This is a genomic window from Aquabacterium sp. J223, from assembly GCF_024666615.1.
Classification (GTDB): domain Bacteria; phylum Pseudomonadota; class Gammaproteobacteria; order Burkholderiales; family Burkholderiaceae_C; genus J223.
The window spans coordinates 3,251,829-3,306,816 of sequence record NZ_CP088297.1 but is presented as its reverse complement, the minus strand read 5'-3'; the positions used below and the strand labels follow the sequence as shown (position 1 = coordinate 3,306,816).

Sequence of the window (54,988 nt, the reverse complement as noted above, 5' to 3'; positions counted from 1 at the left end):
GCCCATCCAGCGCACGATATGGCCCCTTTCGTCGCGCACCGCCAGGGCACGGCCGAGCACCCAGCGGTACTCGCCGGAGTGGTGCCGCAGCCGGTACTCGATCTCGTACGGATCGCCGGTGCCCAGCGAATGCTGCCAGCGGTTCCAGGCCCGCACCTGGTCCTCGGGGTGGAACATGCCGTTCCAGGCCTCGCCGTCGGTGGAGCCGTCGGGCACGCCGGTGAAGGCGTACCACTGCTGGTTGTAGTAGTCGTGGAAGCCGTCCGGTCGGGTCGACCACACCATCTGCGGCATCGCCTCGGCGATGGTGCGGAAGCGCGCCTCGCTCTGGCGCAGGGCGTTCTCGACCTCGACCTGTGCGGTGATGTCGATCTGCGCGACGACGGCGTTGACGATGTGGCCGTCGTCGTCGCGGACGGGCTTCGCGTGCAGCAGCATCGTGCGGCGGCGCGGCGGGTCGTCGAAGGTCTCGATCTCGATGACCTGGCTGCGCACGTCCTCGCCCCGCAGCGCGCGGGCGAGCGGCCAGTCCTCGGGCTGCAGCGGCTGGCCGTGCCGGGGCCCGTCGTCGGCCCACCAGCCCTTGAAGTCGGCGTAGTCGGCCACCGACGCCGGCGACGGGTAGGGGCCCCACAGCTGCCGGTTCTCCGCGCTGGCCAGCAGCAGGCGCCCCTCGCGGTCGACGAAGGCGATGCCCAGCGGGGTGGATTCCAGCAGCGCCTCGACCTGGCGCCGCTGCAGCGACAGGGTGCGCGCCGCCTCCAGCAGCGCCTGTTCGCGGTCGCGCAGGCGGCGCAGCGTGCGCTGGTGGTCGGTCACGTCGTGGCCGACGACGAGGATGCCGTTGATCGCGCCGCTTTCGTCGCGCATCGGCTGGAAGACGAAGTCGACGAAGGCCTCGTCCAGCCCCGGGCGGCCGCTGCGCCGCAGCCGCAGCGGGGTGGCCCGGCCGATGTAGGGCGCACCGGTGCGGTAGACCTCGTCGAGCACGCCGACCCAGCCCTGCTCGGTCACCTCCGGAATGGCGTCGCGCACCCGCCGGCCGATGATCTCGCCGCGGCCGACGAAATCGAGGTAGGCCGGGTTGGCGTGCACGTAGACATGCTCCGGGCCGCTCAGCACCGCGATGAAGTTGGGTGCCTGCTCGAACATCTGCAGCAGGCGCTCGGCCTCGGCCGCGCGCGCCTGGTCGGCCCGCACGGCCGTGGTGGTCTCGAAGGCGGTGGAGAAGAAGCCGTCCACCGAGCCGTCGGCCGCCAGCACCGGGTTCCAGACGAAGGAGAACCAGGCCGTCTCGTCGCGACCGTCGCGGCGCGCGTGGAAGGGGGTGTCGATGCCGTGCTGGCCGTGGCCGGCGTAGACCTGCCGCAGCATCACGTCCAGCTCGGGGCCGACCTCCGGCCAGACCTCGCGGAACGGACGTCCCATGGCCGCGGGGTGCTTGTCCCGCAGCACGTCGGCGTAGCGGTCGTTGTAGAGCAGGTGCGCCTGCGGGCCCCAGCAGATGAACATCGGCCCCTGGCAGCGCTGCATGGAGGCGACCAGCGCCGCGAGCACCGGTGGCCATTGGGCCGGAGGCCCCAGCGGGTGCGCCGACCAGTCCTGCCCTTCGAGCAGGGCGGTGGTCAAGGACGGACGGCGTGGCGCCGCCGCCTCGCCGCCGGTGATTCCAGCTTCAACCATGCCGATCAAAAGGGCGTCGGCCGCACCCCACGGCCGGGATCGCCGGACATCGGCGTGTTGATTCGGATGGTAGCGGCTGGCCGGTGCGCTGACTGTCAGGAGATCGAGACGGGTGAGGCCGCCCCCTCGAGCAGGGGTCAGATCTCGTCGATCGGCGTGGCGGTCGGCGTCGGGCCGCCCGCCTCGTCGCCGATGGCGAAGCGGTCGCGGCTGCGCACGTAGAAGCTGGCGCCGAAACGGCCCACCGGGTGGTAGTCCTGCAGCCGCACGCGCCAGCGTTCGGTGTCGATCAGGCCGTCGCGGGCGTGCAGCCACAGCACCTGGCCGATGAAGATCTGGCGGCTCTCGGTCTCCAGCAGTTCCCACAGCCGGCATTCGAAGGCGACCGGCGCCTCGACGATGCGCGGCGGCGACACCGCCTTGGACGGCGCGGCGTGCAGGCCGACGTGGTCGAGCTCGCTCTGGTGGGCGGGAATGGCCTCGCCGCAGCGGTGCATCTGCGCGGCGATGGCCTCGTCGGCCAGGTGCACGACGAACTCGCGCCGGGCCACGATGTTGGCCGCGGTGTCCTTCAGCCGGCCGTCCTGCAGCCGGTTGATGCTGAGCATGACGATCGGCGGCTCCTCGCCCAGCATGTTGAACATGCTGAACGGGGCGGCGTTGACGACGCCGTCGGGGCCCAGCGTGGTGACCAGCGCGATCGGCCGCGGCACGATCAGGCTGGCCATCAGCTTGTAGCGCTGGTACTCGGTCAGGGCGGCGAAGTCGATGTCCATTCAGCGTGGCCTCAGATTTTTCCCGCCACCCCCTCGATGAGGAAGTCCATGCGGTCCAGCACCGGATCGTAGTTGCCGTAGCCCTTGTCGAGCACCACCTTGCCGGTGTTGCTCCTGACCTCCCCGGTCCAGATCGGCTTGCCGGCCTTGAGGTCGGCGATGGCGGCCGTGGCGGCGTTGCGCGCCTTCTCGCTGGCGCCGGCGCCGAAGGGGGTGCTCTGCACCATGTCCTTGTCGTAGCCGCCGAAGAACTGGTTGGGCAGCGTCTCGCCGCGGCCGATGGCGGCGGCGAAGGACTTGTACACCGTCTCCCACTTGTTCTCGGCGCCGGTGATGAAGCCCTTGGGCGCCAGCCGCGCCTGGGAGGCGTTGTGGCCCAGCGTCTTGGCGCCGCGGCGCTCGGCGGTCTCGATCACGATCTTCGGGCTGTCCACATGGCTGGCGATGACGTCGCAGCCGGCGCCGATCAGCGCGTTGGTGGCCTCGGCCTCGCGCACGGGCAGCGACCACTCGCCGGTGATGATGAGCTGCACCGTGGCGTTGGGGTTCACCCGCTTCACGCCGAGGGTGAAGGTGTTGATGTTGCGCAGCACGATGGCGATGGGCTTGGCCGCGATGAAGCCGATCTTGTTCGACGTGGTCGACAGCCCGGCGGCGATGCCGTTGACGTAGTGCGCCTGGTCGAGGAAGCAGAAGTAGCCGCCGAGGTTCATCGGGTGCTTGTCGGCCGACCACAGCGAGGTGGGGTGGCGGAACTGCACCTTGGGGTACTTCTTCGCCGCCTCGATCATGAAGGGGTCGAAGTAGCCGAACGAGGTGCCGAACACCAGCGAGGCGCCATCGGCCTGCACCATGCTCTCGATGGTCTTGCGCACGGCCACCGTCTCCGGCACGTTCTCCTCCTCGAACACTTTCACGCCGGGCACGGTGGACAGCGCCTTGGCGCCCACCGCATGGGCCTGGTTCCAGCCGTAGTCGTCGCGCGGGCCGACGTAGACGATGCCGACGGTGACGTTGGCGGCGTGGGCGGGCCTGACCAGGCCGGTGGCGAGGGCGGCGGTGCCGGCGGTCTGCGCGAGGAAGCGGCGGCGGTCGGTGCGGGCGGGACGATGCATGGCGAGGGCCTTTCTCAGGGGTTGGACGGCGACGTTGACGCGGCGCGCCGCACGCTGGGCGCGCCGTTGGGGCTGGTGACGTACTGCGTCTCCCACCAGGAGAAGAAGATGTCGCGCAGCACGGCGCCGCGGTCGCCGCGGTACAGCCCGGCGTGCTCGTAGCCGTCCAGCCACGCGAGTTCCTCGTCGGTGAGCTCGACCGCCACCTCTTCGACGGTGAGCGGCGTGCCGAGGAACTGCGGCTCATAGGCCGGGTCGCGGCGCAACTCGCGATCCGCCTTGATCACCGGGTTGCGGAAGTCGGCCGGTGTGCGCTGGCTGGCCAGCACGGGGGTGGGCGGCACCTGCGCCAGGTCGTCGTCCGAGGCGGTGTACAGCAGCACCTTCACCGGCTTGAGGAAGAAGTTGCTGGTGCGCATCACGTCGGCGCCGCAGACGTTGGGCACCGCCAGCGTGTCGATCAGCGCCAGCAGCTCGACGTGGTCGCCGGGGCCGGAGTCCTGCCGCGAGATGATCACCTCGCCGCCGGCCAGCACCTCGGTGGCCATGAAGAGGTTGAAGCTGTCGTGCGCGTCGTCCGGCGTCAGGCCGTACTCGCGCTGCGCCTCGGCCTGGATGTCGTGGCAGTTGGTGTGGTGCCGGAAGCCGTAGGTGCTTTCGTAGACGTAAGCGCTGCAGCGGGGGAACAGCACGTCGTTGCGGCCCACGCTGTCGGCCAGGATGTAGAACATCGCCCGCTCGCGCGGCGGGGCCGACCAGAGGAAGTCGCCGGTGCCGGGGTTGAAGCCATGCACGGTGCGCGTGCGACCGCAGTGCATGAACTCCTTGTAGTCGTGCAGGTTGAAGGCGTTGAAGTCCACGCACTGCCCGCCGTCGACCTGCTCGATGCGCAGCACGTGGCGCGCGGGCACTTCGACGGCCTTGCCGGTGCCCGGCTGCAGCAGCCATTCGGCGACCAGGCGGCGCGCCGTCACCGCGGCTCCTTCGCCGGTGCGGCGATGGCCGGCGCCGGCGAAGGCCGGGCGTGCTCGCGCAGCGCCCGCAGCAGCAGCGCCGCGCGATCGGGCGCGGCGCCGCCCAGGATGGTGCGGTCGAGCAGCTCGAGCTGCTGCCGGTTCAACGGGACACTGATTCGGTGCATTTGTGTATACCAAACGCTGGATGTTTCGTATCCAGCCGGGTGGGTTTAGCAAGGACGATGCCATTGCCCGATGGCATACAGTCGAGGCGATGGACAGCCCCTCCACCGCCGAGAAGGCCTACGAGACCCTGCGCCGGGCGATCATCGAGCAGGCGATTGCGCCGGGCACCCGGCTGCCGGAGGACGAACTGGCCGCGCAGTTCGGCGTCAGCCGCACGCCGATCCGCGCGGTGCTGGCGCGGCTGCAGTCCGAAGGGCTGGTGCGTGCCGGCCCGCGCCGCACCGCCACCGTCGCCGAGCCCAGCCTGAGCGAGGCGCGCAAGGTCTTCGCGGTGCGGCGCGCGCTGGAGCGCGAGGCGGTGCGGCTGGTGGCCGAGCGCTGGACCAGCGCCCACGGCCGACGGCTCGAAGGCATCGTGAAGGAGGAGGAGCACGCCCGCAAGGCGGGCGACGGCAGGGCCTCCATCCGGCTGGCCGGCGACTTCCACCTGGCGCTGGCCGAGATGGCCGACAACTTCCTGCTCGAGCGCTACCTGGGCGAGACGGTGTCGCGCTGCTCGGTCATCCTGGCGCTGCACGCCCGCCCGCATTCGGAGGACTGCGCCATCAGCGAGCACCGCCACATCATCGAGACGCTGCGCAGCGGCGCGCCGGAGGCCGCGATGGAGGCCATGGACCGGCACATCGACGCCATCGTGCAGCGCGCCTCGCTGGACGCCGAACCGGCGCCGCCGCCGGCGCTGTCCGAGGTGCTGAGCCTGTACTCGGCGCAGGTGGAGGGCACGCCGGCGAGCAGGCCGGCCGTGGGCCGGAAGGCCGGCAAGGCGCGGGGCGTGGTGCGGCGGCGCTGAGCGGGCGGCGCCGCCGCCGCCCGGCTCAGACGATCACTTCGACCTTGGCCCGCTTGGCCACCTTGGTCCAGGTGTCGATCTGCGAGCGGATGAGCTTGTTGAAGTCCTCGCCCAGCACCGGGGCCTTGCGCGGCAGGGTCTGCAGGTCCTCCAGCCGGGCCATGACGTCGGGCTTGGCCAGGATCTCGGGCATCAGCGCCGTCAGGCGCTGCACGATCGGCGCCGGCAGGTTCTTCGGCCCCGACAGGCCCAGCCACTGCGAACCGGTCATCGAGGGGAAGCCCTGTTCGGCGAAGGTCGGGATGTTGGGCAGGGCCGGCAGCCGCGCCGGGGTGGAGACGGCCAGCGCGCGCAGCGAACCGGCCTTGAGCTGCGCCACGTTGGTGGTGATGGGGTCGAACAGGCCGTCGATCTGGCCGCTGAGCAGGTCCTGCATCGCCGGCGCGCTGCCCTGGTAGGGCACGTGGTCGTGCTCGGGGGCCTGGCCGTCGAGCTTGAGCAGCTCGCCGAACAGGTGGTTGGCCGAGCCGATGCCCGACGTGCCGTAGCGCACCTGCTTGGTCTTGGCCGTCGCCACGTACTGGCCCAGGCTCTGGTAGGGCGACTGGCTGCGCACCAGCAGCACCATCGGCGCCTCCACCAGCATGGCCATGTGGGTGAAGTCGCTCACCGCGTCGAAGGGCATGGTGTTGCGCGTGGCCGGCGCGTAGATGTGCACCGACGCATGGCTGACCAGGAGCGTGTAGCCGTCGGCCGGCGCCTTGGCCACCTGGTCGGTGCCGATCAGGCCGCCGGCCCCCGGCTTGTTCTCGACCACCACCGTCTGGCCGATGGCCTGCGACAGGTGCGGCGCCATCAGCCGGGCGACGGTGTCCACCAGGCCACCGGGCGGGAACTGGGCGATCAGGCGGACAGGACCGCGGCTGGGCCAGGCGCTCTGGGCACCGACCCAGGCGGGCGTGGACACTGCGGCGGCACCGGCGGCACCAGCGGCGAGAACGAGGCGACGCTTCATCGAAGACTCCTGGCAGAAGGAGGGCCGCGCGTCCGCAGAATCCATGCCAAGATTTCCCGGCCGCCCCTCCCGTCCGATGCGCCATCTCCTGCTGATCAACCCCAACACCAGCACCGCGACCACCGACCGTTTGGTGCGGGCTTTGCGGCCGCGGCTGCCCGAAGGGGTGCACCTGTCGGTGCGCACGGCCACTTTTGGGGCGCGCTACATCGCCTGCGAGGCCAGCCATGCGGTCGCCGGCGTGGCGGTGCTCGACACCTGGGCCCAGCACGTCGCCGAGGCCGACGCCGGCTCGGCGCCGCTGGACGGGGTGCTGATCGGCTGCTTCGGCGACCCCGGGCTGTTCGCACTGCGCGAGTCCAGCGCCTGCCCGGTCACGGGCCTGGCCGAGGCGTCGTTCACCGAGGCGTCGCGCCACGGCGGCTTCGCCGTCGTCACCGGGGGGCGAGCGGTGGAAGCCGATGCTGCGGCGGCTGGCGGTGAGCCTGGGCCACGGCGAGCGGCTGCGGCACATCGAGACCGTGGCGCCCACCGGCGCGCAGCTGCAGGCCGACCCAGAGGGCGCGCTGCGGCACCTCGCAGAGGCCTGCCGCGCCGCCGCCCGGCCCGGCGTGGCCGCGATCGTGATCGGCGGTGCCGGCCTGGCGGGTTACGCCGAGGCGCTTCAGGCGCGGGTGGACCTGCCGCTCATCGACAGCGCGCACGCCGGCCTGAAGGTGCTGCTGGACGGCGCCGCGCCGCCACCGCAACGCGCCAGCGACGGCTTCGTCGCCGAGTGGAGCGCGGTCAGTCCGGGGATGGCGCGGATAGGGTCAGCTTCGTGACGGACCATCGAGGGTTGCACCAGCAGCTTGCCGGCATGTGCGGGCATGCGGCAGCGATCGAAGGGAGCAGGATCGCAGCGGCGGTGTGACGACTCTGCTGATCGGATCAGCCAGGGCATGCCCTCGGTTCGTATCGCGGCCGACTGCCCTCGACCCCGGCGCGACACTCGCGCCCCCGAACTCGTTGCCGGAAGGCGGACCTCAGTCCTCGCCCTTGGCGCTGGCCAGCAGGAAATCCCGCAGCAGCCGTGCGCTCGGACCGATGCGCCGACCGTGCACCACGAAGATCTCGAGCGGAGCGGTTTGCAACTGCGGCAGCACCTGCACCAACTCGCCCGAGGCGAGCGGCGTCGCCGCATCGTAGGCCGGCAGGCGTGCGATGCCTTCTCCGGCCAGCACGAACGCGAGGCGGGCTGCGGCGCTGTCGGTGACGATGTCGCCGTCCACGGGCACCTCGGCCTCCTGACCTGCCTGGCCCAGCCTGACCGACCGCTGGCTCGGCGGATAGAGAACCCAGCGGTGCTGCGCCAGCTCGGCGGCCGACGCCGGCGCGGGCCGGCGGCGAAGGTAGGACGGCGCGGCACACAGCATCGTCGGCTCGCTGACCAGGTGCCGGGCCACCAGGTCCGAGTCGCCCAGTGGCCCGGCCCTCACGGCCAGTTCGATGCCCTGCTGCACCAGGTCGACATTGGCGTCGCTCATCGCGACGTGTAGGCGGATGGACGGGTAGCGTCTTCGAAATGCCAGCAGGGCGGGCAGGACGCGCTTGCTGCCGAAATGGTGCGAGCAGGTGATGCGGACCTGCCCGCGTGGCTCGGCACGCAGCAACTCCATGCCGCGCATGCCGTCGTGGGCCTCGTCCAGCAGCCGTTCGCAGTGCACACGAAACGCCTCGCCTGCGGGCGTGAGGCTGAAGCTGCGCGTGCTTCGCTGCGCCAGTGGCACGCCGATCCGCGTCTCCAGAGCGCGCACGTGGTGGCTCACGACGGCACGGGTCAGGCCCAGCGCGCGGGCCCCCGCGGCGAAGCTGCCGCAGCGCACGACGGTCGCGAAGACCGCCATCCCGCGCAACTCGTCGAGGACCGACGGCAATGACTCGTCCATCGCGTCATTGTCAAATGCAGTAGGCCAATTCGTCAAACCGCGCCGGTCTACTGCTGCACCGCAGGGCTGCCTATTCTTCGCTCCATCCCGGATCCACGGGTGTCAACGCAAAGCCAAGGAGCACTGCCATGAGCCTCAAGCATGTCCTATTCGTTGTGACAAACGCCGCCGAGATCGGGCCCAACCGCCGCCCGACCGGTTTCTTCTTCCCCGAGATCGCGCATCCGGCCGAAGCGCTCGAAAGGGCGGGCATCGCCATCGAGTACGCCTCGCCGCTGGGCGGCAAGCCCTTCGAAGACGGCTACGACGCCAGCGATCCCGTGCAGGCGGCGTTCCGCAGCAGTGCGTCGTACCGTCGACTGTCGCGCAGCCGCAAGCTCTCCGAGGTGGACGTGCTCGACTACGACGCGGTCTTCTTTCCCGGCGGCCTCGGCCCGATGGTCGACATCACCGGCAATCCCGAGGTGCAGGCCGTGGTTCGCCGGGCCTGGGACGGCGACAAGGTCGTGGCCGCGGTCTGTCACGGTCCCGCGGCGCTGCTGGGCGTGACGCTGGAAGACGGGACGCCCCTGGTGCGCGGGCGCAAGATCGCCGGCTTCTCCACGGCCGAGGAAGACGGCTACGCCCGCCCCGACGTGCCCTTCGACCTCGAGACCGCCTTGCGCGCCGAGGGCGCGCTGTACGAAGCGGCGGCTCCCTGGCAGCCCAAGCTGATGGTCGACGGCCACCTGATCACCGGGCAGAACCCGGCTTCCGGCACGCTGGTCGGCGAGGCCATCGCCCACGCACTGCAGAAGGTGGCGTGATGATCGCCGGCGCACCCGTGATCGTGGTGGCGCGCTGGCAGGTGAGTGGCGATGTCGACCAGGTGCTCGACATCGTCGCCCGCCTCCGCTCGGCCTCGCTGGCCGAGCCGGGATGCCTGAGCTACGAGGCTTACCGGGCCGTCGACGCGCCGGACACCGTGCTGCTGGTGGAGCAGTACCGCGACAGCGAGGCGCTCTACGAGCACCGCGCTTCGCCGCACTACCAGCGTGAGGTGCTCGAAGGGGTGCTGCCGTTGCTGCTTGCGCGGCAGGTGCAGATCCTGCACCCTCACGACGCGCATGCCGCAGCCCCTCAGCCCACCGTCCCGCCCACGCCCTGACGGCGCTGAACATGAAAGGAACCTGAACATGGCACTGAGAGACCTTCTCCCCGGCAAGTTGGGCTTCGGCACCGCGCCGCTGGGCAACATGTTCCGTGACATCCCGGAAGCGGAGGCACGGGCGACGGTGGATGCGGCCTGGAACGACGGCATCCGCTATTTCGACAACGCGCCGTTCTACGGCGCGGGCCTGGCCGAGCTTCGCATGGGCGAGGCGCTGGCCGACCGTCCGCGCGACGAGTACGTCATCAGCACGAAGGTGGGCCGCCTGATCCTCGACGAGGTGGAGGACCCGAGCACGCGCGACCTCGGCGAAAAGGGCCAGGTGTTCCAGCACGGTCGGCCGAACCGCATCGTCAACGACTACTCGGCCGATGCCACGCTGCGCTCCATCGACGACAGCCTGCGGCGCCTGAAGACAGACCACATCGAGATCGTTTGGGTGCACGACGTGGCGCAGGACTTCTACGGCGACGAATGGCTCTCGGTCTTCGACAGCGCGCGTCGGGGCGCCTTCAAGACCCTGGACCGGCTGCGTGACGAAGGCGTCATCAAGGCTTGGGGCCTGGGCGTGAACCGCGTGGAGCCGATCGAGCTGCTGCTCGACCTGCAAGGGCCGCGGCCGGACGGCTTCCTGCTGGCGGGCCGCTACACGCTGCTCGATCACTCGCGCGCGCTGCAGCGCGTGATGCCCAAGGTGGTCGAGCGTGGCCTAAGCATCGTGGTCGGCGGGCCGTACAGCTCGGGCGCGCTGGTCGGCGGACCAAACTTCGAGTACGCGCCAGCCACGCCGGCGATCCTCCAAAGGGTTTCAGCCATCAAGGCCGTTGCCGAGCGCCACGGCGTCAGCATGAAAGCCGCCGGGCTGCAGTTCGCACTCGCCCACCCCGCCGTCGCCGCTGTGGTCCCTGGTGCCAGCCGGCCCGGGCGCATCGCCGAGGACCGCGCCGCGCTGGAGCAGGTGGTGCCGAGCGACTTCTGGCGCGAGTTGCGGGCCGGTGGCCTCGTCCACCCCGAAGCGCCGTTGCCGCTTGAGATCGGGATGGATGCGCGCTAGGCGACAAGAGCTCCAAGTGTGGTCCGCGGCTGCCTAGGCAATCGCGGGTGCGCAGGCTCCTTCCGCGCGTCAGTGCGTCGGCCCCGCTGTCGGCGAGCGAGGGGCTGATGCGGCGCTCTGGCTTTGCACGAAAGCAGCCCTCCACGAGAGGTCGCTCCTGGCCGACAGCCATCAAACAAACATCGCCTTCCCGTGTCAGCGTTCGATTGCTCCAACGGCGCGATTGTTTTGCCGGCCGGGAACTGCAGTGTGTTGCCGTCGAATCGTACCGTTGCGCCTTCGCGGCCTTTCAGCGCCTGGGGCGTGGTGTAGCCCGTGGTCTCCGCCAGATGGGCCTGGGTCAGCCAGACTGCCAACAACGCGAGCGGCATGGTGGACGGCAGGAAGACGTCGAGCATCACGTCCGTCTGCAACGCGTCCAGCTGTTCGCGCAGGCTGTGGCCGGTCTCCCTCAGCAGGTAGAGCCATGCGGCAGGGGTGAACGCCGCCTGGCCCGTTCACGGCGTTTGCGATGTTGCAGCAGCCCGATGGCGACGCCCGGCCCAGCGAACAGCGTTGCGGGGATCAGGCCGACGACCGCGACCTGTTCGGCCAGCGTGGTCACTTCCCCCCAGCCGTCCTTCAACCCCGTGATCCGGTTGAACACCGCCCGGCCCTGGCTGGGCAGGTGGTCCTTGGCGTCGCTGACGAAGTAGCCGTGGCGCTCGAACTGGAAGCGGTGGTCCGGCTTCGCGTCGGCCAGTGATGGCTCCAGGTAGGCGGTGACCACCCGCTTGGCGTCGGGGTTCAGCAGCGCCTTGAAGTCCTTGCCGCCGGCGTCGGGCTGGGGGTCGGTGAAGAGGCGGTCGTACAGGCGCACCTCGGCCGGCACCGCGTCGTGCACGCCGACCCAGGTGATCACGCCCTTGGTCTTCACCCGGTCGGCGCCGGGGGTGCCGCTCTTCGTGTCGGGGACCAGCTTGGCGTGCACCTCGGCCAGGCTGCCGTCGAAGTTCTTGCGCAGCCCGGTGCACTCGATCACGTAGCCGTACTTCAGCCGCACGGTGCTGCCCGGCAGGCGGCCGCCCTGGCCGTCGTAGCGCGGCGGGTACAGCCGGTGGTAGCCCTTGGGCGGTTCTTCCTGGAAGTCCTCGCGTTCGATCCAGACCTCGGGGCCGAGGCTGAACTGGCGCTGGCCGAGGTCGGGGTGGTGGGGGGTGGGCCGGCGCGCTGCACGGTTCCACCTGGCCGGCGCCGATCACCTCGTCCCAGTTCTGCAGCACCAGCTTCACCGGGTCGAGCACCGCCATCGCGCGCGGCGCCTTGCCCTCCAGGTCGTCGCGCAGCGCGGCGTCGAGCGTGGCGTAGTCGATCCAGCTGTAGTCCTTGGTCACGCCGATGCGCTCGCAGAAGAGCTGGATCGCCTCGGGGGTGTAGCCGCGCCGGCGCAGGCCGAGGATGGTGGGCATGCGCGGGTCGTCCCAGCCGTCGACGATGCCCTCGTCGACCAGCGCCTTGAGCTTGCGCTTGCTGGTGACCACGTAGGTCAGGTTGAGCCGCGCGAACTCGTACTGCTTGGGCAGCGGGTGCTTGAGCAGGCCGAGCGTGGCCAGGTGCTCGAGCAGCCAGTCGTAGAAGGGCCGCTGGTCCTCGAACTCCAGCGTGCACACGCTGTGGGTGATGTTCTCCAGCGCGTCCTCGATCGGGTGCGCGTAGGTGTACATCGGGTAGAGGCACCAGCGGTCGCCGGTGTTGTGGTGGGTGGCGTGCTTGATGCGGTAGATCGCCGGGTCGCGCAGGTTGATGTTGGGCGAGGCCATGTCGATCTTGGCGCGCAGCACCATCGCGCCGTCCGGATGACGGCCGTCGCGCATCTCGCGAAAGCGCGCCAGGTTCTCCTGCGGGCTGCGGCCGCGGAACGGGCTGTCGGTGCCCGGGGTGTTGAAGTCGCCGCGGCTGGCGCGCATCTGCTCGGGGGTCTGCTCGTCGACATAGGCCAGGCCGGCCTCGATCAGCGCCTCGGCCGCCCGGTACATGAAGTCGAAGTAGTCGCTGGCGTAGTAGAGGTGGCTGGTCACCACCCCGGCGCCGTTGTCGGCGTCCCAGTTGAAGCCCAGCCAGCGCACCGCGTCGACGATGGCGTCCACGTACTCCTGCTCTTCCTTCTCCGGGTTGGTGTCGTCGAAGCGCAGGTGGCACACGCCGCCGAAGTCGCGCGCCAGGCCGAAGTTCAGGCAGATGCTCTTGGCGTGGCCGACATGCAGGTAGCCGTTGGGCTCGGGCGGGAAACGCAGCCGCACCTTCGCGGGATCAGGCCCGCCCTGCGCCTGGTGCGCCGCGTCGCCCGGGCTGCCGTGCCAGGTGCGGCCGGCGTAGGTGCCCTGCGCCAGGTCGCGCTCGAGGATGCCTCGCAGGAAGTTGTGGCTGGGGGCGGGGGGCGGACGTCGAAGCAGGCTTGGCAGGGGAAGACGACATGGTGGCCGCAACGGCCCGGGGACCGGCGCTGAGGGTTGGCTGGGGTGGCCCGCCGATTCTAGGGAACGGGGCTCGCACGCCCGCCGGCCGGCGGCGCACAAGAATCTTTACAAAGCCGCTGTGAACCGGCCGGCCGGCTGCCGCGTTCGAAGCCTTGTGGCGACGCGCGCCCTGCATCTGGCAGGCGGGCCGTTCGCCAGGAGTTGCACCATGATCCGCAAGCCTTCTTCACTGCGCTGGGTCCGGGCGGCCGCCGCCGGCCTGCTGCTGGCCGGCCCCCTGGCCGCCACCTCCGCCCTGGCGGGCGGCGGCGTGAGCTGGTCCATCGGCATCGGGGTGCCCGGCGTCGTCGCCTATCCGGCGCCGGTCTACTCGGTGCCGCAGCCGGTGTACGTGCGGCCGGCCTATCCGTACGGCCCGCCGCCCTCGGTGTGGTCGCCGCCGGTGGTGGTGGCGCCGCCGCCGCCGGTCTATTACGCGCCGCCGCCGCGCTGGCACGGCGGGGCCCCGGCCATTGGCATGGCCGTGGACACGGGCATGGCCATTGGCATGGCCACGGCCACGGGCGCGGCTGGTAGTCCGTCAGCGCGCCGCGTCCCGGCGGCGCAGCCGCGCCACCTCGGCCTGCAGCCAATCGTCCTGCCGGCCGTCGGTCTGCAGGGCCAGCCAGGTGACGGCCGCGTGCACCCCGAGCCCCAGGCCCCAGCCGGCGAGCGGGAACACCGCCCAGTGCCGGCCGCCCGTCAGCGCGTCGATCAGCTGCAGGCCGGCGTTGACCAGCAGATAGACCGTGGCATGGACGGCCAGCCCCTTCTTCAGCCCCAAGCGCCGGCGGGCGCGGGCCAGCAGGGCAGGATCGACATGGGCGAGGTCTGAGGCGGGTGACATGGCGGGCTCCTGGGATGACATGGGCGCCATCGTGCCGAGCGGCGTGTCGCGACGCCCGGCCGACGCGACAGACGGCGCCTCCGTGGCGTGAAACGCCGCCGGCGCGGCGCCAGCGGCGGCTCGCCACTGCCCTTACCATGCGCCTCGCCGCCGCGCCGAAACGGTCCGGCGGCATGTGGAGGGGAAACGATCCTGGTGGGTCGGCCGGGCTTCAAACCCGGTGGGTGGCGCCACGCGCCGCCGGGTGGGTTCGACTCCCATTCCCTTCCGCCATCGCTTTTGCCGCACGCCCTCATCGGATCGTTCGCCGCTCCCTGGCGTAGCGGGTGAAGCCGATGCGGTCGAAGAACTCCAGCAGCTGGATGCTGAGGTTGCGGCCCACCCCCGAGCGGTCGCGGAAGCTGGCCGCATCGAAGCGGCCGTCGGGCGCCGAGGCCGCGGTGTCCCGCGCCACCGCCATCAGCGCGTCCACCGTCTCCGGCAGGAAGTAGCGGTTGCGGGCCACCTGCACCAGGTGGCCGAGGTCACACAGCCGCTGCAGCGCCTGCAGCGTGTCGGGCACCGGTCGCTGCAGCAGCGCCGCCAGGTCGCCCAGCGGCGGCGGGCGAAGGCCCATCGGCGCCATCACGCGGTGCAGTTCGGCCAGCAGGCGGGCGTCGGCCTCGGCCAGCCGGGCGACGTGGCCGGGCCGCCGCAGGGCGAAGCCGTCGCGTTCGATGGCGCCGGCGGCCAGTGCGGCCTGCAGCGCGGCCAGGCGCAGCGGCCGGTCCTGGCCCTGCGCCGCCGGGTCCTGCACGGCCTTCAGCAGCACGGCCTCGCTCGGCCCGCGGCTGTCCGGCCGTTCGGCATGCCAGGCGTCCAGCGCGTCGGTCAGCGACCGCTGCAACTGCCGCCAGCGGTCCGCGTGCAGCCAGCGCGGGCCGTGCGACGTGGCCACCGCTTCGATGGGCTGGCTGGCGCGAAGGTCGTCCAACGCCGACGGGTCGAGGTTGCGCTGGCGGGCGAAGGCCTGCGGGTCCACCCCCTGCGGCCGGGCGGCCAGCAGGCCGGCCAGCGCGGCGGCCGCATCGTCGTGGTCCAGCGCCTGCAATTCCGCCAGCCGGGCGTCGCTGGCGCGGCCGCGGCGCGGCGGTTCGCTGTCCAGCACCCGCCCGCCGCCGACGAGGGCCTGGGCGGCGGTGTCGTGCAGCACGAAGCGGTCGCCGTGCAGCGCGGCCACCGGCGCGTCGAGCAGCAACTGCACCAGCCCGCTCTCGCCCGGCACCAGCCGGCGCGGCGACAGCGGCAGCACCCGTGCGCCGACCGCGGCCGTGCCGAGGTACACACGCCACCGGGTGGGGACGGCACCGTCCAGCGCACGCGGCGCGTCGGGCCGCAGGCGCAGGCGGGCGTCCAGCCGGGCGGCGGGCGCGTGCAGGTCGGGGTGGAGCAGCCATTGACCGCGCCCCAGGCCTTCCAGGGCCACACCGGCCAGCGCCAGCGCGCAGCGCTCGCCGGCCTCGGCCCGATCGGTGGCCTGGCCGTGGCGCTGCAGCGAACGCACCCGCACCGGCGTGCCGTCGGGCGACAGCACCGGCGCATCGCCCGGCCGCACGGCGCCCGACAGCACGGTGCCGGTGACCACCGTGCCGAGGCCCGGCGGGCGGAAGGCGCGGTCGACGGCGAAGCGGAAACGGGCGCCGGGCCGCGTGACGGGCGGCGACGCCGCCCAGTCGTCGACCAGCGTGCGCAACCCGTCGAGGCCCTGGCCGGTGGTCGCACTGACCATCAGGCGCGGCGCCGACTGCAGCGGGCTGCCGGCCAGCAGCGCGTCGACCTCGGCCTGCAGCGTGGCCATGCGACCGGCGTCGACGCGGTCGGCCTTGTTCAGCACCACCGCGCCGCGATGGACGCCCAGCAGGTCCAGCAGCGCCAGGTGGTCGTGGGTCTGCCGGCGCGGGCCGTCGTCGCAGGCGATGACCAGCAGCACGGCGTCGACCGCCGCCAGCCCGGCGACGGCCTGGCGCAGGAAGTCGGCATGGCCCGGCACGTCGACGAGGCTGACGCTGCGGCCGGTGGGCAGGTCGAGGTGGGCATGGCCCGGCTCGATCGTCATGCCGCGCCGGCGCTCCTCCGGCAGGCGGTCGGTGCGCACGCCCGTGAGGGCGTGCACCAGGGTCGTCTTGCCGTGGTCGACGTGGCCGGCCGTGGCGACGATCACGGCGCCTCCGCCGCCAGGGTCACCGCCAGTCGTCGACCTTCACCGTCACCGCCCGGCTGCCGTTGCCGCTCACCATCTTCCAGGCGCCCTGCGTCTCGCCGCCCAGCACCACCACGCTGATGTCCTCGGCGCGGTACTTGGGCACCAGCGCGTCCGGCGCGGCCTTGAGCAGCGTGGCCCAGGGCTCCTGGCCGTCGACGGCCTTGGGCTTGAGCAGCGTCTGCACCCACTGGTCGTCCCAGAACTCGCGCGCCGGCACCCGGCTGTTCTCGTGCAGCCAGTCGATGAGCTGCTGCTTGCGCACGAAGCCCTTGTCCACGAAGCCGCGGGCGACCAGCGGGTCGAGCAGCAGGATGGGCGGGCTGTAGTTCTCCGCCGCCTGCAGCGCCTGCCGCATGCGCGCTGCCCAGGTCTCGCGCGGGCCGAAGCCGCTGAGCGTGTACCAGCCGCCGAGGTAGACGGTGACCGCCGAGTCCTCGGCCTTGAGGCCGCGCTGCACGTGCAGCGGCTCCCAGGGGCTGCGCTCCTCGTTCTCGGCCCAGGTGCAGGCCACGTTGTAGGCGTTGCCGATGGACCCCATGTAGGTCTCGCCGACCACGGAGCCGCCCTGCAGGTTCTGGCTGAGCAGCCCGTGCGCCCGGCCCACCGCCATGTTGGCGTGGGCGTAGGGGCCCATCGCACCGATGCCGCTGTTCAGCCCGATCTCGTGGCGGATGGGGCCGTTGACGATCGACGGCGTCGCCCAGCTGGTGGTGCTGCTGGAGCGGGCGCTCATGCCGCTGGCGGCCATGGCCAGGATGAGCGGGAAGTACTCCGGCCGCGCGCCCGCCATCACCGCGTTCACCGCCACCTTCTCGACGGTGAACTGCCAGAACTCGCGGAAGTTGGCCGGCCGCAGCTGGCCGACGACCTTGTCGCGCGGGTGGCTGGTGCCGCGCAGCATGGCCTCCACCCGTTCCTCGGTGGGCAGCACGATGGGCAGGAAGTCGGTCCAACGCTCGTCCTCGAAGCGGCGGTGAAGGTCGTCCTCGGTGGCCGGCTCCAGCAGGCGCGGGGTGTCGCGCTCGAAGCCGACGCCGGCCATGTCCTCGGCCGTCAGCTCGCCGGTCAGGCCGTCGAGCATCTCGGCCAGGAAGGGCCGCTTGCTCACCGGGTTGGTGCCGTGGATGTACTCGCGCAGCTGCGACGGCGACAGCCCGACGATGGGCTGCGGCACGAACAGCTGCCGCGCGGTGGGTGTGCCGTTGGCACGGGCCGCCTGTTTGACCAGGCGGGCGAAGGGATGGGTGTGGATGGCGACGGTGGGAACACCGTCGGCCTCGACTGCCATTGCGAGCCCGGCGACCGTCGGGCAGCAAGTGCTTCAGAGGCCGACGCCGAAGATCGCCGCGTCCGCGTCCTTGACGATGCGCGCGCGCATCTCCGGGTCGTCGACCCAGCTCTCGCGCGGCCTGACGATCTCGGTCTTGACGCTGGGCATGTGCTCGCCGAACCAGATCTGCAGCTCGCGCATGAAGGCGTCGGAGTTGTCGAACAGGCAGTCGACGAGGTGGACGGTCTTGCCGTCCAGCGACGGCAGGCGCGCCGCCAGCCGCTTGGCCGACACCTTCGGCGGGTAGCCGCGGGGGTCGTGGACCTGTATCGTTCGGGACATCGTGGGGTCTCCTGTCATGGATTCATCGGGGGCGTCAGCCCAGGTGGTTCTTGGCGGCAAGCACGGCGCCCGCCGCGTCGGCGACGGCGTCGGCGGCCTGCCCGCCCTGGCCGGCGCGGGCGCTGCCGGCGGCGAAGACGCCGGGCGATGCGGTGCGCCAGCCGGCGTCGGTGAGGATGCGGCCGTCGGCGTCGAGCTCGACCACGCCACGCAGCCAGTCGGTGTTCGGCAGCAGGCCGGCGTAGACGAAGACGCCGTGCACCGGCAGCCGCCGGCCGTCGGCCAGCCGCACCGCCTCCACGGCGCCGCCGCCTTCGATCGCCTCGACGCAGGCGCCGGTGTGCACGGTGATCTTCGGCTGCGCCTGCACCCGCTGCTGCCAGGCGTCGCGGGCGGTCAGCCGGTCGCGCCGCACCAGCAGGTGCACGGCGCTGGCGTGCTGGGCCAGCGTCAACGCCTCCTGGCAGGCGGCGTCGCCGCCACCGACCACCGCCACCGGCTTGCCGCGCAGCAGCGGGCCGTCGCAGCTGGCGCAGTGGCTGACGCCCTGGCCGGCCAGTTCGGCCTCGCCCGGCACGCCGAGCGTGCGCAGGCGGCTGCCCGGGGCCAGGATCACCGCGCGCGCCTGCCAGGCGGCGCCCGCGCTGCGGACCACCCAGCCGCCGGCGGTCGGCTCCAGCGCCTCGGCCTCCTCGTCGACGAAGTGCACGCCGGCGTCCATCGCCGCTTCCTGGGCCATCGGGCAGAGGTCGTAGCCCGGGATGCCGTCCGGATGCTCGGGCAGGCCCTCCACCGATTCGATGGACAGCAGCAGGCCGCCGGGCACCGGTCCGGCGAAGGCGGTGCAGCGCAGCCCGGCACGGCCGGCGTCGGCCGCGGCGGTCAGGCCCGCCAGGCCGCCGCCGACGACGATCAGATCGGTATCTTGCATCGCCCGAGCCTATGGCGGATGCGGGCCGGGCGGGATGAGGTTTGCGAGGGGCCGATGTGGGCGGCTTATCGGGCCGGGGCGGCGGGGCCGGGGCCTCAGAGGCCCTTGAACAGGTGGGCGTGCAGCCGGCTCACGGCCAGCCGTTCGGGGCGGCCGCGCAGCGACAGCGACAGCTTGCCGGCCTCGTCGCGCTGGGCGCGCTCGATGCAGCGCACCTGCACCACCGTGCCGCGGTGCACCTGCCAGAAGCGCTGGGGGTCGAGCTGCGGCAGCAGCTCGCGCAGGGCCAGCCGCATCACGTGCTCATGCCCGGCCGTGACGACGCGCAGGTATTTGTCGGCGGCCTCGAAGTACAGCACCTCGTCGACCGGCACGAAGTGGATGGTGTTGCCGCTGCCCACCTGCAGCACCTCCAGGCGCTGCGGCGGTGCGGCGCCCGCGGACGCGGACGGCGCCAGCAGCCCGCGCAGCTGGGCCACCGCCGCCTGCAGCGCCTGCGGCGCCGGCGCCGCCTGGCGCTCGGCCAGGCGCTGCTGCAGCCGGCGCACCGCCCCCTTCAGCCGCTCCGGCTGCACCGGCTTCAGCAGGTAGTCCACCGCCTGGCGCTCGAAGGCGTCGAGCGCGTACTGGTCGTAGGCGGTGACGAAGACCAGCAGGGGAAGGGCGGCGCGTCGTCGGCGTCGGGCCATTCCTCCGCGAGGGCCTGCGCGGCCTCCAGGCCGCTCAGGCCGGGCATGCGAATGTCGAGGAAGGCGAGCTGCGGCCGGTGCTGCAGGGCCTGCTGCACCGCCTGCTCCCCGTTGGCCGCCATGCAGACCACCTGCAGCCCGGGCCACAGCCGCAGCAGGTCCTGGCGCAGCGCTTCGGCCAGCAGCGGTTCGTCTTCGGCGATCAGGGCGGTGGTCATCGGGCGTCCTCCTGCGCCGGCAGCCGGATGACGGCCAGCGTGCCGCCCGGCGCATCGGCGGCAGCCTGCAGGTCGAACGAAGCGGCCGGGCCATACAACGACTGCAGCCGCTGCCGCACCTGGTCGAGGCCGAAGCGGGTGCCGTCCGACGAGGGTGCCTGGCCGAGGCCGACGCCGGTGTCGCGCACGCTCAGCTGCAGCATGCCGTCCTGCCGCCGGGCGCTGAGCTCGATGCGGCCGCCCTCGACCTTCGGCTCCAGCCCGTGCACGACGGCGTTCTCCACCAGCGGCTGCAGCAGCAGCGGCGGCACCGGCTGGCCGCGCAGCTCGTCGGGCAGGTCGAAGCGCACCGCCAGCCGGTCGCCCATGCGCACCTGCATCAGCGCCAGGTAGTCGGCCAGGCGCTCGAACTCGGCGGCCAGGGCGTGGCGCTCGCTGCGCGACGCGGCCAGCGTGGCGCGCAGGAAGGCGATCAGCCGGTCGAGCATGGCCTGCGCCCGCGGCGGGTCCAGCCCGATCAGCACCCGCAGGTTGGCCAGCGTGTTGAACAGCATGTGCGGCTCGAGCTGGGCCTGCAGCAGCTTGAGCTGCGCTTCGGCGGCGTCGCGCTGCGCGGCGGCCAGCTGCCGCAGCTGGTACTGCATCCGGCCGCGGGCGTAGAAGAAGTAGGACACGCCCGCGCTGAACAGCAGCGACACCAGCAGGTAGCCGGCGAAGGCGCGCGGGGACTGCCGCCACAGCGACAGCGTCGACCATCCGCTGTAGGCGTCGCCCAGCAGGTTGCCGACGACGAAGCCGCTGCCGATGCCGCCCACCTGCAGCACCCAGGCGCGCCAGCCCTCGGGCCAGCCGCGGTTGGCATCGTGCTGGAAGGCGAAGCGGCCGAAGTCCAGCAGCAGCCAGATCGGCAGGCCGGTGCCGAGCGCGTAGACGAGCTGCCGGTCCAGCGGGCTGCCGCGCATCAGCGACAGCCCGAGCGCGATGGCCACGCAGATGACCGCCGTCAGGCCGCCGCGGCGCAGGAAGTCCTGCGGCCGTGAACTCTGCGCCATGGGTCAGCCCGCGGCGGCCGTCGCCGCCGGGGGCGACGGACGTGCCCCGGCGTCGCCCCGTCGTGCCGCGGCGCGCAGTTCCTCGGTGGTGGTGCCGCGACCGTGGGGGTTCCACCCCGGCGGCCTGAACAACAGGCCCAGCACCGTGCGCAGGCGCCTCGCCTTGGACAGGTCGCGTGCCAGCAGCAGCCACTGGTGGAATTCCACCGTCAGCGGGTTGTAGCTGACCAGCGGCGTGACCAGGCCGTAGCGGCAGGGCAGCTCGTCGCGCTCGGGCTTGTAGGTGCCGAACAGCCGGTCGAAGACCAGCAGCACGCCGCCGTAGTTGGCGTCCAGGTAGTCGAGGTTGGCCGCGTGGTGCACCCGGTGCGCCGACGGCGTGTTGACCCAGCCCTCCAGCCAGCCCAGGCGCGGAATCCAGGTGGCGTGGATCCAGAACTGGTAGAGCAGGTTGAGCGACAGCATGGCGAACACCACCCGCGGCGGAAAGCCCAGCCACACCAGCGGCACGTAGAACACCGAGCTGCCGGTGGCGCGGCCGAGGAAGCCGATGCGGTAGGCGGCCGACAGGTTCAGCTCGTTGGGCGAGTGGTGCACCGCATGGTTGCACCAGAACCAGCGCACCCGGTGCGCGGCGCGGTGGAACCCGTAGTAGCAGAACTCCTGGCCGATGAAGAGCAACACGAAGGCGGCCCAGCCGTCGAGGGCGATGTCGGCCAGCCGGTGCTGGTAGGCCCACGCGATCAGCGGCGTGGCGATGGACAGCGGCAGCAGCAGCTGCGTGGCCACCCGCAGCACCAGGTCGGTCAGCGACACCCCGGCCGCCTTCCAGTCGTAGCCCTGCCGGCGCGACAGCACCAGCGCCTCGACGAGCGAGGCCAGCACCACCGCGGGCAGCGCGACGAACAGCAGGAAGCGGTCGAGTGCGGTCATCACGGCCGGGCCGACACAGTGGCGAAGCGCAGTCTAGCGGCGGCATCGGCGGGCGCCGACCGCAGCAGCGCCACCGCCCGGGCGACGAACACCCCGGACAGCGCCCCATAGGCCGCCGCGATCGGCAGGGCGAACGCCGGCGCCTGAGCCCATTCCCGGTGCAGCGCCAGGCTGACGGTGACGGCGTAGCGCAGGCCGAAGATGGCCAGCATGGTCACCAGCGGCCAGGGGCTGCCGGGCACGGCGATGCGGCCGTCGGCCAGGCGCTCGCCATGCGGCATCGGCAGACGCCGCGCCAGCACGACCACGGCCGCCAGGCCCGCCGCCCAGGCGACGAGCACCGTCGGCGCCGCGCCGAAGGCGGACGCCGTGCCCCACAGGGAGAAGCCGCCCAGCGCCAGCGGCATCACCATCAGCCGGCCGCGGGACAGGACCCGGCGCCGCAGCTGCACCGCACCGAGGAGGATCAGCGCGAGCAGCAGGGCCCAGACCCAGCCCGGCGTGTGGCGCAGGACCTGGCCGACGACGTTGCCCAGCGGCAGGCCGGCCAGCGCGGCCGCGCCGGCCGATGCGGAGGTGGTGACCAGCGACCCGTCGCCGGTGACCGGCGTCGCGTTGCGGCCGATGTTCAGGCCCAGCGCCCGGTTCCACAGCAGGTCGCCGAGGAAGCGCCCCGGCAGCAGGGCGAAGGTGCCCGCGCCGACGCAGCCGCCGAGGTAGGTGGACCACATCACCGCCTTGTGCAGCGCGATGCGTCCGTGCTTCACCGCCCACAGCGCGCGGGCGATGCCGGCGAAGGTGAGCACCGTCAGCAGGTGGATGGGGGTGTAGCCGGCGATGTTGGGCAGCCGGAAGTCGCGTATGAAGACGCTGGAGCCGGCGGCCAGCAGCATCAGCGTGACCCAGGCGTAGCCGGCCGTCCGGTGCAGGCGCGAGCCCTTGCGGGCGCTGAGGGCCACCGGCCCGAGCACCAGCGCGGCCAGTGCGACGGTCAGGTGGATGGCGACGGCGGGGGAGGTGAAGGGGCTCATGGCGGGGTGCGGTCGGTGGGCGGGACCCGGTGCCCGGACTGTGGTGGCGGGGCACGGCGCCGGCCATCCCGTCGCGACGAACCGACCCCCCGATGGCGCGAGCCGACGCGGCGGCGGCGCCAGCCGCGGCGTCAGCGCCGCTTGCCGCCGCCGAGGATGCCGCCCAGCACGCCGCGGATGATCTCGCGGCCCACCGTGCTGCCCATGGTGCGGATGGCCGACTTGGCCATCGCCTCGACCAGGCCCTCGCGCCGCCCGCCGCGCGGGCCGGTGCTGCCGAACAGCACGTCGCCAAGGCCCCCAAGCGCACTGCCGCCCGGCGCCCCGCCGGCCGGCGCGGCGCCGCCCGCGGTCCCACCGGTGGCGGCGGGCGCGGCCTGGGCGCTGGCCGTCGCACGGGCCGCCAGCTTCTCGTAGGCCGATTCGCGGTCGACCGCCTTCTCGTAGACGCCGGCGACCAGCGAGCCGGCCATCAGCGCCTGGCGCTCCTGGGGCGTCACCGGGCCGATGCGGCTGCCCGGCGGGTGGACGAAGACCCGCTCGACCACGCTCGGCCGGCCCTTTTCGTCGAGCAGGCTGACCAGCGCCTCGCCCACCGCGAGCTCGGTGATGGCGGTGGCGGTGTCGATCTTCGGGTTGGCGCGCAGCGTCTCGGCCGCCGTCTTCACCGCCTTCTGGTCGCGCGGCGTGAAGGCGCGCAGCGCGTGCTGCACCCGGTTGCCGAGCTGGCCGAGCACGGTGTCGGGGATGTCCAGCGGGTTCTGCGTCACGAAGTAGACGCCGACGCCCTTCGAGCGCACCAGCCGCACCACCAGCTCGATGCGCTCGATCAGCACCTTGGGCGCGTCGTCGAACAGCAGGTGCGCCTCGTCGAAGAAGAAGACCAGCTTCGGCTTGTCCAGGTCGCCCACCTCGGGCAGCGTCTCGAACAGCTCGGACAGCAGCCAGAGCAGGAAGCTGGCGTACAGGCGCGGCGCGTTGAGCAGCTTGTCGGCGGCGAGGATGTTGATGACGCCCTGGCCGTCGACGGTCTGCTGGAAGTCCGCGATGTCCAGCATCGGCTCGCCGAAGAACCTGTCGCCGCCCTGCGCCTGCAACTGCAGCAGGCCGCGCTGGATGGCGCCCACGCTGGCGGCGCTGACGTTGCCGTAGGTGGTGGTGAACTGGCTGGCGTTGTCGCCCACGTGCTGCAGCATCGCCCGCAGGTCCTTCAGGTCCAGCAGCAGCAGGCCCTGGTCGTCGGCGATCTTGAACACCATCTGCAGCACGCCGGCCTGCGTCTCGTTGAGCGAGAGCATGCGCGCCAGCAGCAGCGGCCCCAGGTCGGACACCGTGGCGCGCACCGGGTGGCCCTGCTCGCCGAAGACGTCCCACAGCGTGGTCGGGCAGGCGGTGGGTTCCGGCGTCGGCAGGCCGCGCTCGGCCAGCACCGCGGCGAGCTTGTCGCCGACCTTTCCGTGCTGGCTGATGCCGGTGAGGTCGCCCTTCACGTCGGCCAGGAACACCGGCACGCCCAGCCGGGAGAAGCCCTCGGCCAGCGCCTGCAGCGTGATCGTCTTGCCGGTGCCGGTGGCGCCGGTCACCAGGCCGTGCCGGTTGGCCAGCGCCGGCAGCAGCTCGCACTGCACCGCGCCATGGCTGGCGACGAGGATGGGGTCGGCCATGCGGCTCCTCTGGGTCTTCGTGGGCCGGCCGGGGCGGGGGCGGGCCCGGGCCAGGCGGGGGGAGGACCCCCGGTAAACTCGGGCCAGTCTAACGAACATCCGTCCCGGCACGCCTGCTGCGTCACCGGGCGACCCGAGGAGTTTCCGCGCCATGGCAGGGCATTCGAAGTGGGCCAACATCCAGCACCGCAAGGGGCGGCAGGACGAGAAGCGCGGCAAGGCATGGACGCGGGTGATCCGCGAAATCATGGTCGCCGCCCGGCAGGGCGGCGGTGACCCGTCGGCCAACCCGCGGCTGCGGCTGGCCATCGAGAAGGCCAAGGCGGTGAACCTGCCGGCCGACACGGTCAAGCGCAACATCGACAAGGCCACCGGCAACCTCGAAGGCGTCAACTACGAGGAGATCCGCTACGAGGGCTACGGCATCGGCGGCGCGGCCATCATCGTCGACTGCATGACCGACAACCGGGTGCGCACCGTGGCCGAGGTGCGGCATGCCTTCAGCAAGCACGGCGGCAACCTGGGCACGGAGGGCTCGGTGGCCTTCCAGTTCAAGCACTGCGGACAGCTGGTGTTCGCCCCCGGCACGCCGGAGGACGCGTTGATGGAGGCCGCCCTGGAGGCGGGCGCCGACGACGTGGTGACCCACGACGACGGCAGCCTGGAGGTGCTGACCCCGCCGGCCGACTTCGAGGCGGTCAAGACCGCGCTGGAGGCCAAGGGCCTCAAGCCCGAGATGGCCGAGGTGACGATGCGCGCCGAGAACAGCATCCAGCTGGCCGGCGAGGACGCCCAGCGCATGCAGAAGCTGCTCGACGTCATCGAGGACCTGGACGACGTGCAGGCGGTCTTCCACAACGCGGAGATCGCGGAGTGAAAGTCCTGGTCATCGGCTCCGGCGGACGCGAGCACGCCCTGGCCTGGAAGCTGGCACAGAGCCCGCGCACGCAGACCGTCTACGTCGCACCGGGCAACGGCGGCACCGCGCTCGATCCACGGCTGCGCAACCTGCCGATCACCGACGTGCAGGCGCTGGCCGACTTCGCGCAGAAGGAGAAGGTGGCGCTCACCGTGGTCGGGCCGGAGCAGCCGCTGTCCGCCGGGGTGGTCGACGTCTTCCGCGCGCGCGGGCTGCGCATCTTCGGCCCGACCAAGGCGGCGGCGCAGCTGGAGAGCTCCAAGGCCTTCGCCAAGGCGTTCATGCAGCGGCACAAGATCCCGACGGCGCACCATGCGGTGTTCTCGGACCCGGCGGCGGCGCATGCCCACCTGGAGCAGGTCGGCGCGCCCATCGTCGTCAAGGCCGACGGCCTGGCCGCCGGCAAGGGCGTGGTGGTGGCGATGACGCTGGCCGAGGCGCACGAGGCGGTCGACATGATGCTGGTCGACAACACGCTCGGCGTGCAGCACAACGCCGACGGCGCGCGCGTCGTCATCGAGGAGTTCCTCGAAGGCGAGGAGGCCAGCTTCATCGTGCTGTGCGACGGCAAGCACGTGCTGCCGCTGGCCACCAGCCAGGACCACAAGCGGCTGCAGGACGGCGACCAGGGGCCGAACACCGGCGGCATGGGCGCCTACTCGCCGGCGCCGGTGGTCACGCCGAACGTGCACGCCAAGGCCATGCACGAGATCATCCTGCCCACCATCGCCGGCATGGCGGCCGACGGCATCCCGTTCTCGGGCTTCCTCTACGCCGGTCTGATGATCGGCGCCGACGGCCAGCCGAAGACGCTGGAGTTCAACACCCGCATGGGCGACCCCGAGACGCAGCCCATCCTGATGCGGCTGAAGAGCGACCTGCTGGAGGTGCTGCTGCACGCCACCGACGGCACGCTGGACGAGGTGTCGCTGCAATGGGACCGCCGCTTCGCGCTCGGCGTGGTGATGGCGGCGCCCGGCTACCCGCTGCAGCCGCGCAAGGGCGACCCCATCACCGGCCTGCCGGCGGAGGCCGGCGACGCGGTGGTCTTCCACGCCGGCAGCACGCGCGACGCCAACGGCACGCTGGTGACCAGCGGCGGCCGGGTGCTGTGCGTCACCGCCCTGGGCGAATCGGCGCGGCTGGCGCAGGCGCGGGCCTACGACGCGCTGTCGGGCATCCGCTTCGACGGCATGCAGTTCCGGCGCGACATCGGCTGGCGGGCCATCAAGTCGCGATGACGACGACCCCCGGCCGTCTGACGGCCGCCCCCCGAGGGGCCCCCGACACGACCGGGAGACCCGGATCGTGCCGGGCTCGCGTGTTGGCACCGCTGCCCCTGGTCGCCGATGGCGACCTGTCCCCACGGGGACGTGGGTGGAGCATCCGCGATGAGCGAAGACCCCGGGCTGCCGCAGCAGGTGCGCGAGTACCTGCTGGGCCTGCAGCAGCGCATCGTCGACGGGCTGCAGGCGCTGGACGGCGGCGCCTTCGTCACCGACCGCTGGACCCGCCCGCCGGGCGAGCGGCTGCAGGGCGAGGGCGTCTCGCGGCTGATCGAAGGCGGCGCGCTGTTCGAGCGCGGCGGCTGCAACTTCTCGCACGTGACCGGGCCGCAGCTGCCGCCGTCGGCGACGCAGCACCGGCCCGAACTCGCCGGCGCGCCGTTCGAGGCCATGGGCGTCTCGCTGGTGCTGCACCCGCGCAACCCGCACGTGCCCACGGTGCACCTCAACGTCCGCATGCTGGCCGCCACGCCGGACGGCGGTGACGTCGTGGCGTGGTTCGGCGGCGGCATGGACCTGACGCCCTACTACCCCCACGAGGAAGACGCGGCGCACTTCCATGCGACCTGCCGCAATGCGTTGGACCCGCTCGGCGCCGACCTCTACCCGCGCTTCAAGCGCTGGTGCGACGAGTACTTCTTCCTCAAGCACCGGCAGGAGCCGCGCGGCATCGGCGGCGTCTTCTTCGACGACTTCGCCGAGGGCGGCGCCGACCGCGGCTTCGCGCTGATGCGGGCCACCGGCGACGCCTTCCTGCCGGCCTACGCGCCCATCGTCGAGCGGCGTCGGGGCATGGCCTACGGCGAGCGCGAGCGCGACTTCCAGGCCTACCGCCGAGGCCGCTACGTCGAGTTCAACCTGGTGTGGGACCGCGGCACGCTGTTCGGCCTGCAGTCGGGCGGGCGCACCGAGTCGATCCTGATGTCCATGCCGCCGCAGGCCGCCTGGCGCTACGACTGGCGGCCCGAGCCCGGCTCGCCCGAGGCGCGCCTCTACGACGACTTCCTGCGGCCCCGCCAATGGGCCGAGCCGGGCGCGCCGGCCCCGTGACCCGTCGGGTCGGATTCTTCGGCGGCAGCTTCGATCCGCCGCACAACGCCCACCTCGCGCTGGCGCGCCTTGCCCGCGACCACCTGCAGCTCGACGAACTGCGCATCGTGGTGGCCGGCCAGCCGTGGCAGAAGGCGGCACAGGCGATGACGCCGGCCGAGCACCGCCTGGCGATGACGCGGCTCGCCTTCGCCGGTGAGCCGCGCATGGCCATCGAGACCTGGGAGGTCGACCATCCCGAGGCCACGGTGACGGCCGACACGCTGGAAGCGCTGCAGGCACGCGCGGACGGGCAGGGCGCCGAGTGGTTCCTGGTCCTCGGCCAGGACCAGTACGGCCGGCTGGACACCTGGCGGCGCTGGCCCGACCTGCTGTCGCTGGCCACGCTCGCGGTGGCCGGCCGCGCCGGTGCACCGCCGCAACCGCCGGACGCGCTGGCCGCCGTGCCGCACCGGGTGGTCGCGCTGCCGCTCGCGCCGATGGCCACCGCCGCCACCGCGCTGCGCGAGGCGGTGGCCGCCGGGATGGGCATTGCCGGGGAGGTGCCCCCGGCCGTCGCAAGCTATATTGACCGCCACGCCCTCTACCGGGCGGCCCCGCCCGAACCACACCGGAGCTGAATGGACATCCGCAAGCTGCAACGGGCCATCGTCGATGGCCTGGAAGACACCAAGGCCCAGAACATCCTGGTGTTCAACACCGAACACCTGTCCCCGCTGTTCGAGCGGGTGATCATCGCCTCGGGCACGTCCAACCGGCAGACCAAGGCGCTGGCCGCCAGCGTCCGCGACGCGGTGAAGTCGCGTGGCATGCAGGTGCTGCGCACCGAGGGCGAGGACAACGGCGAGTGGATCATCGTCGACTGCGGCGCCGCCGTGGCCCACATCATGCAGCCGGCCATCCGCGACTACTACCACCTCGAAGAGATCTGGGGCGACAAGCCGGTGAAGCTGAAGCTGGGCGGCGACGGCAAGGCCGGCCTGCCGAAGGCCGAGCGCACCGACGACGACGAGGACGAGGACGACGCACCGGCGCCGGCGGCGAAGAAGGCGCCGGCCCGCAAGGCAGCGGCCAAGAAGACGGCGGCCGCCAAAGCCCCGGCGAAGAAGGCTCCAGCCAAGAAGGCCGCGGCGAAGAAGGCGCCGGCCCGCAAAACGGCGGCCGCCGGCCGCGGCGCCATCACCCGCAGCGAAGGCCAGCTGGGCGGCCCGACCAAGACCACCACCATCGTCGTCGGGGCGCCGCGCAAGGCCGCCGCCAAGAAGGCCCCGGCCCGCAAGGCCGCGGCGAAGAAGACCGGCGCGGCCTCCCGCGGCCGCTGAGGCGGCCCCGGCGGTGAAGCTGGTCCTCGCCGCCGTGGGCTTGCGCCAACCGGCGTGGGCCGATGCCGCGTACGAGGACTACGCCCGCCGCTTTCCCGCCGACTGCGTGCTCGTGCTCAAGGCCGTGAAGGCCGAGCCCCGCACCACCGGCAAGACGGTGGAGGCCATGATGGCCGCCGAGGCCGAGCGCCTGCAGGCCGCGGTGCCGCGCGGCGCGCGCCGCGTGGTGCTGGACGAACGCGGCGCCCGGCTGACCAGCGCGCAGCTGGCCGACCGGCTGGCCTTCTGGCGCGGCGACGGCCGCGACGTCGCCTTCGTCGTCGGCGGTCCGGACGGGCTGGCGCCCGAGTTCAAGGCGACGGCGGACGAGGCGCTGCGGCTGTCCGACCTCACCCTGCCGCACGCGATGGTGCGGGTGCTGCTGGCCGAGGCGCTGTACCGCGCGTGGTCGCTGCACACCGGCCATCCCTACCACCGCGAGTGAGCGGCCGCGCATGATCTACCTGGCCTCCCAGAGCCCGCGCCGGCGGCAGCTGCTCGACCAGATCGGCGTCGCCCACCAGCTGCTGCTGCCCGGGGAGGACGAGGACGCCGAGGCGCTCGAGGCCGAGCGACCCGGCGAGCCGCCCGAGGCCTATGTGCGCCGGGTCACCCTGGCCAAGCTGCAGGCCGCCCTGCAGCGCCTCGAGCGAAGGGCGCTGCCGGCGGCGCCGGTGCTGGCAGCGGACACCACGGTGGCGCTGGAGGCACGCATCCTGGGCAAGCCGCGCGATGCCTCCGATGCGCGCGACATGCTGGCGGCGCTGTCGGGCCGCGCGCACCGGGTGCTCACGGCGGTGGCGCTCGGCGGGGTGCCGGGCCGGGATGCGGCGCTGGCGCTCAGCGTTTCGACCGTGCGCTTCGCGCCCCTGCCGGCGCAGGCCATCGAGCGCTACGTCGACGGTGGCGAGCCCTTCGGCAAGGCCGGCGGCTACGCCATCCAGGGCGCCATCGCGGCCTGGGTCGAGCGGGTGGAGGGCAGCCATTCCGGCATCGTCGGCCTGCCGCTGTTCGAGACCGCCGGCCTGCTGCGCCAGGCGGGGCTGCTGCCGCCCTGACGCCCGGGGCGCCGGCGGCGAGCCGCACGAGCCGCACAATCGGCCGCATGCAAGACATCCTGATCAACTGGACGCCCCAGGAGACCCGCGTCGCCATCGTCGAGAACGGCGCGGTGCAGGAGCTGCACATCGAGCGCACGCTGGAGCGTGGCCTCGTCGGCAACGTCTACCTCGGCAAGGTGGCGCGCGTGCTGCCCGGCATGCAGTCGGCCTTCGTCGACATCGGGCTGGAGCGGGCGGCCTTCCTGCACGTGGCCGACCTGCACCTGGCCGCCGGCCGCGAGCCGGGTGCGGTGCCGGTGCCGATCGAGCGGCTGCTGTTCGAGGGCCAGACGCTGACGGTGCAGGTGGTCAAGGACCCGATCGGCACCAAGGGCGCGCGGCTGTCCTCGCAGATCAGCATCGCGGGGCGGCTGCTGGTGTTCCTGCCGCAGGACTCGCACATCGGCGTGTCGCAGAAGATCGGCTCGCCGGAGCTGCGCGAGCAGCTGCGCCAGCGGGTCGCCGCGCTGGCCGCCGCCGCGGCCGAGGCCGAGGTGGCCGCCGGCACCAGCCCGCGCAAGGGCGAGCCCGGCGGCGGCTTCATCCTGCGCACCAACGCCGAGGACGCCAGCGACCAGGAGCTGGCGGAGGACATCGCCTACCTGCGCAAGACCTGGGCGGCCATCCGCGACGGCGCCCACCGCCAGCCGCCCGGCACCCTGCTGCACCAGGACCTGAGCCTGGCCGAGCGTGTGCTGCGCGACATGGCCAACGAGCAGACCGGCACCGTGCGCATCGACTCGCGGCTGCAGTACGACCACCTCGCCGCGTTCGGCCAGGCGTATTCGCCGGGTGCGGTCGGCAAGCTGGCGCTGTACCGCGGCGAGCGGCCGATCTTCGACCTGCACAACATCGACGCCGAGATCCAGAAGGCGCTGGCGCGGCGGGTGGAGCTGAAGAGCGGCAGCTACCTCATCATCGACCAGACCGAGGCGCTGACCACGGTGGACGTGAACACCGGGGGCTTCGTCGGCGCGCGCAACTTCGAGGACACCATCTTCAAGACCAACCTCGAGGCGGCCGGCGCCATCGCGCGGCAGCTGCGGCTGCGCAATCTGGGCGGCATCATCATCGTCGACTTCATCGACATGGCGCGCGAGGAGCACCGCAACGCGGTGCTGGCCGAGTTCCGCAAGCAGCTGGCGCGCGACCGCACCAAGACGACGATCAGCGGCTTCACCCAGCTCGGCCTGGTGGAGATGACGCGCAAGCGCACCCGCGAGAGCCTGGCGCACATGCTGTGCGAACCGTGCCCGGTGTGCGACGGCCGCGGCCAGGTCAAGACCGCGCGCAGCGTCTGCTACGACATCCTGCGCGAGATCCTGCGCGAGGCGCGGCAGTTCGAACCCAAGGAGTTCCGCATCGTCGCCTCGCCCGCCGTGGTCGAGATGCTGCTCGACGAAGAGAGCACCCACCTCGCCGGCCTGTCCGACTTCATCGGCAAGCCGATCTCGCTGTCCGCCGAGAGCGCGATGTCGGCCGAGCAGTACGACATCGTGTTGATGTGACCCGCGCCATGCCGACACCCGGACCTGCCATGCCCCCGACCCTCCTCATCCTCAACGGCCCCAACCTCAACCTGCTCGGCCAGCGCGAGCCGGCGGTGTACGGCAGCGCCACGCTGGCCGACGTGGAGCGCCTGTGCGCCGAAGCGGCCGCCGCGCTGGGCTGCCAGGTGGAATGCCGGCAGAGCAACCACGAGGGCGAACTGATCGACGCCCTGCAGGACGCCGGGCGGCGGGTGGCCGCCGGCACGCTGCTCGGGGTGGTGTTCAACCCCGGCGCCTACACCCACACGTCGGTGGCGCTGCACGACGCCATCAAGGGCGCGCAGGTGCCGGTGGTGGAGGTGCACATCTCCAACGTGCATGCGCGCGAGGCGTTCCGCCACCATTCGTTCGTGTCGCCGGCGGCCGCCGGCGTCGTGGTCGGCTTCGGCATCGACGGTTACCGGCTGGCGGTCGAAGGCCTGGTGCGGCAGCGGCGCGGCGCGGCGTGAGGGCTGCCCGCCCCGGGACCGTGGCGGCCGGCACAGTGGCACGTTGTTTGCAACAGGATCTTGCCCGGACGGTGAAAGCGAGCGCCGGCCGGGCGACAACAAGAACGACGACGCTCGGGGAACTTGAACGCCGGGTCTGGGATGTGAATCCTGGCCCGGCGATTTCTTTTGTAAGACCGTCTCCGGATGTGTCGTTCTTGCCGACCTTGTCGACCTTGCCGGTCGACCCGCGCCGACCGTGAGTCCGGCGCGGCGACGGCGGCCGATGCCGCGTCGGGGGTCGTCCGGCGTCAGCGCGCCAGACGCACGCCACTGAACTGCCAGCGGGCGCCGGCCGGGAAGAAGTTGCGGTAGCTCGCGCGCCAGTGGCTGCGGGGCGTGGCGCAGGAGCCTCCGCGCAGCACCATCTGGTTGACCATGAACTTGCCGTTGTACTCGCCGACGGCGCCCTCGTCGGTGCGGAAGCCGGGGTAGGGCAGGTAGGCGCTGGCGGTCCACTGCCAGCAGTCGCCGGGCAGCTGCGCCAGCCCACCGTCGGCCACCGGACGGGCGGGCTGCGGCGCGAAGCGGCCGTCCTCCAGCAGGGTGCCGGTCGCGGCGCGGCCCTCGGCCAGCGCCACGATGGCGGCGTGTTCCCATTCGGCCTCGGTGGGCAGCCGGGCGCCGGCCCAGCGGGCGTAGGCGTCGGCCTCGTAGTAGCTGACGTGGCACACCGGCGCGTCCGTGCGCAGGGGCTGCAGCCCGAGCAGGCCGAAGCGTCGCCAGACGCCAGCCGCCTCCTCGCGCCAGTACAGCGGCGCCCGCCAGCCCAGGCGCTGCACCGCGTCCCAGCCGTCGGACAGCCACCAGCGCGGCTCCCGGTAGCCACCGTCCTCGACGAAGGCCAGGTACTCGCCTTCGGTGACGAGCCGGTCGGCCAGCGCATAGGGGGCGAGCCAGACGGTGTGGCGTGGCCGTTCGTTGTCGAAGGCGAAGCCGGTGGCCTCGGCGCCGATCTCGACCGCGCCGCCGGCGTGGTCGACGAAGCGCATCGGCCGCGGCGGTGAACTGGCGACCGCCGCCGCCGGCCGGTATGCCGGCGCCAGCGGGTTGACGCTGAAGTGGTGCAGCAGGTCGGTGAGGATCAGCTCCTGGTGCTGCTGCTCGTGGTGCAGGCCCAGCGTCAGCAGCTCGGCCTGGCGCGGCGTCGGCCCCCGGCGCAGCGCCTGCGCCAGCGCCTCGTCGACGTGCCGCCGGTAGGCCATGACGTCGTCCAGCGACGGCCGCGACAGCAGGCCGCGCTGCGGCCGCGCGAAGCGCTCGCCGACGCCGACGTAGTAGGAGTTGAAGAGCACGCGGTAGCGTTCGTCGAAGGCGCGGTAGCCGGCCTGGCCGTCGAGCACGAAGGTCTCGAAGAACCAGGTGGTGTGGGCCAGGTGCCACTTCACCGGGCTGGCATCGTCCATGGACTGCAGCTGGCAGTCCTCGGCGGACAGGCCCTCGGCCAGCGCCATGCTCTGCCGCCGCACGTCCGCCAGGCGCCGTGCGAGTGCGACGGTGTTGACCCCGCTCACGACATCGCCCCCGCCACGAAGACGGCGTACCCCTCGCCATCGTCGAAGGGCAGCACCCGGCCGAAGCCGGCGTCGCGCAACAGGTCGGCGAAGGCGGCCGTCGCCCACTTGTGCGAGTGCTCGGTGACGAGGGGCTGGCCCGCCTCGAAGCAGCGCTCGCCCTCCGGCGCGCCGGGCAGGCGCACCAGCTGGTCACGCCGGGGCACCAGCCGCATCTCGATGCGCGACGCCTCGCGGTCGAACACCGCCTGGTGGTCGAACGCCCGCGGGTCGAAGTCGCTGCCCAGCGCCCGGTTCACCGCCCGCAGCACGTTGCGGTTGAAGGCGGCGGTCACGCCGAGCGCGTCGTCGTAGGCCGCCACCAGCACCGGTTCGGCCTTGACGCCGTCGACGCCGATGAACAGGCGGTCGGCGGGTCCGTGCAGGTGGCCGCGCACCGCCTTCAGCAGCGCCAGCGCCTGCGAACGCTCGAAGTTGCCGATCGACGAGCCGGGGTAGAAGAACACCCGCGGCGCCGACGATTCGCCCAGCAGCGCCTGCAGGTCCAGCGACCGGCTGAAGTCGGTCACCACGCCGACCACGTCCAGCTCCGGCGCGTCGGCCGCGGTGCGGCGAAGCGTGTCGGCCAGCCAGTCCGGCGCGATGTCGACCCCGACGTACCGGCGGGCGCCGGTGGCTCGCAGCCAGGGCCGCGCCTTGGCGCCGTCACCGCAACCCAGGTCGATCCACTGCGCGGCTTGCGGCAGCGCCTGCAGGATGGCCGCGCGGTGGCGCTGGAACAGCGCGGCTTCCAGGCGCGGGGGAAGGTACTCGTCCAGCCGCACCAGCGCGTCGTACAGCGCCGCGCCCTGGCCGTCGTACAGGTGCTTCGGCGCGATGGTGGGCGCCTCGGCCAGCAGGCCGGCCAGCAGCTCCGCCCGCAGCGCGGCCGGCGAGGCGATGTCGCGCACGAGCAGACGCGGCGCGTCCACCCGGTCGGGCGGCGGGAGGTGGGAATTCGTCTGCGGCGCAAGCCGGACCACGGACTGGGGCATCGGCGGTTCTCCTGTGATGGGTCGGGCGCGCACAGCCCATGCTAGCGGCGGCCCATGACCGGGCGCTTCAGCAACCGGCGGCCCCGGGCTCCATCCGGGGGCTTGGCCCCGCCGCCACGGGCCGTGCCTACAATGCCGGCCGCGCCACCGGATGCCCATGGGCATCGGCCCTTGCCGGCCGGTTCCTCGCCGCGCGGGTACGACTTGGCCCGCGCCTTGCCCGCGCCTCGGCTCGTGATGACCCAGCCCGAACGCCCCACCCCATTCCAGCACCGTGCGGTCGCCGCGGCGACCGCCCCTTCAAGCTGCCACGCCGCGACTGCCTCGCCCTGTTCGGGGCGGGGCTGGCGGCGCCGGCCCTGGCCCAGTTCCGCGTCGACATCAGCGGCGTCGGCGCCACCCAGCTGCCGATCGCCATCGCGCCGTTCCGCGACGAGGCGTCCGGCGGCCAGCCGGTGGCGGCCATCGTGCGCGCCGACCTGGAGCGCAGCGGCGTCTTCCGTGGCATCGACGCCCAGCCCGGCCTGGACGAGCTGAGCCAGCCGGTGGTGGCCGATTGGCGCAACCGCGGCGCCGATGCGCTGGTGGTCGGCTCGGTCAGCCGCCTGGCCGATGGCCGCTACGACGTGCGCTACAAGCTGTGGGACGTGGTGCGCGGCAGCGACCTTGGCGGCCAGAGCTACGCGGTGGCCGCCGCCGATCTGCGGCTGGCGGCGCACCGCATCGCCGACGCGGTGTACGAGCGCATCACCGGCGAGAAGGGCGTGGCGGCCACCCGCATCGCCTACGTCACCCGCGGCGCGGGGCGCTACACGCTGCGCGTGACCGACGCCGACGGCGAGGGCGGGCAGGTGGCGCTGAACTCGCCCGAGCCCATCATCTCGCCGGCCTGGGCGCCCAACGGCCGCGAACTGGCCTACGTGTCCTTCGAGACGCAGAAGGCGGTGGTCTGGGTGCAGGACGTGCAGAGCGGCCAGCGCCGGCAGGTGGCCAACTTCCGCGGCTCGAACAGCGCCCCGGCCTGGTCGCCCGACGGCTCGCAGCTGGCGGTGACGCTGACGCTCGGCGGCGGCAGCCAGCTCTACCTCATCGGTCGCGACGGCGGCACGCCGCGCCGCATCACGCAGAGCTCGGCCATCGACACCGAGCCGGTGTTCAGCGCCGACGGCAAGCTGCTGTATTTCGTCAGCGACCGCGGCGGGCAGCCGCAGGTCTACCGCATGCCCGCCGGCGGCGGCAACGCCGAGCGCGTCACCTTCTCCGGCAACTACAACATCAGCCCGTCGATCAGCCCGGACGGCCGCCAGCTGGCCTACGTCACCCGCCAGGGCAATGCCTTCAAGGTGGCGGTGCTGGACCTCGCCGGCGGCAACGTCTCGGTCATCAGCGACACGAACGATGACGAGAGCCCGAGCTTCGCGCCCAATGGCCGGCTGCTCGTCTACGCCACCCGGCAGGGCGGGCGCGACGTGCTGATGAGCTCGACCGTCGACGGCCGGGCGCGCCGTCCGCTGGTCACCAGCGGCATCGACATGCGCGAGCCGGTGTGGGGGCCTTTTGGCCGATAGCGCACCGGGCCGCTCACCGATTACACCTTCGTTTCCTTGCAGAGGAGCCCCTCCATGACGACCTCGTCTTCTTTCGCCGGCCGCCTGTGCGCCGGTCTCTCGCTGCTCATCGTCGCCGGCGTGCTCGGCGGCTGCGCCTCCGGCGTCAAGCTCGACGAGCAGGCGCCCGTCGAGAGCCGCAACACCACGGCCGGCGCGGGTGCCGGCAGCGGCGCCCAGGCCGGCGCCGGCAGCCAGTCCGGCGTGGCCACGGTGGACCTGAACCGCAACGCCGCCGCCAACGCCGGCGCCAACCTGCCGCGCACGGTCTACTTCGACTTCGACAGCTTCAGCGTCAAGGACGAGTACCGGCCGGTGGTCGAGAACCACGCCAAGCGGCTGCAGGGCAACCGCCAGCTCAAGGTCACCGTCGAGGGCCACACCGACGAGCGCGGCGGCCGCGAGTACAACCTGGCGCTGGGCCAGAAGCGGGCCGAGTCGGTGCTGCGGGCGATGACGGTGCTCGGCGCGTCCGAGTCGCAGCTCGAGGCGGTGAGCTACGGCAAGGAGCGGCCGGCGGTGCAGGGCAGCGACGAGTCGGCCTACGCGCAGAACCGCCGCGCCGAGATCAAGGACCGCTGAGCGTGGCCCACCCCCTGCCGATGAGAGCCCCGACGTCATCGCTGCGGCGCCGCGCGGCGCCGTGGGCGCTGGCGCTCGCCGCCGCGTTCGCGCCGCTGTCGGCGTCCGCGCTGTTCTCCGACGACGAGGCGCGGCGCGCCATCCTCGAACTGCGTGCCCGGCTGGACGAGCAGGCCCGCGCCCGCCAGACCGAACAGGCGCAGCTGACCGAGCAGATCCAGCAGCTGCGCCGCAGCCTGCTGGAGGCGACGACGGCGATGGAAGCGCTGCGCGGCGAGATCGCCCAGCTGCGTGGCCGCGACGAGCAGCTGGCGCGCGACGTGGCCGAGGTGCAGCGCCGGCAGCGCGACATCAGCCAGGGCGTGGAGGAACGCATCCGCAAGCTGGAGCCGCAGAAGGTGTCGCTCGACGGCAAGGAGTTCCTGGTCGAGGCCGACGAGAAGCGCCAGTACGAGGAGGCCGTGGCCCTGCTGCGCAACGGCGACTTCCCGGCCGCGTCGTCGGCCTTCTCGGCCCTGCTCAAGCGCTACCCCGCCAGCGGCTATGCCGACGCGGCCCGCTTCTGGCTCGGCAACGCGCTGTACGGCCGGCGCGACTACGCCGGCGCCATCGCCAGCTTCCGCGGTTTCGTCAGCGGCGCGCCGGAGCACCCGCGGGCGCCCGAGGCGCTGCTGGCCATCGCCAACTGCCAGATCGAGATGAAGGACAGCCGCAGCGCCCGCCGCACGCTGGAGGAGCTGCTGAAGACCTATCCGAAGTCGGAAGCGGCGCAGGCCGGCCGCGACCGCATGGCGGCGTTGAAGTAGCGCGCGGCCTCCCTTCGTCCCACCTCCCGCCGCCGCGTCCGTGCCACGGGCCGGCGGCGTTTGCTTGTCGACCCGACCGCCATGGAGCTGACCCCCCGACGCCGTCGAGCAGGCCCGCCAGTGGGTGCTGTGGGCCGCCTTCGGCCTGGCCTTCGCCTTCGGCGCCATCGCCCAGCGCACCCATTTCTGCACCATGGGCGCGGTGGCCGACATCGTGAGCATGGGCGACTGGACGCGCATGCGCATGTGGGTGCTGGCGATGGCCGTCGCGATGCTGTGCTTCAGCGGCGGCGTCGCGTCGGGTGTTCTCGATGCGACGAAGACGCTGTATGGCGGGCCAGGGCTGCTGTGGCTGTCGACGCTGGTCGGCGGCCTGCTGTTCGGCATCGGCATGGTGCTCGGCTCGGGCTGCGGCAGCAAGACGCTGATCCGGCTCGGCGGCGGCAACCTGAAGTCGCTGGTGGTCTTCCTCGTCATCGGCCTGGCCGCGTTCGCCACGCTGCGCGGGCTGACGGCGGTGTGGCGGGTGCAGACGGTGGACCGTGCAGTCGTGGCGCTGCCCACCGGTCAGGACCTGCCGTCGCTGCTGACCGCCGGCGCCGGCGGCAGCGTGCAGGTGTGGGCCGCCGCGCTCGGCGGCGGCCTGGCCCTGGCGCTGGTCGCCTGGGTGCTGCGGCGGCCCGAAGGCCGGTCGGGTGCGGTCTGGCTGGGCGGCGTCGGCGTCGGCCTGGCGGTCGGCGCCATGTGGTGGGTGTCGGGCACCTGGGGCCACGTGGCCGAGGACCCGTCGACGCTGCAGGAGGCCTTCCTCGCCACCAACTCGCAGCGCATGGAGGCCTTCAGCTTCGTCGCCCCGATCGCCTACACGCTGGACTGGCTGCTGTTCTACAGCGACGCGGCCAAGCGGCTGACGGTGGGCATCGTCAGCGTGGTCGGCGTGGTGCTGGGCTCGGCCGCGGTGGCCCTGGCCAGCCGCAGCTTCCGCTGGGAGGGTTTCGCCAATGCCGGCGACCTCGGCCGTCACCTGGCCGCCGGCCTGCTGATGGGCGTCGGCGGCGTCACCGCGCTGGGCTGCACGGTGGGGCAGGGCATCTCGGGGCTGTCGACGCTGTCGCTCGGCAGCGTGCTCGCGCTGGCCGGCATCCTGGCCGGCGGCTGGGGCACGCTGCGCTGGCAGGTGTGGCGGCTGGAGCGCGAGGCATGAGCCGCTTGAGCAGCGTCGACGAGGCCGATCTCGAGCGCCGCTTCGGCGGCCTGCGCCGGCTGTACGGCGACGCCGGCTACCAGCGCCTGCGGGCCTTGAGGCTGGTGGTGGTGGGCGTCGGCGGCGTGGGCTCCTGGGCGGCCGAGGCGCTGGCGCGCAGCGGGGTGGCGACGCTGGTGCTGGTCGACCTGGACCATGTCGCCGAGTCCAACATCAACCGCCAGGTGCAGGCGCTGGGCGCGACCATCGGCCAGGCCAAGGTGCAGGCCCTGGCCGAGCGCATCGCCGACATCCATCCCGGCTGCCGCGTGCGGCCGATCGAGGCCTTCGTCGAGAACGGCAACTGGCCGGCACTGCTGGCCGGTGAACCGGTCGACGGCGTGATCGACGCCTGCGACGCGGTCCACGCCAAGGCGGTGCTCGGCGCCTGGTCGCTGCACGGCGGTTGGCCCCTGGTGTGCGTGGGCGCGGCGGGCGGCAAGCGCCTGGCGCACCGGGTGGAAGTGGCCGATCTCGCCGACACCACGCACGACCCGCTGCTGTCCACCCTGCGCCAGCGGCTGCGCCAGCGCCATGGTGCGCCGCGCCGGGGCCCCATCGGCCTCACCGCCGTGTTCTCGCGCGAGCCGGTCACGCTGCCGCCGTCGGACGGCTGCGCCGTGCCGGGGCGTGCGGACGCGGTGGACGGCAGCCTCAACTGCCATGGCTACGGCTCGAGCGTCGCGGTCACCGCCAGCTTCGGGCTGGTCGCGGCCGGCGAATTGATCGAGCGCTGCCTGTGTCGCGCCGATGCAGCGGTCGCTGAACCTGCTGCCGTTGTGGCTATAATGGCAGGCTCTGCGGACAGCGAGCTGCAGGCGTGAACTTGCAGGGTCGAAGGGTCCTGCTCGTCAACTCAGCGGGTCGTTAGCTCAGTCGGTAGAGCAGCGGACTTTTAATCCGTTGGTCGCGTGTTCGAGTCACGCACGACCCACCAAGCTATACGCAAAGCGACGCGCCCGGCACGCCGGTCGGCAGAAGACGATTCAGGGGCTCTTAGCTCAGTTGGTAGAGCAGCGGACTCTTAATCCGTAGGTCGAGTGTTCGAGTCACTCAGGGCCCACCACCCATGCGACGGCCCAGGCAGCGATGCCTGGGCCGTTTGCTTTTGCCTCGCCGACAATCTCGCGTCCGATCTCGTCTTGTTGCGCGTTCTCCTGCGTGCCCGCCCCGTGACCTCAGCGCCCTCCGATCCCATGACGAGCCTGCAGCGGCAGCATGACGAAGCCGCCATGCGCCTGGCGCTGGACCAGGCGCAGAACGCCTGGCTGGCCGGCGAGGTGCCGGTGGGCGCGGTGATCATGCGGGCCACGCCGGAAGGCCCGCGCCTGCTGGCCACGGGCTACAACCGTCCGATCACCACGCACGATCCGACGGCGCACGCCGAGGTCGTCGCCCTGCGTCACGCGGCGCAACTGGTCGAGAACTACCGCCTGCCGGACTGCGAGCTGTACGTCACGCTGGAGCCCTGCGCCATGTGCGCGATGGCGCTGATGCACGCAAGGGTCAAGCGGGTGGTGTTCGGTGCGCGCGACCCGAAGACCGGCGTGGCGGGCTCGGTGCTCGACCTCTTCGCCGAGCGCCGGCTGAACCACCACACCGGCGTGACCGGGGGCGTGCTCGAAGGGCCGTGCGGCGACCTGCTGCGGCAGTTCTTCGCCGAGCGGCGCCGCGAGCAGCGCACACCGAACGCAGCACCACCGATCCCGGTCGGCCAGGCGACCGAGGCGCCGCTGTCGCCCGAACTGGCCGCGCAACTGCTGTCCTCCGACCCCAAGACGACATGACGACCGCGCTGTGCATCTTCTCGCCGGCCGGCGTGGTGGCCGATGCCCGGTCGCTGCAGCGCGCCGCACGCCGGCTGCGTGGCCTCGGCTTCGACGTGCGGCGGGACCCGTCCGCCGCGGCCCGCCACCAGCGCTTCGCCGGGGACGACGAGGCCCGCCTGGCCGCGCTGCACCGCGTGGCCGAGGCCGGCGCCGCCGGCGAGCTGCAGGTCGCGCTGGCCAGCCGTGGCGGCTACGGCCTGAGCCGGCTGCTCGACCGCATCGATTGGCCGCTGATCGGCCGCAGCGTGGCGGCCGGCCTGCAGTGGGTGGGCTACAGCGACTGCACGGCGCTGCAACTGGCCGCGATCGCGCACGGTGTGGCCGTGCCCTCGTCCGCGCCGCACCGGCACGGCGCGGCGGGCCATGAGCCTGGGCACCACCACCACCACCCGCCCGCGGGCGGCTTCTGGGCCGGCCCGATGGCGGCCGACGACTTCGGCCGCACCGACGAGGCCGGCGGGCTGGACGACATCACCGCGCCCTGCTTCGAGGAGGCGGTGACGGGGCAGCTGGAGGCGGTGGGCTTCCGCACCGAGGCCGGCTTCGACGGTCTGGACCTGCAGGGTCGGCTGTGGGGCGGCAACCTGACGGTGCTGCTGTCGCTGCTCGGCACACCGCACTGGCCGAAGGTGAAGGGCGGGGTGCTCTTCCTGGAGGACGTGAACGAGCATCCCTACCGGGTCGAGCGCGGCTTGCTGCAGCTGCTGCAGGCGGGCGTGCTCGGTGCGCAGAAGGCGGTGCTGCTGGGGGACTTCGACGGCTGGCGCCCCTCGCCGCTGGACCGCGGCTACAACCTGAAGGCGGCCATCGCCCACCTGCGCTCGCAGACCGACGTGCCGCTGCTCACCGGCCTGCCGATGGGCCATGGTCCGACCAAAGTCTGCCTGCCGCAGGGCCGGCGGGTGACGCTGGCGGTGCAGGGGCGCGAGGCCTTCATCGGCTGGTAGCGCCCGTGAAAAAGCCGCCCGCAGGCGGCTTCGTCGTCACGGCGGTTCGAGCAGAGGATCGATCAGGCCAGCGCCTCCAGCGCGCGCCGGGTGATCTCGTCCACGCTGCCCTCGCCGGAGATCTTGCGGTAGCGCGGGGCCCGGGCGTCGCCGGTGGCGGCCCACTGCGCGTAGTAGTCGACCAGCGGCCGGGTCTGGCTCTGGTAGACCTGCAGGCGCTTGCGCACGGTCTCTTCCTTGTCGTCGTCGCGCTGGATCAGCGGCTCGCCGGTGACGTCGTCGACGCCGTCGACCTTCGGCGGGTTGAACTTGACGTGGTAGGTGCGGCCCGAGGCCGCGTGCACGCGGCGGCCGCTCATGCGCTCGATGATGGCGGCGTCGGGCACGTCGATCTCGAGCACCACGTCGAGGTCGACGCCGGCCTGCTTCATGGCATCGGCCTGCGGGATGGTGCGGGGGAAACCGTCGAACAGGAAGCCCTTGGCGCAGTCCGGCTGGGCCAGCCGTTCCTGGACCAGGCCGATGATGATGTCGTCGCTGACCAGCGCGCCCGAGTCCATCACCTGCTTGGCCTGCAGGCCCAGCGGCGTGCCGGCCTTCACCGCCGCACGCAGCATGTCGCCGGTGGAGATCTGCGGGATGCCGTACTTCTGGCAGAGAAAGGCCGCTTGCGTGCCCTTGCCGGCGCCGGGTGCTCCCAGCAGGATCAGTCTCATGGAGTCCTCTAACGGTTGCCTAGGATCTTGTGTGCGAAGGGCCGCGCTGCACGCGGCCCCCGGGGTGTTCGATCGAGAATAGCACGCAGGGACACACCTTCCTTGCACGCCACGGGGCGTCCCGGCGCCCTGGCGGACGCGTCGGCCGAACCGTCAGCCAACCAACGCGCGCACCCGCTCCAGGTCCTGCGGGGTGTCGACGCCGGGCGGCGGCGCGCCGGGGGACCGGTGCACCGCGATGCGCTCGCCGTGCCACAGCGCCCGCAGCTGTTCCAGCGATTCCAGCGCCTCGATCGGCGCCGGCGGCAACGTCGGGTAGCGGCGCAGGAAGCCGGCGCGGTAGGCGTACAGGCCGATGTGGCGCAACGGGGCTGGTGCGGGCAGCGCCGGCGCGCCCGCCGGCGCGTCGCGCCACGCCGGGATCGGCGCGCGCGAGAAGAGCAGGGCGGTGCCGCGTGCGTCGCACACCACCTTCACCACGTTCGGGTTGAGCCAGTCGGCCACCTCGGCGATCGGGTGCGCCGCGGTGCTCATCGCACAGTCGGGTCGAGCCCGCAGCAGGCCCGCGACGGCGTCGATCAGCGCCGGATCGATCAGCGGCTCGTCGCCCTGCACGTTGACCACCACCGTGTCGCCGTCCAGGCCGAGCTGCGCGCAGGCCTCGGCCAGCCGGTCGCTGCCGCTGACGTGGTCGTCGCGCGTGGCCACCGCGGTCACGCCGTGCGTGGCGCAGGCCTGCAGGATGCGCGGATGGTCCGCCGCCACCACCACCCGGTCCGCGCCGCTGCGAGAGGCCTGCCGCGCCACCCGCACCACCATCGGCAGGCCGCCGATGTCGGCCAGCGGCTTGTCGGGCAGCCGGGTCGAGCGCAGCCGGGCCGGGATCAGGACGGTGAAGCTCACGCGGCGCTGGGCGGCGGTTCCATCGGCCGCGCCTGCTCCTCCAGCATGATGGGGATGCCGTCGCGCACGGGAAAGGCCAGCCGGTCGGCGTGACAGACCAGCTCCACCGGGCGCTGTTGCTCGTCGCGCCCCATCTCCAGCGGCCCCTTGCAGACGGGGCAGACGAGCAGGTCGATGAGGCGGTGGTCAAGTGTCATGGGGTGTAGGGTGGTCCAGCCACTGCAGCAGCTGGTCGACCAGGCCGTCGGGCAGATGGAAGTCTAGCGTCGCCACCCACACGCGCGTCCGGCCGAGCGGCCGGCCCACCAGCTTGACCGCGTCCTTCTCGGTCAGCACGACGTCCGCGTCGTCGTCGGTCCATGGCAGGCGCTGCAACGGGGCATGGTCGGGCAGCGGCAGGCGACGGATCTGCAGGCCGGCAGCTTCCAGCATCACGAAGAAGCGCTCCGGGGCGGCGATGCCGGCCACCGCCAGCAGCGGCCGGCCACGGAGGGCCTGCAGCGCGGCGGGCGACGGCGGCTCGCCGGCCTGCCAGCCGGCCCAGTCGCGCACCCCGGCCAGGCCGCGGGCGACGCGGGCACCCGGCCAGGCGGTGGTCGGCTCCCCGGCGTTGTAGAGCACCACGCTGCGCGGCGGCACCATGGCCGCCATCGGCTCGCGCAGGGGGCCGGCCGGCAGCAGGTGGCCGTTGCCGATGCCGCGTTCGTCGAAGACGATGAGCTGGGCCTGGCGGGCCAGCGCGTGGTGCTGCAGGCCGTCGTCGGCGATCAGCAGGTCCAGTTCGGGGTGCGCCTGGCACAGCCGGCGGGCGGCGGCCACCCGGTCGCGCCCCACCGCCAGTGGCACGCCGGTGCGGCGGGCGATGAGCAGCGGCTCGTCGCCGACCTCGTCCGAACGGCTGCGTGCATCGACGAGCTGCACCGCGCCGCCGCGCCGCCCGTGCCCGCGCGACACCACCCCGGGCCGCCGGCCGCGCGACTGCAGCGCCTGCACGAGCGCGATCACGGTGGGGGTCTTGCCCGCGCCGCCGACGATGAGGTTGCCGACCACCAGCACCGGGCGTGGGGCGGGTCGGGGCGGCGGCTCCCGGTGCCGGGAGCGGGCCAGCAGGTGCCGGTAGAGCCGCTCCAGCGCCCGCAGGGCCAGCGGCGGGCGCCGCGCGGCGTCCCACCAGACGCCCTGCAGCCAGCGCTCCACCGCGGCCCTCATGGCCGGCGCCTCGAGCCCCGCGCGTCAGCGCGTGGCGCCGGCGGAGGTCTGTGCGGCAAAGGTCAGGCGCGACAGGCCGGCGCGGCGCGCCGCGTCCAGCACGTTGATCACCAGCTGGTGCGGCGTGCCGGCGTCCGCCGAGACGATGACCACGGCGTCCTCGCGGCCCTGCGCCGCGGCGGTCAGCTCGCTGGCGAGCAGTTCGACGCTGCGGCCTTCCAGCGGCTTGCGGTTGACGCCGTAGCGGCCGTCGGCGGCGATGGAGACGATGACCTCGGCCGGCCGGTCGCGCAGCTTCTCGGCGTCGGCCGTGGGCAGCGTGAGCTGCAACTCGCTGAACTTCGAGTAGGTGGTCGTCAGCACCAGGAAGATGAGCACGACCAGCAGCACGTCGATGAACGGGATCAGGTTGATCTCCGGCTCGTCGCGGTGCGCCCGGCGGAAGTTCATGTGCCGGTCCCCGGCTGCTTGACGGCGAAGCGCATCAGGTGCGGCACCATGCGCTCGGCGGCCAGCTCCATCGCCAGCGCGTACTCGTCGACCCGGCCACGGAAGAAGCGGTAGAACAGCAGCGACGGGATGGCGACGATCAGGCCGAAGGCGGTGTTGTACAACGCCACCGAGATGCCATGCGCCAGCTGCGCCGGGTTGCCGCCACCGGGGGTCTGCGCGCCGAAGATCTCGATCATGCCGATCACCGTGCCCAGCAGGCCGAGCAGCGGCGCGGCGGTGGCGATGCTGCCCAGCGCATTGAGGTAGCGCTCCAGGTGGTGCACGGCGGCGCGGCCTGCGCTCTCGAAGGCCTGGCGCAGGCCTTCCTCGCTGATGCGCGGCTCGGCGATGACGGCCCGCAGCCCCTGGGCCAGCACGCCGCCCAGCGCCGAGCTCAAGGCCAGCTTGTTCACCACGTCCGCCGACGGCAGGCTGCTGCGGGTCACGCCGAGCACCTCGTCGACCAGGGTGTCGGGCGCGATGCGGTTTCGGCGCAGGCTGGACAGCCGCTCGATCACCAGCGCGAGCGCCACCACGGAACACAGGATCAGCGGCCAGATGGGCCAACCAGCGGCTTGTATGATCGAAAACAAGTCGGGCCTTTCGACAACGCCAGGCACCGCCGCGTGAGCGCGGCGCCGCTTCAGGAAGGCGCGATTATGGGGCCCGCCCGTCGGCCGACCGGCCCTGTGCCTGGCCCGTGGCGACCACCGCAAGGCGCCCTTCGCCGTCCGGCCCCACCACCCGCCGAGCTGTGGACAACATTGTGGGCAAGCTGTCTTCGCGCGGCGGCGCCAGGCCGGTCCGTGCGATCTCCCACCCCCGCGGCGCCGGCCACGGCCGGCGCTGTCCCATGGAATCAGTCACTTGGCGTTGCATGACCGTCGCATGACAGATCGCCCGTCCGTTTTTTCGTCGCCGTCGCCATTGTGGATTTCCCGGGGCAGGGCCGTCGTGCCCCGCGGTCGATGAGCGCCGTGCCCGAGGCCCCCCGCGGCCGCGCCTGGGGCGTGGCGGCGCTGCTGCTGGCGGCGTCGGACGCGCTGCAGGCACGCTTCGGCGCCTGCACGGTGCAGGGTGAGTTGAGCGGCTTCACCCGCGCCGGCAGCGGGCACTGCTACTTCACGCTGAAGGACGGCGGCGGCGCGCCCGCGGCCCTGCGCTGCGCGATGTTCCGCCGGGCCGCGGGCCTGCTGTCGTTCACACCGCGCGACGGCCAGAAGGTGGAACTGCGCGGCCGCATGGCGGTGTACGAGGCGCGCGGCGAACTGCAGTTCGTCGTCGAGTCGATGCAGCCGCTGGGCGCCGGCGCGCTGTACGAGGAGTTCCTGCGGCTGAAGGCGCGGCTGGAGGCGGCCGGCCTGTTCGATGCGGCCCACAAGCGGCCGCTGCCCACCCATCCCCGTGCCGTCGGTGTCGTCACCTCCACCGCCGCCGCCGCGCTGCACGACGTGCTGACCGCCTTGGCGCGGCGCGCGCCGCATGTGCCGGTGGTGGTCTACCCGACGCCGGTGCAGGGGGCACAGGCGCCGCAGGCCATCGCCGAGGCGCTGGCGCTGGCCGGGCAGCGGGGCGAGGTGGACCTGCTGATCCTCTGCCGCGGCGGCGGCTCGCTCGAGGACCTGTGGGCGTTCAACGACGAGCGGGTGGTGCGCACGCTGCGGGCGTGCGCACTGCCGGTGGTCTGCGGCGTGGGCCACGAGACGGACCTCACCCTGGCGGACCTCGCCGCCGACCTGCGCGCGCCGACGCCCACCGCCGCCGCGGAACTGGCCGCGCCGGCGACCGCCGCGCTGCTGGACGGCCTGGACGGCCTGCGCCACCGGGCGGTCCGCGCGGTGCACCGGCTGCTCGAGGGCCGGGCGCTGCGCCTGGACCAGTTGGGCCTGCGGCTGGCCCGGCCGGCGGCGCGGCTGCAGCGCGAGCAGCACGCGCTGGCGCAGTGGTCGGCGCGGCGGCACCAGGTGCTGATGCGGCGCCTGCAGCGCGAGCAGGACCGCCAGACCGAGCTGGCCGGCCGGCTGCAGCGGGCGGTCCATGCCAAGCTGGGCCAGCAGGCCGAGCGGCTGCTGGCCCGGGAGCAGCGGCTGCAGGCGCTGGACCCGCACCATGTGCTGCGCCGCGGCTTCGCCTGGGTCACCGACACCGACGGGCGGGTGCTGCAGGCGGCCGACATCGCCCCCGGGCAGACGCTGCGCACCGTGTGGCACGACGGCCAGGCCGAGTCGGTCGTGACCAAGACCACGCCCGTCGACGGCGCTGCCTAGAATGCCGTCGAAACCTCCCCCCTTCGAAAGGACCTGCCCATGGAACACGTGCTTCCCCCGCTGCCCTATCCGCACGAGGCGCTGCAGCCGCACCTGAGCCGCGAGACGCTGGAGTACCACCACGACAAGCACCACAACGCCTATGTCGTGAACCTCAACAACCTGCAGAAGGGCACCGAATTCGAATTGATGGACCTGGAGTCCATCGTCAAGAAGTCGTCCGGCGGCATCTACAACAACGCCGCGCAGATCTGGAACCACACCTTCTTCTGGAGCTGCATGAAGCCGGGCGGCGGCGGCGAGCCGAAGGGCGCGCTGGCCGAGGCCATCAACAAGAAATTCGGCTCCTACGCCGCCTTCAAGGAGGCCTTCGCCAAGTCGGCCGCCGGCAACTTCGGCTCCGGCTGGACCTGGCTGGTGAAGAAGGGCGACGGCAGCGTCGACATCGTCAACATGGGCGCCGCCGGCACCCCGCTGACCACCGGCGACACCCCGCTGCTGACGCTGGACGTGTGGGAGCACGCCTACTACATCGACTTCCGCAACCAGCGCCCCAAGTTCATCGAGACCTTCCTGAACTCGCTGGTGAACTGGGACTTCGCCGAGAAGAACTTCGCCGGCTGACCGCAGGCGCACACGCGAAAGGGCCGGCTTGCGCCGGCCCTTTTTCCATGGGTGAAGGGTGTTCAGGGCTTGCTGAAGGGCGGCCCGGCCAGGCGGCTGCCGGCGACCAGCCCCCGTTTGGCGAACCAGCCCTGGTTCATCTCCAGGGCCATGCGCACCGGCTCCGTCGCGCAGTGCGAGTCGGTGGTCTGCGGCTTCATGTCGGCGATGTTGACGATGCGGCCGTCGTCGGCGACGAAGGCGATGGACAGCGGCAGCAGCGTGTTGCGCATCCAGAAGCAGTGTGTCGCCGGCGCCTCGAAGATGAAGAGCATGCCGTCGTTGGCGCCCATCTCGCGCCGGTGCATGAGGCCGACCTGTCGCTGCGCCTCGGTCTGCGCCACCTCGGCGCGGATCATGTGGAAGCCGGCGCGCAGCGGCACGGTGGGCAGCGGCGGCTGGGGGGCCGGACTGGGCGAACGCCAGGCCCGCGGCCAGCAGTGCGAGCGACGCCACGGGGGTCGCCAGGCGGCGGGCGAGTCGGCAAACGGTCGGCAGCATCAGGAGGGACGGCCCTGGACGACGGGCCGCGATTATCGGCGGCGAGCCGGCCGGCCAGACCGTGCCCTGACATAAAATCGGCACCCCCATCGACCCGGGCCGTCGGCGCCACCGGGCTCGTTCACCCCGTTCACTCCCAACACCAGCGCACATGTACCAGCACATCAAGGTGCCCGAGGGCGGCCAGAAGATCACCGTCAACGCGGACTTCTCCCTCAACGTCCCCGACCAGCCCATCATTCCCTACATCGAGGGCGACGGCACCGGCATGGACATCACGCCGGTGATGCTGAAGGTGGTCGACGCGGCGGTCGAGAAGTCGTACGGCGGCAAGCGCAAGATCCACTGGATGGAGGTCTACGCCGGCGAGAAGTCGACCAAGGTCTACGGGCCCGACGTCTGGCTGCCGCAGGAAACGCTGGACGTGGTCAAGGAGTACGTGGTCTCGATCAAGGGCCCGCTCACCACCCCGGTGGGCGGCGGCATCCGCTCCTTGAACGTGGCGCTGCGCCAGGAACTGGACCTGTACGTCTGCCTGCGGCCCATCCAGTACTTCAAGGGCGTGCCCAGCCCGCTGAAGGAGCCGGAGAAGACCAACATGGTGATCTTCCGCGAGAACTCGGAGGACATCTACGCCGGCATCGAGTACGAGGCCGAGAGCGACAAGGCCAAGAAGCTGATCAAGTTCCTCATCGACGAGATGGGCGTCAAGAAGATCCGCTTCCCCAACACCTCCGGCATCGGCATCAAGCCGGTCAGCCGCGAGGGCACCGAGCGCCTGGTGCGCAAGGCGATCCAGTACGCGATCGACAACGACAAGCCCAGCGTGACCATCGTGCACAAGGGCAACATCATGAAGTTCACCGAAGGTGGCTTCCGCGACTGGGCCTACGCGCTGGCCCAGCGCGAGTTCGGCGCCGAGCTGATCGACGGCGGCCCGTGGTGCAAGTTCAAGAACCCGAAGACGGGCAAGGACATCGTCGTCAAGGACTCGATTGCCGACGCCTTCCTGCAGCAGATCCTGCTGCGCCCGGCCGAGTACAGCGTCATCGCCACGCTGAACCTGAACGGCGACTACGTCAGCGACGCGCTGGCCGCGCAAGTCGGCGGCATCGGCATCGCCCCCGGCGCCAACCTGAGCGACTCGGTGGCCATGTTCGAGGCCACCCACGGCACCGCGCCTAAGTACGCCGGCAAGGACTACGTCAACCCCGGCTCCGAGATCCTGTCGGCCGAGATGATGCTGCGCCACATGGGCTGGACCGAGGCCGCCGACCGCATCATCAGCTCGATGGAGAAGTCCATCCTCAGCAAGAAGGTCACCTACGACTTCGCGCGTCTGATGGACGGCGCGACCCAGGTGTCGTGCTCGGGCTTCGGTCAGGTGATGATCGACAACATGTGATCTCCGGCCGTCGCGCGGCTCGCGCGATGGCCTTGACCGATCGAGGACCCCAGTCCGCCCCGGCGGCTGGGGTCTTTCTTTCGTGTGTCGTGGAGGGCCCCGTGGGCCTCCGCCCGCCCGGGGCCGACAGACCCGGCACCTGCGCCGCCCCGCACGGCGTGGGAGAACACAAAAACAAGGCCCGCGTCCGCGGGCCTGAGGGTGCGTCGGCCGCCGGGGTGCGGCCGGGAGACGCCGGCGGTCTAGCCGGCCAGGGCGGTCGAGCTGCTCGGCACGTCGCCGTGCACCACCCCGGCGCCTTCCAGCGGCCGGATGTTCTGCGCCAGGTCCCCCCTTGGGGCCCTGCATCAGCTCATAGGTGACCTTGGAGCCCTGCTTCAGCGTGCGAAAACCCTCCATCTGGATGGCGCTGAAATGGGCGAACACGTCCGCGCCGCCGCCTTCGGGTTCAATGAAGCCGAAACCCTTCGCATCGTTGAACCACTTCACCGTTCCGACGGCCATTCGCTCACTCCTCCGGCGGCTTTGCGCCCCTTGTCTCGGGATTTTCGATGACCGTCACGAAAAGTGTCAACTTCGGAATGCACGTTCGCCCCCGATCGCGGGAGGTTGCGGCGGTGGCGCGGGATCGGGCCGCGACCTTGCCCGGCGACTGCACCCTTGTGCGGCCGCTGATCCGGGCTTGAACTGGGCGGCCGGGGCGCAACATGGGCATGAGGAATGCAACAGGGGCCCCCGAGGTGCTCTCGATAGAATTGGTCCCATGCCCGATGAACCCCTGCCTCCCACACCTCCAGGACCGGTCGACCCGAACCGGGACGAGGGGCAGGGCTCGGTCGTGGCCGAGCGAAAGCTGGCCCGAGTGCAGCCGCCGTCGCTTTACCAAGTGGTCTTGCTCAACGACGACTACACCCCGATGGAGTTCGTCGTGATGGTGTTGCAGGAGTACTTCAAGCGGGATCTGGAGACTGCAACCCAGATCATGTTGAAGATCCACCACGAAGGCCGTGGCGTCTGCGGTGTCTACACCAGGGACGTGGCGGCCACCAAGGTTGAACTGGTGCTCGCGGCCGCGCGGCGTGCCGGTCACCCGCTGCAGTGCATTATGGAGGCCGCATGATTGCGCAAGAGCTTGAAGTCAGTCTGCACATGGCGTTCGTCGAGGCGCGCCAGCAGCGGCACGAATTCATCACCGTCGAGCACCTGCTGAACGCGCTGCTCGACAACCCCTCCGCCGCGGAGGTGCTGCGCGCCTGCGCCGCGAACATCGAGGACCTGCGGAAGAACCTGACCACCTTCATCAAGGAAAACACGCCGACGGTGGGTGGGACCGACGAGGTCGACACGCAGCCGACGCTGGGTTTCCAGCGGGTGATCCAGCGCGCGATCATGCACGTGCAGTCCACCGGCTCCGGCAAGAAGGAAGTCACCGGCGCTAACGTGTTGGTGGCCATCTTCGGCGAGAAGGACTCGCACGCCGTGTACTACCTGCACCAGCAGGGCGTGACGCGGCTGGACGTCGTCAACTTCATCGCCCACGGCATCAAGAAGTCCGACCCGCCGGAGCCCACCAAGTCGTCCGGCGAGTCGTCGGGCAGCGAGGGCGAGAAGGAAGAGGCGTCCGACGGCAAGGGCTCCCCGCTGGACCAGTTCACGCAGAACCTGAACCAGCAGGCGCGCGAGGGCCGCATCGACCCGCTGATCGGACGCGAGCTGGAGGTCGAGCGCGTCATCCAGGTGCTGTGCCGCCGGCGCAAGAACAACCCGTTGCTGGTCGGTGAGGCCGGGGTGGGCAAGACCGCCATCGCCGAGGGCCTGGCCTGGCGCATCACCCAGGGCGACGTGCCCGAGGTGCTGGGCGAGTCCACCGTCTACGCGCTGGACATGGGCGCGCTGCTGGCCGGCACCAAGTACCGCGGCGACTTCGAGCAGCGCCTGAAGGGCGTGCTCAAGGCGCTGAAGGACCAGCCCAACGCCATCCTCTTCATCGACGAGATCCACACGCTGATCGGCGCCGGCGCGGCGTCGGGCGGCACGCTGGACGCGAGCAACCTGCTCAAGCCGGCGCTGTCGTCGGGTCAGATGAAGTGCATCGGTGCGACCACGTTCACCGAGTACCGCGGCATCTTCGAGAAGGACGCGGCGCTGTCGCGGCGCTTCCAGAAGGTCGACGTGGTCGAGCCGACGGTGGAGCAGACCATCGAGATCCTGAAGGGCCTGAAGTCGCGCTTCGAGGACCACCACAACGTCAAGTACGCGGTCGGCGCGCTGCAGGCGGCGGCCGAGCTGTCGGCCAAGTACATCAACGACCGCCACCTGCCGGACAAGGCCATCGATGTCATCGACGAGGCCGGCGCGGCGCAGCGCATCCTGCCGAACAACAAGCGCAAGAAGACCATCACCCGGGCCGAGGTCGAGGAGATCGTCTCCAAGATCGCGCGCATCCCGCCGGCGTCGGTCTCCTCGGACGACCGCGGCAAGCTGAAGAGCCTCGACCGCGACCTGAAGAGCGTGGTGTTCGGCCAGGAGGCGGCGATCGACGCGCTGGCGGCGGCCATCAAGATGGCGCGCTCGGGCCTGGGCAAGCCGGACAAGCCGATCGGCTCCTTCCTGTTCAGCGGCCCCACCGGCGTCGGCAAGACCGAGGTGGCCAAGCAGCTGGCCTACATCCTCGGCATCGAGCTGATCCGCTTCGACATGTCGGAGTACATGGAGCGGCATGCGGTGTCGCGCCTGATCGGCGCGCCGCCCGGCTACGTCGGTTTCGACCAGGGTGGGCTGCTGACCGAGGCCATCACCAAGAAGCCGCACGCCGTGCTGCTGATGGACGAGATCGAGAAGGCGCACCCGGACGTCTTCAACGTCCTGCTCCAGGTGATGGACCACGGCACGCTGACCGACAACAACGGGCGCAAGGCCGACTTCCGCAACGTCATCATCATCATGACGACGAACGCGGGCGCCGAGACCATGAACAAGTCGACCATCGGCTTCACCACCGCGCGCGAGGCGGGCGACGAGATGGCCGACATCAAGCGCCTGTTCACGCCGGAGTTCCGCAACCGACTGGACGCCATCGTCAGCTTCCGGCCGCTGGACGAGGAGATCATCCTGCGGGTGGTCGACAAGTTCCTGCTGCAGTTGGAGAGCCAGCTCGCCGAGAAGAAAGTGGAGGTGGCCTTCACCGACGCCCTGCGCAAGCACCTGGCGGCCAAGGGCTTTGACCCGCTGATGGGCGCGCGGCCGATGCAGCGGCTGATCCAGGACACCATCCGCCGCGCGCTGGCCGACGAGCTGCTCTTCGGCCGGCTGGTCGACGGCGGCCGGCTGACGGTGGACGTGGACGCCGACGGCAACCCGGTGCTGGACATCCAGCCGCCGCGCAAGAGCGCCAAGGCGGAGCCGGCCACGGCCTGACGGGCGCGCGACACCGGCCGCGCTGGACGGGGCGCCCGCAAGGGCGCCCCTTTTCATGGCTCGGCCGGTGGGGCCGCGCGGCGGTTCAGGCGGCCGCCGGGTCCTGCCGGTAGAAGCCGGTCAGCAGCCCGTACAGCGCCGGGTGTTGGTCCCGCAGGTCGACCGGTGCGACGAAGAAGGCTTCGGAGGCGACGGCGAAGAACTCCTCCAGCCCCTCGGCACCGTACGGGTCGAGCAGGGTGTCGTCGCCGGCGATGACGCGGCGGCAGAAGTCGTCGTAGGCCGGTTCGAGGACACCGCACCAGCGCCGGCGCGCGGTGGCGTCGGGCAGCAGCGGCACGCCGTCGGCCAGACCGTCCTCCATGTCCAGCACATGGGCGAACTCGTGGATCACCACGTTGTAGCGCCAGGCGGCCAGTTCGCCGGCGTCGCGCGCGTCGGCCCAGGTCACCATGACGGGGCCGCCCTCCATGGCCTCACCGGTCAGCGGCTCCTGCCAGCGGTGCACCACGCCCGTTTCGTCGACGGCCTCGCGTGGCGCGAGCACCTCGTCGGGGTGCACCACGAGCCCGACGAAACCGTCGTAGCGCTCGAGCCCGAGGGCCAGCACCGGCAGGCAGGCCTGGGCGGCGATCGCCACCGCGATCTCGTCGGTCAGTTCGAGCCCGCCTGCGGCACTGAACCGCTTGCGGTCGAGGAACAGGCTGGTCAGGCGACGCAGCCTGTCGCGGTCGGCCTCGCTGCGTCGGGCCAGAAAGGGGTAGCGCTGCAGCGTCAGCGACCACAGCGTGTCGGGGATGGCACGGCGCTGCAGCGCCCGGGCGTCGCGCCGCTGGCGCCAGTGCCCGAGCAGGCGGCTCAGCACGGTGGCGGGGTTCGAACGTCCTTGGACGCCGCCGCGCTCACCACGCCGGGGCCCGGTCGGCGCAACAGGCCGGCGGCGGTCAGGCGCAGCACGTCCGCGCGTGCGGGCTGGTCGGGTTCGTCGTAGGACCAGTCCGAGAGCACCCAACGTTCGCCGCCGCCGGGCAGGTCGTGGCGGTCGGGCCGGTGGGTGTGGCCATGGACCATGACGGCCGCGGACGCGCGGTCCAGCCAGCGGGCCGCCTCCGGCGCGTCGACATCGGCCCAGGCGGCCGGATCGAAGCCGCCGGCCCCGGCGGCCTCGCCGCGCTTGGCGTCGCTGACCTGGCGCAGCTGCCGCGCCAGCGCGGCGCGCTCGTCGAGCGGGCGTGCCAGCACCTGCTGCTGCCAGGCCGGGCTGCGCAACACGCTGCGCAGGCGCTGGTAGGCCTCGTCTTCCAGGCACAGCGCATCGCCATGCGTCAGCAGCAGGCGCCGGCCGAAGGCGGTGAGCAGCGTCGGGTCGTCGAGGGCCTGCACGCCGGACTCGGTCAGCATCGCGTCGCCGACGAGGAAGTCGCGGTTGCCTGCCATGAACGCCAGCCGGCGGTGGCGGCCGGCCTCGCGCAGCACCGCGATGCACTGCTGCTCGAAGGCGCCGTTGCGGGCGTCGTCGCCGATCCACACCTCGAACAGGTCGCCGAGCATGAACACGGCGTCGGCGTCGGTCTCCAGCAGCGCCGAGCGCCAGGCCTCGAAGGTGCGCGGGTGGTCGGCGCTCAGGTGCACGTCCGACAGCAGGTCGATCGCCCGCCAGCCGGCGGGCGCC

At 72.1% G+C, this 54,988-nt stretch carries 52 protein-coding genes, 3 tRNA genes and 4 pseudogenes (2 of these 59 only partly in view); 30 read left to right on the top strand and 29 right to left on the bottom strand.

Going from position 1 to position 54,988, the window contains the following annotated elements:
* From LRS07_RS15750 to LRS07_RS15730, 5 genes are all read right to left on the bottom strand, one after another.
* On the bottom strand, window positions 1-1,629 hold the 5' portion of the coding sequence (locus LRS07_RS15750) for a PAS domain-containing protein (protein ID WP_260498926.1). Its footprint begins 1,158 nt before the window's first position; 1,629 of the gene's 2,787 nt are visible here — the first part of the coding sequence; it begins with the start codon at window positions 1,627-1,629; the stop codon falls past the left edge of the window.
* A gap of 191 nt (window positions 1,630-1,820) precedes the next feature.
* Window positions 1,821-2,459 (bottom strand): flavin reductase family protein, encoded by a 639-nt coding sequence (locus LRS07_RS15745; protein WP_260498925.1) that lies wholly within the window; start codon window positions 2,457-2,459, stop codon window positions 1,821-1,823.
* 11 nt (window positions 2,460-2,470) lie between these two features.
* A complete protein-coding gene (locus LRS07_RS15740) occupies window positions 2,471-3,574 on the bottom strand; it encodes a BMP family ABC transporter substrate-binding protein (protein WP_260498924.1) in 1,104 nt (367 codons plus the stop codon).
* A gap of 14 nt (window positions 3,575-3,588) precedes the next feature.
* Window positions 3,589-4,548, bottom strand: a complete 960-nt coding sequence (locus LRS07_RS15735) for a DUF1989 domain-containing protein (RefSeq protein ID WP_260498923.1) — start codon at window positions 4,546-4,548, stop codon at window positions 3,589-3,591.
* Window positions 4,545-4,694 carry a hypothetical protein gene (locus LRS07_RS15730; protein WP_260498922.1) on the bottom strand — a complete coding sequence of 50 codons (150 nt, stop codon included), beginning with the start codon at window positions 4,692-4,694 and terminating at the stop codon, window positions 4,545-4,547. Before LRS07_RS15730 ends, LRS07_RS15735 begins: the two co-directional genes overlap by 4 nt.
* Before the next feature lie 110 nt (window positions 4,695-4,804).
* On the opposite strand from LRS07_RS15730, the gene LRS07_RS15725 reads away from it, so the two are divergent.
* Entirely contained in the window at window positions 4,805-5,566 is a 762-nt protein-coding gene (locus LRS07_RS15725) for a GntR family transcriptional regulator (protein ID WP_260498921.1), read from the top strand.
* Between the two features lie 25 nt (window positions 5,567-5,591).
* Here LRS07_RS15725 and LRS07_RS15720 read toward each other — a convergent pair whose 3' ends face one another.
* Entirely contained in the window at window positions 5,592-6,581 is a 990-nt protein-coding gene (locus LRS07_RS15720; RefSeq protein ID WP_260498920.1) for a Bug family tripartite tricarboxylate transporter substrate binding protein, read from the bottom strand.
* Between the two features lie 43 nt (window positions 6,582-6,624).
* Between LRS07_RS15720 and LRS07_RS22050 the strand changes: the two are divergent.
* Window positions 6,625-6,972, top strand: a pseudogene (locus LRS07_RS22050) (aspartate/glutamate racemase family protein); the annotation flags it as partial.
* Between the two features lie 70 nt (window positions 6,973-7,042).
* Window positions 7,043-7,405 (top strand): aspartate/glutamate racemase family protein, encoded by a 363-nt coding sequence (locus tag LRS07_RS22045; protein WP_312028307.1) that lies wholly within the window; start codon window positions 7,043-7,045, stop codon window positions 7,403-7,405.
* A 201-nt stretch (window positions 7,406-7,606) separates the two neighbouring features.
* Here the strand turns inward: LRS07_RS22045 and LRS07_RS15710 are convergent, their stop codons facing one another.
* The gene (locus LRS07_RS15710) at window positions 7,607-8,509 is read right to left on the bottom strand and encodes a LysR family transcriptional regulator (protein ID WP_260498919.1); all 903 of its coding nucleotides are present in this window, start codon (window positions 8,507-8,509) and stop codon (window positions 7,607-7,609) included.
* A 128-nt stretch (window positions 8,510-8,637) separates the two neighbouring features.
* Here LRS07_RS15710 and LRS07_RS15705 point away from each other — a divergent pair, with 128 nt between their 5' ends.
* The 3 genes from LRS07_RS15705 to LRS07_RS15695 are packed head-to-tail and all read left to right on the top strand — an operon-like array spanning window position 8,638 to window position 10,713.
* Window positions 8,638-9,315 carry a type 1 glutamine amidotransferase domain-containing protein gene (locus tag LRS07_RS15705; protein WP_260498918.1) on the top strand — a complete coding sequence of 226 codons (678 nt, stop codon included), beginning with the start codon at window positions 8,638-8,640 and terminating at the stop codon, window positions 9,313-9,315.
* Window positions 9,315-9,656, top strand: coding sequence for an antibiotic biosynthesis monooxygenase family protein (locus LRS07_RS15700; RefSeq protein ID WP_260498917.1), 342 nt, complete (start codon window positions 9,315-9,317; stop codon window positions 9,654-9,656). Before LRS07_RS15705 ends, LRS07_RS15700 begins: the two co-directional genes overlap by 1 nt.
* 28 nt (window positions 9,657-9,684) lie before the next feature.
* The gene (locus LRS07_RS15695) at window positions 9,685-10,713 is read left to right on the top strand and encodes an aldo/keto reductase (RefSeq protein WP_260502133.1); all 1,029 of its coding nucleotides are present in this window, start codon (window positions 9,685-9,687) and stop codon (window positions 10,711-10,713) included.
* A gap of 604 nt (window positions 10,714-11,317) precedes the next feature.
* Here LRS07_RS15695 and LRS07_RS15690 read toward each other — a convergent pair.
* Together LRS07_RS15690 and LRS07_RS15685 are read right to left on the bottom strand one after the other, a co-directional pair.
* Window positions 11,318-13,154: pseudogene (locus LRS07_RS15690) on the bottom strand (glutamine--tRNA ligase/YqeY domain fusion protein); the annotation flags it as partial.
* 595 nt (window positions 13,155-13,749) lie between these two features.
* Window positions 13,750-14,055: a 2TM domain-containing protein gene (locus tag LRS07_RS15685; protein ID WP_260498916.1), complete on the bottom strand. Its 306-nt coding sequence runs from the start codon at window positions 14,053-14,055 to the stop codon at window positions 13,750-13,752.
* 177 nt (window positions 14,056-14,232) lie between these two features.
* On the opposite strand from LRS07_RS15685, the gene LRS07_RS15680 reads away from it, so the two are divergent.
* Window positions 14,233-14,328, top strand: a tRNA-Sec gene (locus LRS07_RS15680).
* A 19-nt stretch (window positions 14,329-14,347) separates the two neighbouring features.
* Here LRS07_RS15680 and selB read toward each other — a convergent pair.
* From selB to LRS07_RS15635, 8 genes and pseudogenes are all read right to left on the bottom strand, one after another.
* The gene (selB, locus tag LRS07_RS15675) at window positions 14,348-16,255 is read right to left on the bottom strand and encodes a selenocysteine-specific translation elongation factor (protein ID WP_260498915.1); all 1,908 of its coding nucleotides are present in this window, start codon (window positions 16,253-16,255) and stop codon (window positions 14,348-14,350) included.
* Between the two features lie 19 nt (window positions 16,256-16,274).
* Complete coding sequence (locus tag LRS07_RS15670; RefSeq protein ID WP_509909124.1) at window positions 16,275-17,909, bottom strand: UGSC family (seleno)protein; 1,635 nt, start codon at window positions 17,907-17,909, stop codon at window positions 16,275-16,277.
* A 34-nt stretch (window positions 17,910-17,943) separates the two neighbouring features.
* Window positions 17,944-18,840, bottom strand: coding sequence for an NAD(P)/FAD-dependent oxidoreductase (locus LRS07_RS15660; RefSeq protein ID WP_260498912.1), 897 nt, complete (start codon window positions 18,838-18,840; stop codon window positions 17,944-17,946).
* A gap of 95 nt (window positions 18,841-18,935) precedes the next feature.
* Window positions 18,936-19,747, bottom strand: a pseudogene (locus tag LRS07_RS15655) (LytR/AlgR family response regulator transcription factor).
* Window positions 19,744-20,799 carry a sensor histidine kinase gene (locus tag LRS07_RS15650; RefSeq protein WP_260498911.1) on the bottom strand — a complete coding sequence of 352 codons (1,056 nt, stop codon included), beginning with the start codon at window positions 20,797-20,799 and terminating at the stop codon, window positions 19,744-19,746. The pseudogene LRS07_RS15655 and the gene LRS07_RS15650 overlap by 4 nt, the downstream one beginning before the upstream one ends.
* Before the next feature lie 3 nt (window positions 20,800-20,802).
* Entirely contained in the window at window positions 20,803-21,732 is a 930-nt protein-coding gene (locus LRS07_RS15645) for a sterol desaturase family protein (RefSeq protein ID WP_260498910.1), read from the bottom strand.
* On the bottom strand, window positions 21,732-22,763 hold the full coding sequence (locus tag LRS07_RS22040; protein WP_312028306.1) for a DUF6622 family protein: 1,032 nt from the start codon (window positions 22,761-22,763) through the stop codon (window positions 21,732-21,734). Before LRS07_RS22040 ends, LRS07_RS15645 begins: the two co-directional genes overlap by 1 nt.
* Window positions 22,764-22,894: 131 nt before the next feature.
* Entirely contained in the window at window positions 22,895-24,427 is a 1,533-nt protein-coding gene (locus LRS07_RS15635) for a helicase HerA-like domain-containing protein (RefSeq protein WP_260498909.1), read from the bottom strand.
* A gap of 151 nt (window positions 24,428-24,578) precedes the next feature.
* On the opposite strand from LRS07_RS15635, the gene LRS07_RS15630 reads away from it, so the two are divergent.
* The 9 genes from LRS07_RS15630 to aroQ all read left to right on the top strand — a co-directional run bounded on the left by LRS07_RS15630 (window position 24,579) and on the right by aroQ (window position 32,142).
* Complete coding sequence (locus LRS07_RS15630) at window positions 24,579-25,304, top strand: YebC/PmpR family DNA-binding transcriptional regulator (RefSeq protein WP_260498908.1); 726 nt, start codon at window positions 24,579-24,581, stop codon at window positions 25,302-25,304.
* A complete protein-coding gene (gene purD / locus LRS07_RS15625; RefSeq protein ID WP_260498907.1) occupies window positions 25,301-26,587 on the top strand; it encodes a phosphoribosylamine--glycine ligase in 1,287 nt (428 codons plus the stop codon). Before LRS07_RS15630 ends, purD begins: the two co-directional genes overlap by 4 nt.
* 150 nt (window positions 26,588-26,737) lie before the next feature.
* Window positions 26,738-27,682: an oxygen-dependent coproporphyrinogen oxidase gene (hemF, locus tag LRS07_RS15620; RefSeq protein ID WP_260498906.1), complete on the top strand. Its 945-nt coding sequence runs from the start codon at window positions 26,738-26,740 to the stop codon at window positions 27,680-27,682.
* Window positions 27,679-28,302 (top strand): nicotinate (nicotinamide) nucleotide adenylyltransferase, encoded by a 624-nt coding sequence (gene nadD / locus LRS07_RS15615; RefSeq protein ID WP_260498905.1) that lies wholly within the window; start codon window positions 27,679-27,681, stop codon window positions 28,300-28,302. The genes hemF and nadD overlap by 4 nt, the downstream gene beginning before the upstream one ends.
* Complete coding sequence (rsfS, locus tag LRS07_RS15610; RefSeq protein WP_260498904.1) at window positions 28,303-29,004, top strand: ribosome silencing factor; 702 nt, start codon at window positions 28,303-28,305, stop codon at window positions 29,002-29,004.
* 13 nt (window positions 29,005-29,017) lie between these two features.
* Window positions 29,018-29,488: a 23S rRNA (pseudouridine(1915)-N(3))-methyltransferase RlmH gene (rlmH, locus tag LRS07_RS15605; RefSeq protein ID WP_260498903.1), complete on the top strand. Its 471-nt coding sequence runs from the start codon at window positions 29,018-29,020 to the stop codon at window positions 29,486-29,488.
* Between the two features lie 10 nt (window positions 29,489-29,498).
* A complete protein-coding gene (locus LRS07_RS15600; protein WP_260498902.1) occupies window positions 29,499-30,101 on the top strand; it encodes a Maf family protein in 603 nt (200 codons plus the stop codon).
* A 47-nt stretch (window positions 30,102-30,148) separates the two neighbouring features.
* On the top strand, window positions 30,149-31,651 hold the full coding sequence (gene rng, locus LRS07_RS15595) for a ribonuclease G (protein ID WP_260498901.1): 1,503 nt from the start codon (window positions 30,149-30,151) through the stop codon (window positions 31,649-31,651).
* 29 nt (window positions 31,652-31,680) lie between these two features.
* A complete protein-coding gene (gene aroQ, locus LRS07_RS15590; protein WP_260498900.1) occupies window positions 31,681-32,142 on the top strand; it encodes a type II 3-dehydroquinate dehydratase in 462 nt (153 codons plus the stop codon).
* A 290-nt stretch (window positions 32,143-32,432) separates the two neighbouring features.
* Here the strand turns inward: aroQ and egtB are convergent, their stop codons facing one another.
* Together egtB and LRS07_RS15580 are read right to left on the bottom strand one after the other, a co-directional pair.
* Window positions 32,433-33,695 (bottom strand): ergothioneine biosynthesis protein EgtB, encoded by a 1,263-nt coding sequence (egtB, locus tag LRS07_RS15585; RefSeq protein ID WP_260498899.1) that lies wholly within the window; start codon window positions 33,693-33,695, stop codon window positions 32,433-32,435.
* Window positions 33,692-34,729: an L-histidine N(alpha)-methyltransferase gene (locus tag LRS07_RS15580; RefSeq protein ID WP_260498898.1), complete on the bottom strand. Its 1,038-nt coding sequence runs from the start codon at window positions 34,727-34,729 to the stop codon at window positions 33,692-33,694. The genes egtB and LRS07_RS15580 overlap by 4 nt, the downstream gene beginning before the upstream one ends.
* A gap of 305 nt (window positions 34,730-35,034) precedes the next feature.
* Between LRS07_RS15580 and tolB the strand changes: the two genes are divergently transcribed.
* The 9 genes from tolB to LRS07_RS15535 all read left to right on the top strand — a co-directional run bounded on the left by tolB (window position 35,035) and on the right by LRS07_RS15535 (window position 41,743).
* Window positions 35,035-36,297: a Tol-Pal system beta propeller repeat protein TolB gene (gene tolB, locus LRS07_RS15575; RefSeq protein WP_260502132.1), complete on the top strand. Its 1,263-nt coding sequence runs from the start codon at window positions 35,035-35,037 to the stop codon at window positions 36,295-36,297.
* A gap of 54 nt (window positions 36,298-36,351) precedes the next feature.
* Window positions 36,352-36,918, top strand: a complete 567-nt coding sequence (gene pal / locus LRS07_RS15570) for a peptidoglycan-associated lipoprotein Pal (protein WP_260498897.1) — start codon at window positions 36,352-36,354, stop codon at window positions 36,916-36,918.
* 20 nt (window positions 36,919-36,938) lie between these two features.
* Window positions 36,939-37,724, top strand: coding sequence for a tol-pal system protein YbgF (ybgF, locus tag LRS07_RS15565; protein ID WP_260498896.1), 786 nt, complete (start codon window positions 36,939-36,941; stop codon window positions 37,722-37,724).
* 124 nt (window positions 37,725-37,848) lie between these two features.
* Complete coding sequence (locus tag LRS07_RS15560; RefSeq protein WP_260498895.1) at window positions 37,849-38,928, top strand: YeeE/YedE family protein; 1,080 nt, start codon at window positions 37,849-37,851, stop codon at window positions 38,926-38,928.
* Window positions 38,925-39,791, top strand: a complete 867-nt coding sequence (locus tag LRS07_RS15555) for a tRNA threonylcarbamoyladenosine dehydratase (protein ID WP_260498894.1) — start codon at window positions 38,925-38,927, stop codon at window positions 39,789-39,791. Before LRS07_RS15560 ends, LRS07_RS15555 begins: the two co-directional genes overlap by 4 nt.
* Before the next feature lie 37 nt (window positions 39,792-39,828).
* Window positions 39,829-39,904, top strand: a tRNA-Lys gene (locus LRS07_RS15550).
* Window positions 39,905-39,957: 53 nt separating this feature from the next.
* Window positions 39,958-40,033 (top strand) — tRNA-Lys (locus tag LRS07_RS15545).
* Between the two features lie 130 nt (window positions 40,034-40,163).
* The gene (gene tadA / locus LRS07_RS15540; protein WP_260498893.1) at window positions 40,164-40,754 is read left to right on the top strand and encodes a tRNA adenosine(34) deaminase TadA; all 591 of its coding nucleotides are present in this window, start codon (window positions 40,164-40,166) and stop codon (window positions 40,752-40,754) included.
* Window positions 40,751-41,743, top strand: coding sequence for an LD-carboxypeptidase (locus LRS07_RS15535; protein WP_260498892.1), 993 nt, complete (start codon window positions 40,751-40,753; stop codon window positions 41,741-41,743). The genes tadA and LRS07_RS15535 overlap by 4 nt, the downstream gene beginning before the upstream one ends.
* A gap of 62 nt (window positions 41,744-41,805) precedes the next feature.
* Here LRS07_RS15535 and adk read toward each other — a convergent pair whose 3' ends face one another.
* The 6 genes from adk to LRS07_RS15505 form a co-directional block, all read right to left on the bottom strand.
* Complete coding sequence (gene adk, locus LRS07_RS15530) at window positions 41,806-42,459, bottom strand: adenylate kinase (protein WP_260498891.1); 654 nt, start codon at window positions 42,457-42,459, stop codon at window positions 41,806-41,808.
* A gap of 153 nt (window positions 42,460-42,612) precedes the next feature.
* Window positions 42,613-43,362: a 3-deoxy-manno-octulosonate cytidylyltransferase gene (gene kdsB / locus LRS07_RS15525; protein WP_260498890.1), complete on the bottom strand. Its 750-nt coding sequence runs from the start codon at window positions 43,360-43,362 to the stop codon at window positions 42,613-42,615.
* On the bottom strand, window positions 43,359-43,559 hold the full coding sequence (locus LRS07_RS15520) for a Trm112 family protein (RefSeq protein ID WP_260498889.1): 201 nt from the start codon (window positions 43,557-43,559) through the stop codon (window positions 43,359-43,361). The genes kdsB and LRS07_RS15520 overlap by 4 nt, the downstream gene beginning before the upstream one ends.
* Entirely contained in the window at window positions 43,549-44,571 is a 1,023-nt protein-coding gene (gene lpxK, locus LRS07_RS15515) for a tetraacyldisaccharide 4'-kinase (protein WP_260498888.1), read from the bottom strand. The genes LRS07_RS15520 and lpxK overlap by 11 nt, the downstream gene beginning before the upstream one ends.
* A 24-nt stretch (window positions 44,572-44,595) precedes the next feature.
* Window positions 44,596-45,021 carry an ExbD/TolR family protein gene (locus LRS07_RS15510; protein WP_260498887.1) on the bottom strand — a complete coding sequence of 142 codons (426 nt, stop codon included), beginning with the start codon at window positions 45,019-45,021 and terminating at the stop codon, window positions 44,596-44,598.
* Window positions 45,018-45,656: a MotA/TolQ/ExbB proton channel family protein gene (locus LRS07_RS15505; RefSeq protein WP_260498886.1), complete on the bottom strand. Its 639-nt coding sequence runs from the start codon at window positions 45,654-45,656 to the stop codon at window positions 45,018-45,020. Before LRS07_RS15505 ends, LRS07_RS15510 begins: the two co-directional genes overlap by 4 nt.
* 375 nt (window positions 45,657-46,031) lie before the next feature.
* Here LRS07_RS15505 and xseA point away from each other — a divergent pair, with 375 nt between their 5' ends.
* Window positions 46,032-47,330, top strand: coding sequence for an exodeoxyribonuclease VII large subunit (gene xseA, locus LRS07_RS15500; protein WP_260498885.1), 1,299 nt, complete (start codon window positions 46,032-46,034; stop codon window positions 47,328-47,330).
* Window positions 47,331-47,369: 39 nt separating this feature from the next.
* The gene (locus LRS07_RS15495; RefSeq protein ID WP_260498884.1) at window positions 47,370-47,954 is read left to right on the top strand and encodes a superoxide dismutase; all 585 of its coding nucleotides are present in this window, start codon (window positions 47,370-47,372) and stop codon (window positions 47,952-47,954) included.
* A gap of 62 nt (window positions 47,955-48,016) precedes the next feature.
* On the opposite strand, the gene LRS07_RS15490 is transcribed toward LRS07_RS15495, so the two are convergent.
* The gene (locus LRS07_RS15490) at window positions 48,017-48,376 is read right to left on the bottom strand and encodes a DUF192 domain-containing protein (RefSeq protein WP_409450551.1); all 360 of its coding nucleotides are present in this window, start codon (window positions 48,374-48,376) and stop codon (window positions 48,017-48,019) included.
* A 269-nt stretch (window positions 48,377-48,645) separates the two neighbouring features.
* Between LRS07_RS15490 and icd the strand changes: the two genes are divergently transcribed.
* Window positions 48,646-49,899, top strand: a complete 1,254-nt coding sequence (gene icd, locus LRS07_RS15485; protein WP_260498883.1) for an NADP-dependent isocitrate dehydrogenase — start codon at window positions 48,646-48,648, stop codon at window positions 49,897-49,899.
* A gap of 330 nt (window positions 49,900-50,229) precedes the next feature.
* On the opposite strand, the pseudogene LRS07_RS15480 reads toward icd, so the two are convergent.
* Window positions 50,230-50,403: pseudogene (locus tag LRS07_RS15480) on the bottom strand (cold shock domain-containing protein); the annotation flags it as partial.
* Between the two features lie 259 nt (window positions 50,404-50,662).
* Between LRS07_RS15480 and clpS the strand changes: the two are divergent.
* Both clpS and clpA read left to right on the top strand, forming a co-directional pair.
* The gene (gene clpS / locus LRS07_RS15475; RefSeq protein WP_260498882.1) at window positions 50,663-51,019 is read left to right on the top strand and encodes an ATP-dependent Clp protease adapter ClpS; all 357 of its coding nucleotides are present in this window, start codon (window positions 50,663-50,665) and stop codon (window positions 51,017-51,019) included.
* Window positions 51,016-53,316 (top strand): ATP-dependent Clp protease ATP-binding subunit ClpA, encoded by a 2,301-nt coding sequence (clpA, locus tag LRS07_RS15470; protein WP_260498881.1) that lies wholly within the window; start codon window positions 51,016-51,018, stop codon window positions 53,314-53,316. The genes clpS and clpA overlap by 4 nt, the downstream gene beginning before the upstream one ends.
* Window positions 53,317-53,401: 85 nt before the next feature.
* Here the strand turns inward: clpA and LRS07_RS15465 are convergent, their stop codons facing one another.
* Together LRS07_RS15465 and LRS07_RS15460 are read right to left on the bottom strand one after the other, a co-directional pair.
* A complete protein-coding gene (locus tag LRS07_RS15465) occupies window positions 53,402-54,181 on the bottom strand; it encodes a M90 family metallopeptidase (protein ID WP_260498880.1) in 780 nt (259 codons plus the stop codon).
* Window positions 54,175-54,988 carry the 3' portion of a UDP-2,3-diacylglucosamine diphosphatase gene (locus LRS07_RS15460; protein ID WP_260498879.1) on the bottom strand. The gene runs 8 nt beyond the window's last position, so the window shows 814 of its 822 coding nt (coding positions 9-822); its start codon lies beyond the right edge, outside the window; its stop codon occupies window positions 54,175-54,177. The genes LRS07_RS15465 and LRS07_RS15460 overlap by 7 nt, the downstream gene beginning before the upstream one ends.

What these genes read in the sequence shown, in the direction of transcription:
- LRS07_RS15650 (WP_260498911.1), bottom strand. Translation starts at nt 20,799, where the DNA reads ATGGCGCAGAGTTCACGGCCGCAGGACTTCCTGCGCCGCGGCGGCCTG.
- icd (WP_260498883.1), top strand. Translation starts at nt 48,646, where the DNA reads ATGTACCAGCACATCAAGGTGCCCGAGGGCGGCCAGAAGATCACCGTC.
- LRS07_RS15645 (WP_260498910.1), bottom strand. Translation starts at nt 21,732, where the DNA reads ATGACCGCACTCGACCGCTTCCTGCTGTTCGTCGCGCTGCCCGCGGTG.
- LRS07_RS15600 (WP_260498902.1), top strand. Translation starts at nt 29,499, where the DNA reads ATGATCTACCTGGCCTCCCAGAGCCCGCGCCGGCGGCAGCTGCTCGAC.
- LRS07_RS15635 (WP_260498909.1), bottom strand. Translation starts at nt 24,427, where the DNA reads ATGGCCGACCCCATCCTCGTCGCCAGCCATGGCGCGGTGCAGTGCGAG.
- clpS (WP_260498882.1), top strand. Translation starts at nt 50,663, where the DNA reads ATGCCCGATGAACCCCTGCCTCCCACACCTCCAGGACCGGTCGACCCG.
- LRS07_RS15555 (WP_260498894.1), top strand. Translation starts at nt 38,925, where the DNA reads ATGAGCCGCTTGAGCAGCGTCGACGAGGCCGATCTCGAGCGCCGCTTC.
- LRS07_RS15660 (WP_260498912.1), bottom strand. Translation starts at nt 18,840, where the DNA reads ATGCAAGATACCGATCTGATCGTCGTCGGCGGCGGCCTGGCGGGCCTG.
- LRS07_RS15520 (WP_260498889.1), bottom strand. Translation starts at nt 43,559, where the DNA reads ATGACACTTGACCACCGCCTCATCGACCTGCTCGTCTGCCCCGTCTGC.
- LRS07_RS15720 (WP_260498920.1), bottom strand. Translation starts at nt 6,581, where the DNA reads ATGAAGCGTCGCCTCGTTCTCGCCGCTGGTGCCGCCGGTGCCGCCGCA.
- LRS07_RS22040 (WP_312028306.1), bottom strand. Translation starts at nt 22,763, where the DNA reads ATGAGCCCCTTCACCTCCCCCGCCGTCGCCATCCACCTGACCGTCGCA.
- LRS07_RS15725 (WP_260498921.1), top strand. Translation starts at nt 4,805, where the DNA reads ATGGACAGCCCCTCCACCGCCGAGAAGGCCTACGAGACCCTGCGCCGG.
- LRS07_RS15705 (WP_260498918.1), top strand. Translation starts at nt 8,638, where the DNA reads ATGAGCCTCAAGCATGTCCTATTCGTTGTGACAAACGCCGCCGAGATC.
- LRS07_RS15710 (WP_260498919.1), bottom strand. Translation starts at nt 8,509, where the DNA reads ATGGACGAGTCATTGCCGTCGGTCCTCGACGAGTTGCGCGGGATGGCG.
- hemF (WP_260498906.1), top strand. Translation starts at nt 26,738, where the DNA reads ATGAGCGAAGACCCCGGGCTGCCGCAGCAGGTGCGCGAGTACCTGCTG.
- lpxK (WP_260498888.1), bottom strand. Translation starts at nt 44,571, where the DNA reads ATGAGGGCCGCGGTGGAGCGCTGGCTGCAGGGCGTCTGGTGGGACGCC.
- LRS07_RS15510 (WP_260498887.1), bottom strand. Translation starts at nt 45,021, where the DNA reads ATGAACTTCCGCCGGGCGCACCGCGACGAGCCGGAGATCAACCTGATC.
- LRS07_RS15740 (WP_260498924.1), bottom strand. Translation starts at nt 3,574, where the DNA reads ATGCATCGTCCCGCCCGCACCGACCGCCGCCGCTTCCTCGCGCAGACC.
- LRS07_RS15745 (WP_260498925.1), bottom strand. Translation starts at nt 2,459, where the DNA reads ATGGACATCGACTTCGCCGCCCTGACCGAGTACCAGCGCTACAAGCTG.
- xseA (WP_260498885.1), top strand. Translation starts at nt 46,032, where the DNA reads ATGAGCGCCGTGCCCGAGGCCCCCCGCGGCCGCGCCTGGGGCGTGGCG.
- LRS07_RS15495 (WP_260498884.1), top strand. Translation starts at nt 47,370, where the DNA reads ATGGAACACGTGCTTCCCCCGCTGCCCTATCCGCACGAGGCGCTGCAG.
- LRS07_RS15580 (WP_260498898.1), bottom strand. Translation starts at nt 34,729, where the DNA reads ATGCCCCAGTCCGTGGTCCGGCTTGCGCCGCAGACGAATTCCCACCTC.
- aroQ (WP_260498900.1), top strand. Translation starts at nt 31,681, where the DNA reads ATGCCCCCGACCCTCCTCATCCTCAACGGCCCCAACCTCAACCTGCTC.
- clpA (WP_260498881.1), top strand. Translation starts at nt 51,016, where the DNA reads ATGATTGCGCAAGAGCTTGAAGTCAGTCTGCACATGGCGTTCGTCGAG.
- LRS07_RS15695 (WP_260502133.1), top strand. Translation starts at nt 9,685, where the DNA reads ATGGCACTGAGAGACCTTCTCCCCGGCAAGTTGGGCTTCGGCACCGCG.
- LRS07_RS15700 (WP_260498917.1), top strand. Translation starts at nt 9,315, where the DNA reads ATGATCGCCGGCGCACCCGTGATCGTGGTGGCGCGCTGGCAGGTGAGT.
- tadA (WP_260498893.1), top strand. Translation starts at nt 40,164, where the DNA reads ATGACGAGCCTGCAGCGGCAGCATGACGAAGCCGCCATGCGCCTGGCG.
- LRS07_RS15685 (WP_260498916.1), bottom strand. Translation starts at nt 14,055, where the DNA reads ATGTCACCCGCCTCAGACCTCGCCCATGTCGATCCTGCCCTGCTGGCC.
- ybgF (WP_260498896.1), top strand. Translation starts at nt 36,939, where the DNA reads ATGAGAGCCCCGACGTCATCGCTGCGGCGCCGCGCGGCGCCGTGGGCG.
- LRS07_RS22045 (WP_312028307.1), top strand. Translation starts at nt 7,043, where the DNA reads ATGCTGCGGCGGCTGGCGGTGAGCCTGGGCCACGGCGAGCGGCTGCGG.
- adk (WP_260498891.1), bottom strand. Translation starts at nt 42,459, where the DNA reads ATGAGACTGATCCTGCTGGGAGCACCCGGCGCCGGCAAGGGCACGCAA.
- pal (WP_260498897.1), top strand. Translation starts at nt 36,352, where the DNA reads ATGACGACCTCGTCTTCTTTCGCCGGCCGCCTGTGCGCCGGTCTCTCG.
- LRS07_RS15535 (WP_260498892.1), top strand. Translation starts at nt 40,751, where the DNA reads ATGACGACCGCGCTGTGCATCTTCTCGCCGGCCGGCGTGGTGGCCGAT.
- rng (WP_260498901.1), top strand. Translation starts at nt 30,149, where the DNA reads ATGCAAGACATCCTGATCAACTGGACGCCCCAGGAGACCCGCGTCGCC.
- rsfS (WP_260498904.1), top strand. Translation starts at nt 28,303, where the DNA reads ATGGACATCCGCAAGCTGCAACGGGCCATCGTCGATGGCCTGGAAGAC.
- LRS07_RS15630 (WP_260498908.1), top strand. Translation starts at nt 24,579, where the DNA reads ATGGCAGGGCATTCGAAGTGGGCCAACATCCAGCACCGCAAGGGGCGG.